The sequence below is a fragment of the Aliiroseovarius salicola genome (assembly GCF_027891095.1).
GTDB classification, from domain to species: Bacteria; Pseudomonadota; Alphaproteobacteria; order Rhodobacterales; family Rhodobacteraceae; genus Aliiroseovarius; species Aliiroseovarius salicola.
On record NZ_JAQIIO010000005.1, the window covers coordinates 1 to 56,598 of the forward strand.

Below are 56,598 nucleotides of genomic sequence, written 5' to 3' on the forward strand. Positions count from 1 at the left end.
CGGGTAACCGCTCAATCTGGCTATCTTGCCGAACCTGGATGACTGTGATCGTAGTTTTAAAATTGGTTAATAGGACGAGAAGGCCATGCCTCCATACTTTTTCATAACAGGGTTAGTATTGCGGGTAACCCGACACACTATGATTACCCCAAGCAGACCTTCGTACCATTGCAGCATTGGTCAAAATGGGCTCCAACCGGACCTCAAATGCATTGCGGCACCCTGTGATATTTTATGATTGTCAACGCCGGATTGTCGCTTGGGAAGGGCATGGCGGATCGGAGGATCAGTCATGGAAACACCAAACTTACCTGCCATTCGAACTCTGCGCCCTGCCTGGAACAAGGGTCGCATCGTGGGCCAGAAACGCCCCCTGAAACCTAAGCATGTTTGGGCAATTCGCGTTCGTCTCGAACTTGCTGAGAACCACCGTGACCCTGCACTTTTCAATATGGCAATAGACAGCAAGCTGCGCGGGTGCGATCTGGTGAAAATGAAGGTTGTCGATGTTATGGCGTCTGGTCAGATCAAAGAGCGGGCATCTGTCTTGCAAAGCAAAACACAGAAGCCTGTGCGGTTTGAAATATCCGAAGGAACTCGAGCTTCGGTCGAGAAGTGGATGGATGACCCATTAATGGTTGGATCGGAATATCTCTGGCCAGGGCGGTTCTATGAGCGGTTGCACATCTCGACGCGTCAATACGCTCGGATCGTGCGTGACTGGGTAAAATCCATCGGGTTGGACGACAACGCCTACGGCACCCATTCGATGCGGCGCACCATGGTCACGCAGATTTACAAAAAGACAGGCAACTTGCGCGCTGTCCCGCTCCTGCTAGGCCACACGAAGATGGACAGCACAGTCCGATATCTCGGCGTTGAGCTCGAGAATGCCTGGCAATCGCCGAAGCTATCGAAATCAAAACAGCCGGGCCGTCTTCAAGGACGGCCCAAACCGGACCTTGGGCGAGGATCATGATGCCGTGCTGCGGATCGTCAATTCGGACGTTCGCTGCGAGTGCACAGTATAGACTCCCTTGGACGACCGGTGCGCGGATGGAGTGGATGGCGTCTGCACCTACCGTCGCGCATTGCGGCATAGTGTAGATGTTTTCATCAGCTAGGAATGGAGCTCCACCATGGAAGTTACGACAATAGGATTGGATCTTGGTAAGGACCCTCTCCAAGTTCGCAGTATCGCCGCTGACGGCACAGTTGTCTTCAATCGATCGATCCGGCGTAGACAGTTGCTCAAGTTCTTCGAAACGCTGCCGAATTGTTTGGCCGGCATTGAGGCTTGCGGCTCAGCCCATCATTGGGCGCGGGAATTAACTACGATCGGTCATGATGTGCGGCTAATGCCAGCGGTCTACGTCAAGCCGTACGTGAAGCGCGGAAAGACAGACGCTGTCGATGCGGAGGCAATGTGCGAGGCCGTCACACGACCGACCATGCGGTTTGTTGCTGTGAAGTCGAAAGAACAATAGGCCCTGCTAACCATCCACCGGGTGCGCCAGCTTATCGTCCGCCAGAAAACCCAGATGCTGAACGTGATCCGCGGTCTTCTTCGTGAGTTTGGTCATGTGATCGGGAACGGACCGGTTGCCGCGATGCGCTTCATTAAGACGTTCCAGACGGATGACTGCCTGGACATGCCTGACGTGGTGAAGAGCATGCTCAAAACGCTCTGCGATCAGGTTGTTGCTCTCGATGACCGGGTGACCTTTTATGACAAACTGGTCGAATATCATTCCCGGATCGATGAGCGCGCCAAGCGCATAAGAACAATCCCCGGCGTTGAACCCATCACTGCCTCGGCCATTGTAGCTACTATCGGCGACGTCAAGCAGTTCAAGAACGGACGCGAGTTTGCCGCCTGGCTAGGGCTGACACCGCTGAACAGATCGAGCGGTGGCAAAGAGCGTTTGGGGCGGATCAGCAAGAAAGGCGATCGCTATCTCCGACGATTGCTTGTGATTGGCATGACCTCTCAAGTTCAGCGTGCCCGTGGATATCCAGAGCACGTACACCCCTGGATCATGCAGCTTCTGGAACGAAAACCCGTTCGTCACGCAACCATTGCTATGGCGAACAAGGCAGCGAGGATCATCTGCGCGATCCTCACCAAAGAAACGTACTACCACCAAGCGGCAGCATAAAAGGAGCAAGACAAAACCGAATTGCAAGACGAATGTCATGATGGCACGTGCGGTCATCCGAAAACCTGAAATCCCGTGCTTTGTCCTGAACTCACAGGTTCGCGTCGCCGATTGGGAGCAGGTTTACGGAACCCATCAAGGCCAGCGGCACACACCGACGCCGCGATCAAAGGCCGGACACAGGACTGTACTGACCTGCGCCGCAATTAGAGCATTTTTTCCTTGCAAAGCAGACGCCATCCACAAAGGACAAAGCGGCCTTGAGCAACTGCGGCTATTGCTTGCGCAGAAAGCCTTCGCGCTTGTAGTGCATGTTTTTCTGACTTGTGAGCCTTGCTGCGCCCACAAGCTGCTGTCTTGCGCATTGTTTGCTTAGTCCATGCGCGCGCCTTCGCGATTGAAATGGTAAACTCTTTGTGGATTGAAGCCGAGTCGCAATTTCTGACCCGGCTCCACCGCTTGCTGTCCAAACAGTCGCGCGGTGATCTGAAAATCGCTTACCTTGGCAATTACGTTGGTATCGCCACCGAGTTTTTCGACATGATTGACCCGCGCTGCAATCACTCCGTCGTCGTCCAGAAACAGGTCTTCAGGACGCACGCCCATCGTGCGGTCGTCGCCTTCATTCAGCAAACTTGCCGGCAGGAAATTCATCGCGGGTGAGCCAAGGAACCCGGCGACAAACTGGTTGGCAGGGTTGTTGTACAGTTCCATCGGGCTGCCGATCTGTTCCACTCGCCCGTCGCGCAACACCACTATCTTGTCCGCCAGCGTCATTGCTTCGGTCTGGTCATGGGTCACGTAGATTATCGAGGCACCAAGCTGTTCGTGAAGATGGGCAATCTCAAGCCGCGTGTTCATGCGAAGGGCTGCGTCGAGGTTTGAGAGTGGTTCATCAAACAGGAAGAGTTTCGGTTGGCGCACAATGGCGCGGCCAATGGCAACCCGCTGGCGCTGACCGCCGGACAACTCCGAGGGGAACCGGTCAAGATATGGGGCTAGATCCAACATCCGACTGGCCTCTTCCACCCGCTCGTCAATCACCTCTTTCGGCTGCTTTTCCTGTTTCAGCGCCAAGGTCATATTACCGCGCACATTCAGGTGTGGATAAAGCGCATAGCTTTGGAACACCATTGCAATGCCGCGCTTTGAGGGCGGGGTCAGATTGACAAGATCATCACCGATGTGGATCTCACCAGAGCTGGCATCTTCCAGCCCGGCAATCACCCGCAAGAGGGTGGATTTACCGCAACCCGAGGGGCCGACAAACACAACAAATTCACCTTCTTCAACTTCGATATCAATGTCTTTCAACACATGCACCGAACCGAAAGATTTGTTCACTTTTTTCAGGGAAAGAGCGGTCATGATGTTTCCTCTTCAAGGCTGACGGGTTGGCCGGTACGCACGCTTTCGTCCGCAGCAAGGCAAATGGCAAGGGACCGCACCGCATCCTGCATGTGACGGGTCAGGTCGAGATTTTCTTGAATGGCCTCAAGCATGTAGGCTTGTTCGGCATCACATAGCGCCTGATGGCCGGGTTCGTCCGGCAGGGCGATCATCTGATCACCTTCGGGACGGTGGACAAGCAATCCTCCCACCGCAGTGTGGCTGTCCACATTGGAACTGTCGGATTTGTCGGTCTCGGTGATCGACACAGATCCCGCAGGGGAAATCACGTCTTTCACAAAAAACGCGGTTTCCGACATCATCGGACCCCAGCCTGCTTCGTACCAGCCGACCGACCCGTCCTCGAACGTAACCTGAAACTGGCCGTAATTATACATGTCAGGTGCAATTTCATCCGACAGGCGCAGTCCCATACCATTCACTTGCACGGGGGCGGCATCGGTGATCTGGCACCAGACATCCACGTAATGCACGCCGCAATCAACAATTGGCGCGGTGGTCTGCATCAGGGCTTTGTGGGTCTCCCACTCTGCGCCTTTGGATTGCTGATTAAGGTTCATACGGAACACATAAGGCCCGCCTAGTGCGCGCGCTTCTTCGATGAGCCGCACCCAGCTTGGATGGTGGCGCAGGATATAGCCCACCACCAGTTTGCGGTTCAGGCGCGTAGCCGTGTCGACCACGCGTTTGGCATCCGCAATCGTGGTCGCCAGTGGTTTTTCCACAAACACATGCGCGCCTGCTTCCATCGCCGCCACGGCGAAATCGGCGTGGCTGTCGGAATAGGTGGCAATCACCACCAGATCCGGCCTGGTGTCCGCAAGCGCTGCGTGGAAATCGGTAAAGACAGGATAGCCGGCCAGATCCGGCAGATCGACACGGCCCGAGCGGTTTACAAGGGCGACGATCTCAGCACCGTCGTGGTTATGGTGTGCAAGCGCATGGCTTGCCCCCATATTACCCAGACCTGCAATCAGAACCCGGATCATTTTACCGCTCCTGAGGTGATGCCGCGAATGAGTTGACGTGAGAAGATCACATAGAGGATCAAGACCGGCAGGATCGCCATCGACAGGGCGGACAAGACCGCGTTCCAGTCGGTCACGAACTGGCCGATAAAGACCTGGCTGCCCAAAGTGAGCGTTTTGGTTTCTTCGGCGGGCGCAAGGATCAGCGGGAACCAGAGGTCATTCCAGATCGGGATCATGTTAAAAACCGCAACCGTCGCCATTGAGGGGCGCACCAGCGGCAGCACCAGCTTGAAGAAGATCGTGTATTCCGACAGCCCGTCAATCCGTCCGGCATCTTTCAGGTCATCACTGACCTGCTTCATAAATTCGGACAGGATAAACACAGCCAGCGGAAGGCCCTGCGCCGTATAGACAAGAATGAGCGCCCAAAGCGTGTTGACCAGACCGGTCGACACCATCAGTTCAAGGATCGCCACCGTGCCGATGCGGATCGGGATCATGATCCCGAGCGCCAGGTAAAGCCCCATGATCATATTGCCCTTGAAGCGATATTCACTGAGCGCATATGCCGCCATCGCCCCAAAGAGCAGGACAAAAAACAGCGTGGCCACGGTCACGATCATCGAGTTCTGGAAGTATAGAAAGAAATCCCCCTGCTTCATCACCGTCTCGTACCCGACCATCGAGAAGCTTTCGCTATCCGGCATGGCCAGAGGTTCGCGAAAGATCTTCTTACGGGTCTTGAAACTGTTGATCAGGATCACAAAGACCGGAAACAGCGCAATCAGCGTATAGAGGATCAGCGCACCATGCATTGCAGCGGCATTGAGCGGATTTTGACGTGCCTTGTTCATGATCGCCTCCTTACAGCTGATACCGGCGCATCCGGGTCTGGATGCCGAAGAGATAGAGACAGACACCGATCAGGATGATCCCGAACATCGCGCCAGCAATGGCCGAGCCCATATGCGGATCGCCAAGCTGCAGTTGGAAGCCGAAGAAGGTGCGGTACATGAAGGTGCCCAGAATATCGGTCGAGAAGTCCGGCCCCGCCAGCGCGCCTTGCGCAGCGTAGATCAGGTCGAACGCGTTGAAGTTGCCGACAAATGTCAGGATCGAGATGATCCCGATCGAGGGCAGGATCAGCGGCAGTTTGATTTTCCAGAAGGCCGCAGAACCGGTGATCCCATCAATCTCGCCCGCTTCCAGAATTTCTTCCGGAATGGTCAGAAGCGCGGCATAGATCAGCATCATCGGGATGCCCACGAATTGCCACACGGAAATCAGCGCCAGCGTGGTCAGCGCGTATTCTTCTTTGCCCAACCACGGCGCAAACAGTGATTTCAACCCAACAGCATCCAGCATCCCCGGCGCAATGCCCCAGATTGGCGACAGGATCAGTTTCCAGGCAAAACCGACAATCACAAAGCTGAGGATCGTGGGAATGAATATGGCCGAGCGGTAAAGCGCGGCAAAGCGCAGCCGCGGGTGGCTCAGGATCGCGGCCAGCGCAACGCCGATCGGATTTTGCACCAGCATATGCACAATGAAGAACCAGAAGTTGTTGCCCAGTGCGTTCCAGAACTGCTTGGACCAGATCGGGTCAAAAAACAGGGTGCGGAAATTCTCCAGCCCGACGAAAATTCGCGTCTGCTCCACCTCACTGTAAAGCGCAAGGCGCAGTGTATTAAAGAGCGGAAAGATCATGATGGCGGTGTAGACCAGCACGGCAGGTGCAAGGAATACAAGGATGTGCCAGCGGATCGGGCTGCGGTTGGTTGAGGTGCTCTGATCAGACATGGCTGAAATCTCCGGGATCACACTCCGCCCCCGTCCTAAGGGGCAGAGTGCCATCTTCGGTCACGGCCATCGGCATCCCTGCCTGTACCGCAGGTCCGAATGTGGCGGATATTGGTTGATAAAAGGTGAACACTGGCGCTCTCCCGATCTTCTCTGCGGATATTGTGCCTCCGGCGGGGATATTTCCGGACCAAAGTTGGCAGGTCGGTTATTCTATCCGTAGGCGCGGTGGCGGTGATTGGGGACAGCAGCGCGCCCCTATCTTTGGTCATTAAATATCCCCGCCGGAGGCATCAGACCTTAATACGAGGGCGACGGCCAGATGAAGGCACCCGGCCGCCTCGTTCAGCTGTTACATCTGCGGCTCATACCAAGAGGCGAGGCCTTCCTGCAGTTTCGCACCCAGTTCTTCCGGGGAAGACGTGCCTTTGATCGCGGCCACCGATGCGCCCCAGGTATCGTTTTCAAGGTTCGGAGTGCCACGCGACAGGATCTGATAGGTGGACCGGATGGTGCTTTCGCACTCGCCACGCCAGCCAACGATCTCCTTCGCGAGCGGATCGGTGAGCTCAACCGGAGTGTTTGACAGCGGGAAGAAGCCCGGCAAGGCGTTGCCGAAGATCTCGGCAAATTCGGGTGAAGCCACCCATGCCAGGAAAATCTTAGCCGCTTCAGGGTTATCGGTTTTGGCGTTCATACCGATGCCAATGTCGGTGTGATCCGAGATATAACAGGTGTCGCCAGCGTTCTGGACTGGCGGCTTGAAAGCGCCCATTTCAAAATCAGCCTGCGCATTGAACCCGGTGATTTCCCAGCTGCCGGCCGGATAGATTGCGGCGCGCCCCAGCGTGAACAGGTTCTGGCTGTCAGGATAGGTTTGGGCTTCGTAACCGTCTCCCAGATAGGCACCCCATTTGGCCAGCGTGGCATAGGGGGCAACCCATTGCGCGTCGGTCAGTTTCTGCTCGCCGGCGATCAGCGCCAGACGGCCCTCTTCACCTTTCCAGTAGTTCGGACCGATGTTGTTGTACCCCATCGTGGCCGCTTCCCATTGGTCGTTGGTGCCCATCGACATCGGGATATAGTTGCCATCTGCCTTGAAGGCTTCGAGTGCCGCAAAGAATTCAGCTTCGGTGGTCGGCACTTCAACGCCAACTTCCTCGAAGGCTTCTTTATTATAAATGAATCCGTGGATCACCGAGGCCATTGGCACACAGAAGCTTGCCGACCCATCATCGGTCTGCCAGGCAGATTTCGCCACGTCCGAGAAGTTGCTCATGGCTTCCAGATCGTCGAGGGCGGTCAGGTGACCGGCGTCATACAGCGCCAGAGAGGCGTCAAACGGGCGACAGGTGATCAGGTCGCCAGCGGAACCGGCATCCAGCTTCGAGTTCAAAACCGCATTATATTCCGCAGGGGCTGAGGGGGTGAATTTCACCTTGATACCGGAGTGCTTGGCTTCAAAGGCGGGAATGATCTTGTCCTGCCACAGGACCAGGTCATCATTGCGCCAGCTTTCGATCGTGATGGTCACGTCTTGCGCCATTGCACTTGTGGCCACCATGGCGGAGCTCGCCAGTGCCAGGGTCATTAACTTGCTTTTCATTGTTTCCTCCCAATTTTATCGCAGTGTTCTCGTTGTGATTTTCGATGTGTTACGGCCACAGGGCCGACATGGCCGGGCGGAGATGCCCGCCCGTCTCCTTGAGTATGTCCTCCGCCTGCTTCGGACTGGCGCCAAGCGCCACCAAAACAGCCAATTTCGTGTGTCCGTCGGTCTGGCTCAGCGCCTCATGGGCCGCCGCCTCGTCAACCTGGGCAATGCGTGCCACAATCCCGGCGGCGCGGCTGCGCAGTTTGGCGTTGTCAGCCCGCAGGTTGACCATCATTCCGTCATACACATGGCCCAGATCCACCGCCATCAGTGTCGACAGCATGTTCAGGGCAATCTTCTGCGCTGTGCCTGCGCCCATACGGGTCGAACCAGAGAGCACTTCCGCCGGAGTAGGCAGACAAATGGCGTAATCGCTCTGAAGCAGAAGCGGAGCGCCTTTATTGTTGGCGATGCCGATCAGGGTGGCGCCTCTGGCCTTGGCGATTTGCGCCGCCGCCAGTGTATAAGGTGTGGTGCCGCTGGCCGATACTGTGATCACGGTGTCCCGTCCGGTCAGTCCCGACAGGGTATGATCCAGCGCATCACTGTCATCTTCCGTGTCACCGGGCATCTCCGGCGTGGTGGGAATGCCACCAGCCATCAGGATACGGATCTGCGAGGCCGGGATAGAAAACGTGCCACCTAGCTCCATCGCATCGGCGGCCGCCATCAACCCGGACGACCCGGCGGCGACATAATAGAGTGCCCCTCCGGTCCGGATCGTATCCGCCATGGCGTGGGATGCTTCTGCAATCGGTGTGATGCTCTGCTGCACGGCGAGGGCAGCTTGGTGCTGGCCCTCCGCAAGAACGGCTGCAACCATCTCGGCCGGCAGACGATCAAGACCACTGGCCTTGTCGTGCAGCTCTTCTGTGGTTTTTACCGGTTCAACAGCCATCTTGTTCATCAACGCACTTAACGCGCGGTCCCCCAAATGTGTTTCCGATCCCGCCAGATGAGCGATTTAAATTCGGAACACCTCAAATCATACCTATTAGATACCATTTGTCTACCATTTATTTTTATTGGCAATATTTGGTTTAATTTTGGGTGTTTAGCCATAGCTTTTCGCCCTGATAATCTAATTTGGTCTTTTATTTTCAGAATAGGTATTATATAGGTATTATCATGACGCTTCACACCCCCCTCCCCTTTCTAGCCGTAGATGGCGGCGGAACACGTTGCCGACTGGCGCTCTGCGACAACGTCGGGCAGATCCACATCCTTGAAACCGGATCCGCCAATGTGACGTCCAACTTCTCTGCCGCCACGCGGGAAATACTTCGTGGAATTGAGGAGTTGTCGCGAATCTCCGGATTGGAGCAGGAAGAGATTTCTGCCCTACCCGCCTATTTTGGACTTGCTGGCATCACCGGCCTGGAAAGCGCCGCCCAACTGGCCGACGCCCTACCCTTCAGACACATCCGAATCGAAGATGACCGCCCGGCTGCGCTATGCGGCGTCCTCGGCGAAAATGATGGAATGGTGGCCCATTGCGGCACCGGGTCATTTATCGCCGCTCAGGATCAGGGACAAATGCGCTTTATCGGTGGTTGGGGGCCGGTGCTGGGCGATATGGCTTCGGCACAATGGGTCGGGCGCAAGGCCCTCGCACGCAGCCTTGATGTTGTGGATGAGCTGGCGCGACCTTCTCCCTTGTCCAATCACATCCTGAACGAACTGAAGGGGTCCGCTGGCATCGTGCGTTTTGCCGGCACCGCGTCGCCCGCCGATTTCGGGCGCTACGCCCCATTGGTGACGCGCCATTCCGCAGAAGGATGCGCGCTGTCGACCGGGATCTTGCAAGACGCGGCTGACCAGATCGCCGCTACCCTGACCAAAATTGGCTGGACCGAAGGGACAAGGTTGTGCCTGACAGGTGGCATCGGCCCCTGTTATGCGCCTTATCTGCCAGCCCCGATGCAGGCGACCCTGCACGATCCCGAGGGCACACCGCTTGACGGGGCCATCCTGCTGGCCAGGTGCTTTGCCACCGAACTGGCAGAGGAAAACACAAGGGGAGACAAACATGTCCGTTGCTGAATTTCTGCACCCCGATGGCTGGCTGGGCCAAAGCTCTGGCCCGCGTTATGTGCAACTGCGTCGCCGCCTCGAAGAGGGGATCGGGTCTGGCCTGTTGCCACCGGGTAGCTCCCTGCCGCCGGAACGCGAGATTGCCGAAATCACCGACCTGTCCCGCGTCACCGTGCGCAAGGCCATTCAGGAACTAGTCAAGAGCGGATCGGTAGAACAACGCCAAGGCTCCGGATCTTTTGTACGGGAACAGGTCGAACGGGTGGAGCAATCCCTGTCTCACCTCACCTCTTTCACCGAAGACATGCAGCGGCGCGGGCTTCAGACCACGTCAAAATGGCTGGAACGCGGCATTTTCCTGCCCTCTCCTGAAGAGGTGCTGACGCTGGGGCTGGCCGCTGGTGACAGCGTGGCCCGGATCCACCGTCTGCGCGAGGCAGACGGGCACCCTATGGCGCTGGAACGTGCCGCCCTTCCGCTGGACATCCTGCCCAATCCACTGGAGGTGACCACCTCGCTTTACGAAATCCTTGAAAAAAGCGGGCACCGTCCGGTACGTGCAGTTCAGAAAATCTCGGCCATCAACCTCGACCCGCCAGAAGCCGAGCTTCTGGGCGTTGCGGAAGGCACCGCCGGGCTGAAGATCCAACGGGTGTCCTATCTCGCCAGCGGGCGTGTCGCGGAACTCACCCGATCGATCTATCGCGGCGACGCCTATGACTTCGTGGCGGAGCTTCGCCTCTCGAACTAAGCCGATCGTTTCCTGATCACCCACCAGAACGCACTGAAAAGGCTGCCAGAATGACCCAGACAGAAACGCGGATGCGTGCCGAAATCAACGAAATCCCTCAAGCGGTTGACCGCCTGCTGACACAGGGCGCCAGCGCTATTACCTCGACAAAAGAAGCGTTGAAGGATCGCAACCTGCCCTTCCTTCTGTCGGTTGCGCGTGGATCGTCGGATCATGCTGCAACTTACCTGAAATATGCCTCCGAACTACTTTTGGGGCTGCCAATGGCCTCTGTTGGCCCGTCGATCAGCTCGATCTACGGCGCGGATGTGCGCGCGGATGGTGCACTGTGCATCTCGGTGTCGCAATCGGGTCAGAGCCCGGACATCGTGCGGCTAACCGAAGCCTTTGCGGAATCGGGCGCCTTTACCGTGGCGATCACCAATGACGCGACTTCGCCGCTGGCGGACACCACCGCTGCCACATTGCCGATTCATGCGGGGCCGGAACTGAGCGTGGCGGCCACCAAGACCTTTGTCACTTCGCTGGTGGCAGGCGTGTGGCTGCTGGCCGAGCTCAAGGGTGATACGGAACTGCTGTCTGCGATCCACGCCCTACCCGACGCGCTGGATAAGGCCACCCGCTGCGACTGGTCCGAGGCCGCCGAAGCGATCACCGGCCAATCCCTGTTCACCCTTGGACGCGGACCATCCTGGGCGATCTCGAACGAGGCTGCATTGAAGTTTAAAGAAACCTGCCAGATCCACGCGGAAAGCTATTCCAGCGCCGAAGTGCTGCACGGGCCGGTGTCGATTGTAGAACAGGGCTTCCCGGTCATCGCCTTCACCGCAGGGGATGCCGCGGAAGACAGCGTGGCTGAAGTGGCGGATGCGATGGCGGCCAAAGGGGCGCATGTTTTTGCGACCACCACCAAAGTGCGCGAGGCCGACCCGCTGCCACATGTGCGCACCGATCACTGGATCACCGATCCGATTGCCGCAATTGTGTCTTTCTATGGCATGGTCGAAACCGTGGCCGCGGCGCGTGGGATCAACCCGGACGCGCCGCGCCACCTGAAAAAAGTGACAGAAACGGTATGACACGGCGCGCGCTTATATTCCGGAATGGCCGTATCTTCGATGGAACAACCCTGCGGGATGGTTTTGCAATGCGGTTCCAGGACGGCCACCTGACAGCGTTTGGACCTGATACGGAAGTACCCAGAGACGGAGAAGAGATCGATCTGGACGGAGATATCCTCAGCCCTGGCTTCGTTGATCTACAGGTCAATGGCGGCGACGGTGTCATGTTCAATGACGATCCGTCGATTGGAACTCTTCGCAGGATGTCATCTGCGCATCGACGCCTTGGTGTCCGGGCGTTCTTGCCGACACTGATCACTGATACAGCAGAAAAGACCCAGGCCGCTATCGCCGCCGTAACAGATGCCATCAGCGTCGGTGTGCCAGGGATCGCAGGTCTGCACCTTGAGGGGCCGCATCTGTCGACTGAACGCAAGGGAGCGCACGACCCTTCCCTCATTCGACCAATGGAGCCGGACGATCTTGATACTCTTTTGGCCGCAGCCGAGGATTTGCCCGTATTGAAGGTCACCATCGCACCGGAAAACGTTTCAGAAGAGCACGTCAGAGTGCTTTCAGCAGCCGGGGTACTTGTGTCTCTTGGTCACACAAATGCCGGGTACGACACTTGCCTTAATTATTTCGAAGCTGGCGCACGCTGCGTCACGCATCTCTTCAATGCAATGAGCCAGCTTGGGAACCGTGAGCCCGGGCTTGTTGGCGCTACGCTCGCCTATGGGAACGTTTCCTCAGGGCTGATCGCTGATGCGGTGCATGTTCATCCTGAAACGATGCGCGCAGCTTGGCAGGCAAAGACTGGTCCCGGGCAAATCTTTCTCGTGAGCGATGCTATGGCCGTCGCAGGAACGGATTGCACAGAGTTCACACTGGGGGGGCGATGTATCCGGCGTGGTGACGGCGTTTTAACTTTGCCGGATGGGACACTGGCAGGCGCCGACCTAGATCTAACGAAAGCGGTTCGAACGGTCGTCAAAAAGGTGGGGCTGCCGATCGAGACCGCGCTCCGGGCCGCAACCAACGTTCCTGCGGTTCTGGCCGGAATTCCTCCGCTAATACTCGAACCGGGGAGCGGAATGCAGTCAGGCATAATACGGCTGTCACGGGATTTGAGTACGGTCTCCATCCTCGCTTAACAAAACTGTGTGATCCTCCCCACTGAAGTGGTCCGCCCCTATAGTTAGGAAATGGAGGATCACACACAGGTTGCACAAACCACAACACGGACACCTTCACTGGCTTGAAAAACCACTTGTTTTCAACGCGCCAGCTATACATGGTAAAATTCACTCCGATCCCTACCGCCGGAGCCAAATCCCAGATAAGGGATTGGTCATAAACGACAAAGCGCTCCATCTCGGAGCGCTTTTGTCGTTCCGGGAAAATTCTCTATCACATTCGATGGAACACACCGTCTGCAGGAGGCTGTGCATTCCCTGTAGCTTGAGCCGTTTTAGTATCAGGAACTGTGGGTTCGACCTACTGTGGTCGATGGTCAATGGTATGACGCATCAGAACCCATGGAATAGCAGGGCGAGGGCATGTCGTTCGGCGATTTCTTCAATCATCTCACCGACAATATATTTGCGTTTTTCCGAGCAGGTGAGAGGCAGCACTTTTGCTGATCAGCCGAAGGTGCAGGTCTATCAGCGTCGAAACCGCTCAAGACGACGCGCCTTCAGTCGTTGTAATTCGGCTTCTGCCTCTCCAGCCCACAACACCCGTAGGTAGCTCGTTTTCCTGATATCACTCTGGCCCCAATTGTTGGGCCACACATTCAGGGTCGCTCAGTTTTACAATGGCGTTTTGGTGCCTTCCCCAAGCAGCCTCACAGCCACCTCGAGGAAGGCCAGATTGTCAGACGAGGGCGCGAACTTTTTCCAAAAGCGCGGCGTTCACCGCCACACCCTGCGTGGCGGCGCGGCTACGGGCGGCAGCACGGCCATCGCCGGGAAGACGGGCGCCATCCTGATCACGGAAAGACGAAATGAGATCAGCCAGCTTTTCCTGGAACAGGCCACCCGATGTGGCTTCGGGGTCGATCGCAATAAAGAATTGGCCGGTTTTTGGGGGACCACCAGCAGTGCCCGAGAAGGGGCTCGCGACAGAACCAAGTGTGGCACCAGCCATGGCCGCTGCCATCAGTTCAACCGTCAGGGCAATACCCACGCCTTTATAGCCGCCTGACGGCACCATTGACCCCTTCAGGCCAGCCTCGGGGTCTGTCGTCGACTGACCATCCGCATCAAGAACCCAACCTTCCGGTACAGGTTTGCCTTCACGGGCATGTTTCATCACTTCACTTTTGGCGATTGTGCTGGCGGATTGGTCGATCAAAAGCGCCGCATTGCCCTCAGCATCCGGAGCTGAGATAGAGAACGGGTTGGTCCCAACAACCGGCTTCGCCCCACCTGACGGTGCAATCGAAGCAGGCGCGTTGGTAAAGCCGATGCCCATCAGCCCAGCCTGAGCCAATCGTTGAGTATGCACACCCAGAACGCCACAATTATACGAATTGTTCACGGCCAGAACCGCCACGCCCATCTCTTTTGCCAGCGGGATCAGCTTTTCAAAGCCAAGGTCAATGGCACTATGCGCAAAACCGGTTGCGGCATCCACGGTCACAACCGACGGGCGCGGTTGCGCCACAACAGGAGAAGCCTGACCATCCACTTTTCCACATTCCACATGTTGAGCGTAGATCGGGATATAGGCCAACCCATGCGAGGCCACCCCGTCCGCTTCGGTCATCGCAGTTGCGACGGCCAATGGTCGGGCGTTCACCTCTGAGGTGCCGGCCTTAACCAGGGCCTTGAAGGCCAGATCTTCGATTTCAGCAAGAGAAAGGGTTTCTGTGGCGGTCATGTCATTCTTTCTTGTTCTTTATTTTGGATAGCTCTGATGGGACAGAAAGGCACCCTGCCCCACCATGTCGTTTTTTAATCGTTGTCGCTTAGTCCGGCCCCCGCGCCGCGCAGACGACTTTCTTCGGTGGCTGGAGCAAACGTGCGGTGGGAAAATCCACCCAGCTGTTCCCAGCTGTCAGCGGAAACATCCGCACGCATCACCGGCTCGCGACGACCGGTCATCTCGGCCGGGGCAAAAAACACCAGACGATCCGCATGTTTGGCTTCCAGCGCTTCAGGATCACCCTGCACACAAAGCTGTTTGCCGTCGGTGGCGACACGCGCCCCGTCCCATTCAGCAGCCACCGCCACACCAAGGCGCAGCGCAGCGCCACCCATGAAGGGCACCGCCAGAAGTGGGAGGCTCACATTCTCCATGGTGATCGACCCTCGCTCCAGTAGACGCACCGCGCAATCGCTCAGTGAGGCCCCCGCTATCAGCGGACTCATCCGTCGGGCAGGTGCATGCCAGACCTCAGCACGCAACGACACAGGCGATACATCAATCGACGGGATCCGGTCATTTAGCATCAGGAGTTCGGCCAACATTTCGGTGCCGGGAAAACCGAAGGATGACAGCCAACGCGTCCCTTTGGCCGCTTCTTCTGCCAATCCCCAAGACAGGCCTGCCCCACGGCCAGCACGTTTGCTCATGGCTTCTATTTCGTTCAATGAATGGCTCATGCCACCCCCTCCTCAAGCACAGTCTCAGCATCCGGGAACACCCAGAAGTCAGCATTTTCCGTAGTCAATTCCTTGGGGAGCGGTGCGTTGCCATACATGCAGATCCGAACCCAACGATCTGATCGGGGGTCAAACTGCGTGGCTCCGAAAAAGGCCAATTTGCAGCGCAACATGTCAATCGGCAGCACCTGATCTGAAATTGTGTTGTCTCGGATCTCGGCATAGGGTGCGCGACCAACGATCTGCGCCCGGCGCAACACATGGCGATGTTCCGGATGGCGCAGCAAGAACTCGGCGACCTGGGCCTCATCCGGCCAATGGGCCAGCGCGTTGTAAAGCTGCGCAGCATCCCGCCCCGGGGCCAGAGGTTGCTCATATTCTTCAATCGGCTCTTCGAACCGCTCACCCAGACGGGGTTCGAGCTTTTCTTCCGACACATACCATGCACGCGCGCGGTTTTCCGATGCCTGCCAATCGATACCAATTGCCCAAGCATAGATATCATTCAGCAACCCACGCAAATCGCCAACACTCATTGCACCTGCAATGCGGAAAGTGGCGGTGTTGTCGGCAGCCATCTCCTCGGCGAACTGATCCACCAGCGCTCCGTAAGGCTCAAGGATCAGCGAGGCGATCCACTCCTGCCCTTCCAACGTCAAAGCCTCTTCGGCCCACTGATAAAGCCTGTCCCAAGGGGCAGCACCCTTCAGGTCATTTTGCGCGAGATAAGTATCAAGTTTGGTCACGTCCGCTCGCAGACCCGCCAGTTTCTCGATTTGGATCGGATGTTCTGATCGCCACGCGGCAATCGACAGTTTGCTGCGCTCCACCAAGGTGCGGAACAGGACAATATCCTCAGCGCTGGCCGCATCCAGGCTGCGCACCGCCTGAATGGCATTTTCACGCGCGGCGACCCAGTTATTAAAGAGCACCGGGTGATTCAGCAGGAACGGCGCCATCCCGAGACCGGTAGAGTTGCCGATGCCCATCGAACGGGCAAGATCCGGCGACAGGGTGGCGGCCTCGGCACCATTGGCAGCAGCACGGCGATTGGCCATATGCTGCACCAGATCCAAAACAAACCAGCGAGTCAGATAGACCGAGAGCATCTCTACCTGGAAAGGCGCGGTGAATTCGGGGCGGTCCGCGATCATTTCGCGATCCGCCGCCCCCAGTTTGCCCGAACCATACACGGCAGTGGTGCGCATCAAATAACCAACGGCGTCGATCTGTTCGACATCCGGCTGGCGGCCTTCAGCAAGGTTTGACACCACATGCTCCCAAAGCCGCACCGAACGGTTGGCACGCGACACAGACAATTCGGTCCCGGACACCCGGCCCGCTTCCTGCACCGGAATATTGTGTGACAGGCGTTCGATATCATCTGCAGTCGGGACGCCATCAAACAGGGTAAAGGTTGCATCCCACGCATCTGCAATCACCCGGTCCGAGCGTTTCTCGGGCGGCAGGTCATGGGCATAAGCGATCAGCGAATAGGCGCGTTCTGGGCCATAAGCAGTATAGACCGCATGGCCCTCGCCCGCATCATTCACGGCGAACGCGGTCTGTTCAAAACGCCAGCCTTCGCGGGCCAGACGGCGGGTCAGGACGCGCATGAACGACAGGCGCGATTGGTGGATGGACCCCAGACGCGCGAGGCGCATCACCAAGTTAGGGTCGCGGCGTGGAATATCAGTCATACTCTTGGCCTTTGCAGTCAGGACGGTAGCGCATTTCGGGCAGCAAGGCGAGTTGCAGCGAACAGAGCCCGAAGACGCGAGGGGATGGTTGGGCGCCTGATGACGCCCAACACCAATTAGCTTTCGCGGCCTTTGGCCAGGGTGATGCGCAGGGCATCCCACAGCGAGGGCAGCAAGATCAGCGACACTGGAACTGCGGTCACCACGATAAAGCTTTGCAGCTTGGATACACCGCCAGACCCCACCGAGATTAGGATCACGGCCATGATCCCCATGGCCACGCCCCAGAACACACGCACGGCGGCAGGAGGGTGATCACCATCACTCATGGTGGCCGAGATCACATAGCTCATCGAGTCACCGGTCGTTGCCACGAAGATCGTGGTCAGGATCAGGAACATCAGCGAGATCAAAAAGCCCATCGGCAGGTTGTTGGTGATCGCCAGCAAAGCCGCGGGCAGATTGAACCCTTCAAAGGCAGTTGAGATCGCGCCCTGTTCGGCCAGTTCCATCGAGATGCCAGTGCCGCCGATGATGGTGAACCAGAAGTTGGTCACGATCGGCGCCACAATCGACAGCATGATAATGATCGAGCGGATCGAACGGCCACGCGATACGCGCGCAATGAACATCGCCATCAACGGACCATAGCCCATGAACCAGCCCCAGAAGAACACGGTCCACCAACCAAGCCAGCCCGGTTCGCCGAAGATACCAGCATCTCCGCGATACAGCGCCATTTGGAAGAAGTTGCCAACATAGGTGCCGAAGCCCGAGAAGAACGAGCCAAAGATGAACCCGGTCGGACCGGCCAGCAACACAAACACCAGAAGGGCTGCGGCAAGGATCACGTTCACTTTCGACAGAAGCTGAATGCCGCGCGACAGACCGGTCATGGCCGAGATGGTGTAGATCGCCACCAGACCACCAATCACCACAAATTGCGTGGCAAAAACATCCGGGATGCCGAAGAGATCAGACAGACCATAGCTCACTTGCAGACCAAGGAAACCAATCGGTCCCACGGTGCCTGCCACAACGGCAATGATTGAGGACGCGTCCGCAATCAGGCCAATCGGACCATGGATCGCCTTGTCGCCAAACACCGGGTACAGGAGCGTACGCGGGGCCAGCGGCAGACCTTTTTCATAGTGGTAGTGCATCAACATCACCGTGGTCAGCGAGCCAAGAATGGCCCATGCCAGAAAACCCCAATGCATAAAGCTTTGCGCAATGGCCGGGTCCACAGCAGCGGCCGTCCCCCCCTCGGCACCATAAAGCGGCGGCGAGTAAAGGAAGTGGGCAATCGGCTCACCGGCCGCCCAGAACACACCACCACCCGCGAGCAGGGTACACATGATCATCGAGCCCCACTGGAACACGGTGAACTCTGGCGCAGCAAGATTGCCCATGATCGCTTTGCCGCCCGGCAGGACGCAAAGCAGAAGGCCGATCAGGAAGGTCGCAAGAAGCAGCACCTGCCAGTAAAGTCCAAAATAGGTGGCCGAGACGTTAAAGCCCCAGTCCACGGCAGCCGACAGCGCGTCAAGATTGACGAGTGCGGCGATACAGAAGGCTGCAATGAAGCCTCCCGAAATCAGGAAAAGCGGCTTGTTGACCCGGCTTTCCTTGATGTTTGATTGCATAGATGCTTCCGACATCTATCCCTCCCTAGATATGGCCCGTCCTGTTCGCTCCGGACCAAAAGTTTCACTCTCCCCGGATCCGTCAGCGTCCTGCTTGCGGACCAAAGTTCTCTGCAAAAAAGCGGTACCAGTTACCGCCCATAATCCCGGCGACCTCATCAGCGCTCAAGCCAATGTCGCGCAGGCCCATTTCGATGTTTCCGAAGTGGCGATTGTCCTCGAACCAGCTGGGCATCGGCGGGAAACCGGGCGCGGATTTCGATCCTTCGCCATAGTCGATTTCCTTGGTCCAGCGCCCCACACGCATCCATTCGACGATGCTGTCGGGCTGGTCCTGGCAAAGATCGGTGCCAATCCCCAGATGCTCCACCCCGTATTTATCTGCGGTGCGCGCAATCATCTCGCAGAAGCTTTCCAACGTGCAGTCGGATTTGTCCTTGAGGTGGTGCGGATAGACCGAGAACCCGAGCATGCCACCATTTTCGGTAACGGCCCGGATCACATTGTCTTTTTTGTTGCGCAGGGCCGGCGACCATTCATGCGGATTGGCGTGAGTGATGGCAATCGGACGCTCGGAGAGCTCCGCCGCTTCAATGGTCGACCGGTCTGCGGAGTGGCTCATGTCCACCACCAGACCCACACGGTTCATCTCTTTGATGACCTGTTTGCCCATGCGGGTGATGCCCATATCCTCTGCCTCGTAACAGCCCGTCGCGAGAAGCGACTGATTGTTATAGGTAAGCTGCATAAAGCGCGCACCGAGGGTGTGCACGATTTCGACCAACCCGATGTCATCCTCAATCGGAGACGGGTTCTGAAAACCGAAAAACACCGCTGTTCGCCCGGTTTCACGGGCCACATCAATGTCACTGGCCCATTGGCCTTTCATGATCAGATCGGGATATTGCTCGAACCAGCGGTTCCACTTTTCAAAGTTCAGAACCGTTTCACGGAAGTTCTCGTGATACGAGATGGTGACGTGGATTGCATCCACGCCCCCCTCGCGAAGCTGGCGAAAGATCTTCTCCGACCAATTGGCATATTGAAGACCGTCGATCCGCATCAGACAGGACCAGCGCTGATATAGGCGGTTTTGACCGTGGTGTAGAACTCGGCTGCTGCCTTGCCCTGCTCACGCGGTCCGTAGGAGCTATCGCCACGGCCACCAAACGGCACGTGATAATCGGTGCCTGCGGTCGGCAAGTTGATGGTGACAACACCGGTCTGCGCATTGCGACGGAAATGGGTGGCGCGGGCCAGCGATTTGGTCACGATGCCCGAGGTCAGGCCGAAGTTGGTGTCATTCACCGTGGCCAGCGCTTCGTCATAGCTGCCCACTTTGATCACGGCTGTCAGCGGGGCAAACATTTCCTCGCGGTTGATGCGCATATCATTGGTGCTGTTCAGGAACACGCCCGGCGACATGTAGAAGCCGTCATGCGGCATCTCAAGCCGCGCACCACCACAGGCCAGCTCCGCACCTTCAGATTTGCCCAGATCCACATAAGCGAGGTTTTCGCGCAGCTGTTGTTCGCTGACCACCGGCCCCATCTGGGTGCCCTCTTCCAGCGCGTGGCCCACTTTCATCGCCTGCGTACCAGCCACCAGTTTCTCGACAAAAGCGTCATGGATGGCTTCGTGCACAACCAGACGCGAGCTTGCGGTACATTTCTGACCGGTGCCACCGAAGGCACCACCCAAGGCCAGGGTCACGGCCAGGTCCAGATCAGCGTCGTTCATCACGGCGAGCGCATTCTTCGAGCCCATTTCCATCTGCACTTTGGTCAGGTTCTGGATCGCAGCCGACGCAATGCCCTTGCCCACCGGCACCGAACCGGTGAAGGAGATCGCGTTTACTTTCGGGCTTTCCACCAGACGCTGACCGACCGAGCGACCCGCGCCCATGACCAGCGAGAACAGACCCTTCGGGATGTCCTGACGGTTGATGATTTCGGCCAATGCAACTGCCGAGGCGGGCGTTACATTGGCTGGCTTCCATACCACGGCATTGCCATAGCACAGTGCCGGAGCAATTTTCCAAGACGCGGTGGCCGTCGGAAAGTTCCAGGGCGAGATGATCGCCACGGTGCCAACGGCTTCGCGGCGCACGTCAATCTCGATGTCCGGGCGCACCGAGTCTGCGTTCTCACCGATCTGACGCAGGCATTCAGCGGCGTAATAAGTGAAGAACTGACCGGCGCGATAGACCTCGCCTTTACCTTCCGCAAAAGGTTTCCCCTCTTCGCGGGCCAGCAGGGTGCCAAGCTCTTCGCAGCGCGCAATCAGCTCGTTACCAATCGCCATCAGAACCGCCTGCTTACGCTCCATGCCATAGGCAGCCCATTCTTTTTGGGCGATACGCGCCTGATCAAGGGTCGCTTCCAACTGGTCGCCGCTGGCTTGAGCAAAGACACCGACCAGATCGGACAGATCCGATGGGTTGCGGTTTTCGATTTCACCTTCACCGGTCAGCCATTCGCCAGCAATCAGGTTTTTTTGGATATCAGTCATGGATGTGTCGCCTCACACAGAATTCAGTTTCCTTAGGTATGGACTTTCCAGCACGCTTCAATCAAACTCAAATTACTGAAGGTTATTTCAATAATATTGAATCCCAGTTTTGTGAGAAGATGATGGCGCTGAAAATCGAAATGCTGCGAGGATTTGCGACCGTAGCCCGAAGCGGCAATCTGAGTGACGCAGCAGACACACTCGGACGCACCCCCTCTGCGGTTTCAATGATGCTGAAACAGTTGGAAAGCCATCTGGGCGAACCGCTGTTTGAAACCGACCGCAAAAACAAGCTTACTGCGCTAGGCGCCTTTGTGCTGGAGCAAGCCGAACGCGAATTGCAACAGTTCGACAACACCGTGAAAGCAATTGAAGGTTTCGCCAAAGCGACACATGGACACGTCCGCATTGCGACGGTCCCCTCCGTAGCGGGCACAATCATTCCCCAGGTATTTTCCCGTTATATCAATGATTTCAGCAATGTTGATATTGAGATCCGTGATATGGATTCAAGTTCAATCCTTCATGAATTGTCCCGTGATCGGATCGATATCGGAATCGCTACAATCGGAGAGAACAGTGTTGGTCTGCACAGCAGGCATTTGCTGTCTGATGCATTTGGCGTGATCTGTGCGCCGGACCATCCATTGGCCTCCAGCGCCGCCCCGATCGAATGGGCCGAGCTTCAGGGCGAGCGCCTGATTGCCAATAGCCTGTCAGCTGGGATCACTGCGCCTGAATCTCGGGAATTGCATGCAAAGGCGCTTCTGTCGGCCCATAACCTGACCTCGATTATGGGGATGGTGCGGGCAAATATTGGCATTACCATCCTACCAGAAATGGCGGTCAGGGCTGCCAATTCTGATAACCTGATATTCAAGCCTCTGGCCGACCAGCAAGCCAAGCGCCAAATCCACTTGTTGCGTCGCGCTGATTCGGCGATTTCACCCGCTGCCCGGTTGCTGGAAGAGCATATTCTTGAATGTGCCGCAGAAATGGCGCCGGGTGCCAGAGCACGGGATTTGTCATGACTGATACCCGTCCTCCTTACACACTCGGCATACTGATTTTTCCGGGCTTCCCAATGGCCTGCCTGACGTCCTGCATCGAACCGCTGCGCGCCGCAAATGAGATCTCGGGGACAGAGGCGTTTCGCTGGGCGGTCATCGCTGAAAACGAAGGTCCGGTGGAATCATCAGCCGGCGTGACATTTTCTCCTGACAGCCAATTGTCCGACGCAATAGGGCTCGATTTGCTTCTGTTTACCGCCGGTCCTAACGCGCGGTTCGCGCAACTTCCCCGTGCCAATGCAGCACTTCACCGCATTCAGCGCAGCAAGACTCGCCTTGGATCAATCAGTGGCGGGGTGTTTGCGCTCGCCCGAACCGGGTTAACGGGTGATAATCCTCTGTCGGTGCACTGGTGCTACGAAGCCGCATTTCAGGCTGAATTTTCCGACATCCCGATCCAGAGCACGGTGATCTGCGAAGACGGGGCCTTTACCACCATTTCTGGCGCATCTGCGGCCTTTGATCATATGCTCACACTGATCGAGGAACGGTTGGGTGGTGATATCATGGCAGAGGTCGCCTGCTGGTTCCAGCACCCTTACGTTCGAAGCGCCGCCGCTGCGCAGACAACGCCGGCCTATGCGACCGCCAAAAGCCAGGACCTATTGCCCAAACCCGTCGCCAAAGCGATCGCGCAATTTGCAGAACATATCGAAAGCCCGATCCAGATCAGCGAGGTTGCGGATGCGATTGGCGTTTCCACCCGTTCACTGGAACGCAGTTTCAAAGAGGCCACGGGGCAAAGCCCATTGAAATATTACCGCAAAATGCGAATGGATCAGGCGCGACAACTGGTGCTCTACACCAATACTCCTGTGACAGAAGTGGCTTTCATGGTGGGATATGCAACGCCGGGGGCTTTCCTGCGACATTACCGCGAAACTTTTGGTCTCACGCCGATCAGCGACCGGCGTGCCAAAAACTCGATGCGGGTGAAATCGAGCGACGCGCTTCCGTCATGATCAACTGATGGACGTCGCCGCCGCCTTCAATGCATGATGCAAAGATGCCGCCGATGAGCGCGGGGCAATAACCGCCATCCGAGCATCCTCCAGCCGCCACAAAAATGCGCCCAGATGTTCCACCGTGCCACGGATCACATCACCGGTGTTCATCCGGCGCACGGGAACGTTGGACAACCGTTCGAAGAGGTCACCAAGCCTCTCGCCCGACACGTCGAACCGGCACCATCCATCGGTCTGCTCCACCACCGAAGCGCTGGTTCCGACCATTTGTTTCAACTCGGTCGCCAGCAATTCATGTTGGTCGTGATCTGCGACAATCATCCATTGATCCGGGCCGGTCCAAAGCGCGGTGAACTCTGATGTCTCAGTAGATTTTCCGACGTCCGGAAGGGTCAGCGATACGGCTTCAAGCAGCGCGGCATGCAGAGCTTTTTCCTGACCCAGACGTGCCGCAACCGAGGCCAGCGCCATGTTCACCACCTCCGTGATGGTTATCGTACCGATCTGATCTTCGCGCGAGGCATCTGCGCCCAAAGGCGTGATGGGTTTCAACTTATGCACGGAGCTTCTCCCCTTCCGGATCGACAAAATGCGGACTTACAATTTCCACCATAACCTCTTGACCTTCCAATGGATTTACCAACTTTAGCTGCTCTCCCACCCGATCAAATCCACCTTTTACAAAAGCCAACCCGATGGAGCTTTCCAAGATCGGTGAATAGGCAGCCGAGGTGACATAACCCTGATCATGCGCCGCATCCACCGGGCCTGTGGCATTCATCAGATGCCCTCCTGCAGGCACGGTTTTCGCCGCATTCACCGGACGCAATCCCACAAGGTTCAACGCATCTTCAGAGGTCATCCCGTCACGACGGCTCAGCACATTTCCGATGCAGTCTTTCTTGGTCGAAACCATGCGGCCCAGACCAAGGTTCAACGCAGTGGTGGTGCCATTCAGCTCATTGCCCGCCGCATGACCCTTTTCAATCCGCATCACGCCAAGCGCCTCGGTGCCATAGGGCACCACGTCAAACTCTTCACCTGCCACCATCATCTCGCGCATCAGCGCATCACCGTAACGGGTCGGCACGGCGATTTCATAGGCCAGCTCCCCGGAAAACGAGATACGGAACAGCCGTGCACGGCACCCACCACAGACGGTGATTTCACCACAAGCCATAAAGGGGAACGCCTCGTTTGAAATATCAAACTCCGGGTCCACGATCTTTTGCAAAAGCTTACGTGCATTGGGACCAGCCACCGCATATTGCGCCCAGGCCTCGGTGGTGGAAATCAGCTGCACATCCAGATCAGGCCAGAGGCATTGGCGGGCAAATTCCATATTGCGATAGACCCCAACTGCATTGGCAGTCGTGGTGGTCACAACAAAATGATCCTCTGCTAAACGGGCGGCAGTGCCGTCGTCATAAGCCACACCATCTTCGCGCAGCATAAGCCCGTAACGCACCTTGCCCACCGGCAGCTTGGCAAATCCATTGGCGTAGATCTTGTTCAAAAACTCAGCTGCATCAGCACCTTGCACATCGATCTTACCAAGCGTGGTCACGTCGCAGATGCCCACCGATTTACGGGTTTGAAGAACTTCGCGGTCCACAGATTGGCGCCAATGGGTTTCACCCGCTTTCGGGAACCACTGCGTCCGAAGCCAGTTGCCCACTTCAACAAACTCTGCCCCCTGTTCCTCGGCCCATTTGTGGCTGGGTGTAAGGCGGGTCGGGTGAAAGTCTTTGCCCACAGCACGGCCTGCCAAAGCCCCCATTGCAACGGGCGTATAGGGAGGGCGGAAAATGGTGGTGCCGGTTTCGGGGATCGATTTGCCGGTGAGCTCCGCCATCACCGCAAGCGCGCCCATATTGGAGGTCTTGCCCTGATCTGTCGCCATGCCCAGTGTGGTATAGCGTTTCAGGTGCTCCACGGAAGTGAAGTTCTCCTGATGCGCAAGTTTCACGTCTTTCACGGTCACATCGTTCTGGAAATCGAGCCAAGCACGCTTTGCACCCTGCACATGCCAGAACGGGGTCATTGTAACGGGCGCGTCTTCGGCTTTGGGCAGATCAGCAGCTTTGGCATTGATGCCCAAATCAGCAAGTGCTTCCACGGCCTTGGCAGCCCCACCGGAGAGCGCGGCGTGTGTCGACATCTCTCCCATCGCTGCCCCGACCACAATTTGCCCAACCGGCAGCCCTTGCCCCGGCGCAAAAGCATGGATGTCCTCATTCCAGACAGGGCGACCGCGTTGATGGCATGTCAGGCCAAGGTTGGGATTCCACCCGCCGGACATGGCAAGTGCGCCGCATTTGATCTCGTGGGTTTGGCCATTGGCCAAGCGCACTGTTACAGATGTCAGACCCAGACGACCTTTTGTGTTGATGATCTGTGCGCCAGCGAGCACTTCCGTGCCTTCGATAGCGGGAGCATCCGGGCGGATATCCACCACGGCGGGCACGTCGACACCTTTCGCCATCAAGTCGCGCGCAGTTTGATGCGCATTGTCATTATTTCCAAAGACCACCACCGATTGCGCGGGCGTTGTGGCCCAGCGATTGGCATAGGCGCGGGTGGCACCCGCCAGCATCACGCCAGGGCGGTCGTTGTTTTCAAAGGCAATTGGGCGTTCAATCGCCCCGGTCGCCACCAAGGCCCGTTTTGAATAGATCCGCCAAAGCGTTTGGCGCGGCTTGCCAGCAGCGGGCGCGATCAGGTGGTCAGCATTGCGTTCTACCGCGCCGTAGACGCCATGATCATAAGCACCAAAGATGGTGGTGCGCGGCATCACACGGACATTGCCCATATTGGCCAGCTCTGCAGTGGCCTGCCCCACCCAATCAACTGCGGTCATGTCTAACAGCGGTTGGGTTTCCGCCAAAAGTCGCCCGCCCAATTGGAAATCCTCATCGGCGAGAATAACCTGCGCCCCTGCCCGACCTGCGGTGAGCGCCGCTGCAAGCCCCGCAGGCCCCGCGCCGATCACCAGCAGATCACAATGCAGAAAGCCCTTATCATAGGCATCCGGGTCCGCCTCTCCGGTCAGGCTGCCAAGGCCGGCCGCTCTGCGGATGATCGGCTCATAAAGCTTTTCCCAAAAGGCTTTCGGCCACATGAAGGTCTTGTAGTAAAACCCGGCACTGAGAAAGGTCGAGAAGCGATCATTGATGGCCATGAAATCGCGTTCCAGCGAGGGCCAGCGGTTTTGTGAATTGGCTTCAAGCCCGTCGTAAATCTCGGCCACCGTGGCGCGCGTATTCGGTTCCTGACGGCCACCGGAACGTAATTCGACCAGCGCGTTTGGCTCTTCCGACCCGGCGGTCAAAACACCGCGCGGGCGGTGATATTTGAACGACCGGCCCATCAGACGCACACCGTTGGCCAAAAGGGCCGAGGCCAGCGTGTCGCCTTCAAACCCCTGATAGTTCTTGCCATCAAAAGTGAATGTCACTGGGGCCGCGCGATTGATCTGCCCCCCTGTAAGACGGTTGATCTGACTCATTGCAGAACCTCCGGTTTGGGACGAGCTTTGGCCACGTCGCGGGCCAGTTCGACCTTGGTGATCTCATGTGTCACCGTGTTACGGGTGACAACCAGCCAAGAGCGATCCCCCTGCTCGTGGAACCACAACTCGCGGTGTTTCCCTGCCGGGTTGTCACGCAGATACAGATAGTCGTGAAACTCGCGCAGGGCGTTTTCCGACAGCCAATACGGACGGTTGATCAAGCTGGCGTCACCCAGATAGGTAAATTCCTGCGCGTCGCGCGGGCCGAGAAGCGGATGGTTGATGATCATCAGTCTGTCCTTAGTGCAGATTGGGTTGGGCGCCCTGGCCCTTTTCGTCAATCATGTGACCGGTCATGAACCGGTCCAGCCGATAGGCTGTGGCGATGTCATGCGGGCGGTCGGTTTTCAGAAGATGGGCGAAGCAATAGCCCGCCGCTGGCGTCGCCTTGAACCCGCCATAACACCAGCCGCCGTTGAAATAGAGCCCGTCGATATGGGTCTTGTCGATATAGGGCGAGCCGTCCATCGACATGTCCATGATGCCACCCCAGCTGCGCAGAAGGCGCGCGCGCCCAAGGGCCGGAATAAGCGACATGCCACTTTCGATCACGTCCTCAACCACCGGCAGGTTTCCCCGCTGAGCATAGGAATTATACATGTCGATATCGCCACCAAACACCAACCCACCCTTGTCAGACTGGCTGCAATAGAAATGCCCGGCCCCATAGGTGATGACACCGGGAATGAAAGGTTTTAGCCCTTCGGACACAAATGCCTGCAACACATGGCTTTCAATCGGCAGGCGCATCCCGGCCAACGCCATCACACGGCTTGAATTGCCCGCAACCGAGACGCCAACCTTCTTTGCGCCGATAAACCCACGTGAGGTTTCAACACCCAGACATTTACCACCTTCGATACGGAACCCGGTCACTTCGCAGTTCTGGATGATGTCCACACCGCGCATATCCGCGCCACGCGCATAGCCCCAGGCCACCGCGTCATGGCGCACGGTGCCGCCACGGCGATGCAGAAGGCCACCTTTGATCGGGAAACGCGCGTCGTCGAAATTCAGGAAAGGGTACATGGCACGCACGCCGTCGGTGTCCAAATGCTCGGCATCCGACCCGTTCAGGATCATCGCATTGCCGCGCCGGCGCGCTGCATCCCGCTGCGCGTCCGTATGCACGAGGTTCAGAATACCCCGCTGACTGACCATCGCATTATAGTTCAGATCCTGTTCGAGGTTTTCCCACATCTTGAGGGACATCTCGTAAAACGGTTCGTTGCCATCCAGCAGGTAATTCGAGCGGACGATCGTGGTGTTGCGCCCCACATTGCCGCCACCGATCCAACCCTTTTCCAGCACTGCAATGCGCGCACCGCCAAACTCTTTCGCCAGATAATAGGCCGTGGCCAACCCGTGCCCGCCACCACCAATAATCACATAGTCATAGGCCGATTGCGGAGCAGGATCGCGCCATTGCGGTCGCCATCCCTTGTGCCCGGTCAGGCTTTCCTTGATCAATCTCAAAGCAGAATATCGCATGAGGGCTCCTGTTCTTTCTTCCCCTATAAACAGGGATATTGAACAAGAGTGCATTTGCGGTTTCGGACAAGATTGACGTCAAAATCGACAGAAAGATCGGGGAGCGTGGGCGAAGAATCGCCCCATGACGCCACATCCAAGTGGTTTCAAAATGGTTTTGTAAAAAGAGAAAAGGCAGGCCGCGGCAGCGGCATGCCCTTTTAAGTCAGAACCAATTCACCAACTTAACGTGGTGCCATTCTTACGGCACCATCCAGGCGGATCACTTCACCGTTCAGCATCGAATTTTCAACAATATGGCGTGCCATGGCAGCAAATTCATTCGGATCTCCCAGACGCGACGGAAACGGAACTTGAGCTCCCAGGCTGTCCTGAATCTCTTGCGGGAGCCCAGCCACCATTGGTGTCTTGAAAATTCCCGGAGCGATGGTCATCACACGAATACCATCGCGCATCAGGTCGCGGGCCATCGGAAGGGTCATTCCCACAACGCCACCTTTTGATGCCGCATAGGCGAGCTGACCGATCTGGCCATCGAACGCCGCAATCGACGCGGTATTGATGATCACGCCGCGTTCGCCATCGTCGGTCACCGGATCAACCGTCGCCATCCCTGCGGCGGCTTGGCTCGCACAGTTGAACGTGCCAATCAGATTGACCCCGATGGTCTTGGCATAGAGGCCCGGGTCATGGGGTTCCCCTTTCGACTGGGTTTTTGACGCGGGTGCGATGCCTGCGCAGCTGACCATGATCCGTTCCTGACCGTGGGCGGCGCGCAATGTCTTGAACCCTTCCGCTACCGAAGCGGGGTCTGAAACATCCACCTTGGCAAAAGCCCCACCAATCTCGGCGGCCATCGCGGTGCCAGTTTCTTCATTCAGATCGAATATTCCAACCTTTGCACCTGCTGACGCAAGCGCTTTGGCAACAGCCCCGCCTAGTCCAGACGCCCCGCCAGAAACAACGACAACGGTGTTTTCGGTAATCTGCATTTGGGGCCCCTCTTAGATTTCTGATCATGTGACTTGGCCCCGCCTAACATTAATTGCACAACCGTTCAATTCACCCCAAAAAGTTACGCAGCGTCCCCCTGCCCTTTGCTTTCACGGCCATGACCAAGCTGATCCCGGTCTCATTCAGCAGATCGCCACCAAAGGGTTGGTGCCCTATGAACCAGAGGTGTACAGCCGCCCCCCTATCACAGGTCCGCACATGCCGGGCCATTGCGCCAAGGCGCTTGTCGGTCTTCAACAGCTGGTGTCCTTAATAAAAAGAAGAACGCATGTGTTAATGCGCAGCTGTTTTCGGGACGTAGAAATTTAGCTATGCGCCTGAGCCATGTTCCACAGAATTTCGCATCGCGTCCCGGACCGACAATAGGCGAAGACAGGACCCTCGCTATTTTCCACGACACGAGCGAATTCTGCGACCACGGACAGTGCATCCTCACGATTGCTCATGGGCAGAAAGCTTGTCGCCATCCCCTGTTCTTCAGCCGCTCCGCGGATTTCATCCCAGTTTGGCTGCCCAAGGTCTTCACCATCCGGTCGGTTGCAAACCAGCGTGGTATACCCAGCATCCTTAATTGCGACCACATCTGACACGGCGATCTGCGCTGCCACCGTAACTTTATCGCAGAGTTTCTTTGCCATCATTTGCCTGCCCCTTTTAAGCGCACTTCTGAACCAACGGTTTCAGAGCGTGTTCACCGGCACTTTAAGGAATGTTCGTCCATCCTCATCCGCCGGTGGCATTTCTCCCGCGCGCATATTTACCTGAAGAGAAGGGATGATCAACTTCGGCATATCAAGTTGCGCGTCCCTTTCGGTGCGAAAATTGACAAATTCTTCCTTCGTCTTGCCGCCACCGACATGGATATTGTGCGCTTTTTCATCAGCAACGGTGGTTTCCCACCGAATATCGCGCCCGTTCGGCCCGTAGTCGTGACACATGAACAGGCGTGTTTCATCGGGAAGTGTCAGCACCTTCTGGATCGAATCATATAGTTCTCCGGCATCTCCGCCGGGGAAATCTGCCCGCGCAGATCCACCGTCAGGCATAAAGAGCGTGTCACCCGCAAAAGCAACGTCTCCCATCACATGCACCATACAGGCAGGCGTATGGCCAGGCGTATGCATTGCGAACGCAGGCAGGTTACCAATCGTGTAAGTGTCGCCATCTTCAAACAGCCGATCAAACTGGCTGCCATCGCGCTGGAACTCCGTGCCCTCGTTGAAGATTTTACCAAACACATCCTGTACCACGATGATCTGAGACCCGATCCCGATCTTGCCACCCAGCTGGCCTTGGATATAGGGCGCGGCCGACAGGTGGTCCGCATGGACATGGGTTTCAATGAGCCATTCGAGCTTCAGATCATTTTCGCGAATGTAGTCGATGATCTGATCAGCATTGTCATAGGTAATGCGACCGGCGAAATAGTCGATATCCATCACACTGTCGATCACAGCGCAGGCCTCGGACGTCGGGTCCTTCACCACATAGGAAATGGTATTTGTTGCCGGATCAAAGAAAGCTTTGACCTCCGGTACACTTGCGGTGTTGATGGGATAGGCACTCATGCTGCGTCCTTTCCTGAGATTTATTGCCCTTGTGGTCCGGTTTCATGGCGTCTGGCCTGATGGGATATGGCCCAACGGGCGACGAGTAGCCCGGCCACCAGGGAAATCATGAATATCAGCACATCCTGATTGCCCGTTGACAAAACCGGCAAGGCCGCACCGGGACAGAACCCTGCCAGCCCCCATCCCAAGCCAAACGTTGCACTCCCAAGGACCAGTTTGCGGTCAATAAGCTGTGTTCCCGGCAGAGAAAACACCTCAGAGAACACAGGATGTGTGCGTTTAAATACAAGGCGGTAGCCCGGAATTGTGACCAGAAGCGCCCCGCCCATGACAAAGCCAAGGCTTGGGTCCCATATACCTGCAACATCGAAAAAATTCAAAACCTTGGCAGGGTTGGCCATTCCCGATATCGAAATCCCGAGACCGAAGATCAATCCTGTTGTGAAGATAACGATCAAATGCATGTCACCCTCCCACCACGTGGCGCACAAGGAACACCATCACCGCAGTCCCAGCCATAAAGCAGATTGTAGCGACAATGGAACGCGGCGAAAACCGCGCCAAACCGCAAACACCATGCCCCGATGTGCAGCCCGACCCGAATGTTACTCCGATCCCGACGACAAAACCCCCGATAATCATTGATGCGCGACTGACTGGCACCTCAATTGCAGGGAGACCCCCGGTGATGAAGTAATACACCAGAGGACCGCACATCATTCCGGCAAGAATGGTTGCACGCCAAGACCAGTCGCCTGAACTTTGCGGCGACAGAAACCCTGTCAGAATACCCGTTGCACCGAGCACATTTCCACGCGCCCACATCAAAAGTACAGATGCGGCCCCAATCAAAAGCCCCCCGAACGTGGACGCCAAAGGCGTGAATTCCGTTTCCATTGCGAACTTCTCCGTGGTTTCCTCTAACCTACATCAACATCCAGCAGGTTGGTACCTCCGGCTTTATTCCGACACGGCTTCCTGTACAATGCCATCAAGCAGGGCCTGAACCTCTTGCATCTCACCTTCTGGAAAGGTGCGGTAACCCACTTCAACAGCGCCCTCGTGATCAGACACGAAAATACCATATGGGCAATATGCCAAATTTGAGGGATCGACCTCCATCACTTTACGACTGAGCACTGCCGAGCAGAAGATAAAGATATTTGCATTGTCGTAGAGTTTAACGTCCGAGCCCACATCTTTGCCGGTGCGCTCCAGCATATCCCCCACATAACTGATATAATCAATCTTCAACCCCGCCCCGACAATAGCGCTTTCCACAGCGAATGTTGCATCATCAAAGTCACCGTCGAACTTATAGGTGATTGAGCCCCCGTGATCCATTTTACCATGGCTATCAGCAAAGACAGGAAGGGCCAGACAAAGCCCGGCGGCAGCTACGGTCAGAATTTTGCGCATAAGTAAATCTTTCTTAAACAGAGGTTGCAGTTATGCGCTGCCCAACAGCGAGCGCAGCGTATCATAAACATATTCATTAGTAAGCATATTTGCAATAAATTCCGCCGGATCAAATCCGATTCACCAAACATCAGGGGTCAGCCCCTGATCAGCCAACTCTTGAAACCTGTCCTGCAAATATCTCTGGAAAACCTGGGTTTCATAGGCATCCGAGCTGACAAATTCGAGTGACTTCAAAAAGTGGAAAGGTTTGAAATAACCCGGCATGCGAAAGACCTCGCTCGGGGTGCCATCTTCCAACGAAAACATCAGGACTGTTGGCGTGAAATTGACCCCCCAAGAAGCAGCCAATTCGCGCTCTTCCCATACAACACCCTCAAAATCCGTCACCTCGCGCGATCCCCAAAGATTGAGTTGCACCACCAGAAAGTTTTCGGTCAGATGGTTGATGATTTCTTCCCGTTCGAAATTCACAAGGTGCATTTCGCGGCAATAGGGGCAACCTTTCTGCTCAAAGATCACCATCAGATCCTTGCCAGCCTCCTGCGCCTCAGTCAGGTCATCGACAAGCTCGAAGAAACTTTCGGTGAAGAAGGGTTGCAGATACAGGCCGTCATCGCCCATCTCGGCAGCCTCCAGGGGGAGGAATGACAAGACGACGAGAGTGAGTGCGTAAATGATCCGATCCATATTGGCCCTCCCGTGCCGACTAATCATTGCAACCACTTTACCATGAACGGAGTGAATTCCCAAAACCGGGAAAGGAAAACACCGCAGATTAACAGCGGTATCTTCCCGTATTATCAGCCGCTTATTGGCTGTTTGCCTTAAGAAACTCCAGAATGGCTGCCATGTCTTTCTCTTTCTTCAAACCGGCAAAGCTCATTTTCGTGCCCTTGAGGTATTTACGCGGATTGGCAAGATACCCTGACAGCGTTTCTTCGTTCCACACGGCACCGGTTTCACCAAGCGCTTTCATCGGTTTGGAATATTTGAACCCGTCCACCGCAGCCGCCTGACGGCCCCAGATGCCATTCAGGATTGGACCGGCGCCATTTTTGGCCCCCTCGCCCACCTTGTGACACGCCTTGCATTTCTTGAACACCTTGGCCCCTTTTTCCGCGAGATCGGCGTCAAATGTCACAGCGGCTTCGATGGCTTCAGTAGGGGCTTCTTCCGAAGGTGCAACTTCTGTCGCAGCGGTTTCACTCGACACGGCACCAGCATTTGGATCCCCCGGAAAGACCACATTCTTGGTGATCTTTACGACCTCAGGCTTGCACCCTTCCATACAGCGATTGGTAAAGGCGCCATATTCGGTTTCTTCCCGCCCATCTACGATGAAGCCGTCGGAGTTGGGCATTTCGACCGACATGAACGTCTCTTTCGACAAGGTGAAATCTTCATCCACCAGATCGTTGGAGTAGAGTATATAGGCCACAATCGCGTAGACATCGTCGTTCGACATGGTCTGCGCCCCGCCAAACGGCATCGAGCGACGGACATAATCGAAGCTGGTCGAAAGATAGGGCCAGTAGCTGCCCACGGTTTTCAGCGGGTCTTCGTCGGCCAACGTATCGACCCCGCCTGCCAGTTTCGGCCAGTTCCCTGCCCCTTCGGCAAAATCGCCGTGGCAGGCGGCACAATGTTCAGCAAACACCTCTTCGCCGGTCAAAACATCACCCTGGCCATCTGGCAGGTTTGATCCGTCTGGGAACACATCCAGGTTCCAGGCCGCAATTTCGGCTTCTGTAGCCTGACGGCCCAGCCCAAGTTTTTCGGCCATCACCGGTGCGGCGGTCAGGCTGGCAACGGCGGTGGCGATCAGGAGTTTAGGAAACTTCGACATTGTTCGCCTCTCCGTTTGCATTCACATGCCAGGTTTGGATGCAGTTGTTATGATAGATTGAGTTAAGCCCTCGCACCTCTCGCAGCTGGGTCTTGGTGGGCTGTACATAGCCGGTGTCATCCATCGCGCGCGACTGAAGGAACATCTCTTCCCCCTGCCAGTTGATGTCGAGATAGAACCGGCTCATCGCCATTGGCTTTCCGGGTTCTGCCAATCGTGCCTCTTGCCAGGTCACACCGCCATCCAGCGACACATCCACCGCGGTGATTGCCCCACGTCCTGACCAGGCCAGACCGGTGATGACCAGTGGGCCCTTTCCATGTTTGATCGGCATTTGCGGACTGGGACTTGTGATCACGGATTTTGCATCCATCACCCAAGTCCATTTACGCGAGGTGCCATCCGCAAGCGTATCAGTGTATTTCGAGGTCTCTTCGCGGCTTTCCACCGGGCGATCCATGATCTCGATCCGGCGCAGCCATTTAACCCACATATTGCCTTCCCAGCCGGGAACAACCAGACGCACCGGGTAGCCATGCTCCATCCGCAGCGCTTCGCCATTGGCTTTGAAGGCGATCATGCAATCGTCCAGCGCCTTTTCCAGCGGAATGGACCGGCCATTTGAAGAGGCGTCCGCCCCCTCGACATAGACCCATTTGTCCTTGATGGCACCCATAGCGCCCAAACCTGCCTCTTCTAGAAGGGTGCGCAGCGTGACTCCTGTGTATTCCATATTATGGATCATTCCGTGAGTGTATTGAGAGCCATTTAGCTGCGCACCGGCCCATTCCATCCCCGTATTTGCGGCACATTCGAGAAAAAAGGTCTGCGTGACACGTGGAAAGCGTTCCAGATCTTCGTATGTAAAGACCAGCGGCGTATCGACCAATCCGTTGATCATCAGGCGATAGTCTTCTTTCTTCAACGTAATCGCGCCAGAATGATGACGTTCAAACGCACAGCCCTGCGGGGTGATTGTGCCATCCAGCGCATGGATCGGCGTGAAGTTGATCGAGCTGATCTGGTCTGCCGTCAGCCATTCCACGGTGCGGCGCACAACGTCGCCTTCATATTCGATCGGCATCCCATAGGGTGTCGCATCCACCCCATCTCCCAGACCGGACGTCCAGTCCTGCACCTCGGTGATCAGCGGGTCATCACTGGCCGCTTTAGCGGCTCCAACACTTCCAAGAGCCGCGCCGGTCGCAGCGGCCCCTTTCAGGAATGCGCGGCGTGAAGCCCCCTGTTTTGTCGAGCTGTCAACCATCTGGCATCTCTCCCATTACTAATCTAAACTCACCTATCCTCATGAACAGGCGGGAAAAATTGGCCCGGATACCGCAAGCATCCAGACCGGAATATTTTAGACGCCGACCACGTTCACCGAGTTGTTCGGATCCAGTTTGATCGTGCCTTGTTTCTTGATGTGGCTTTCCACCACATCCCAGATCTGCGGCCCTTCGGTGCCTTCATTCACGGAGGCCCAGCCGGCCACCACATAGTTTTTCGCCGGATCAATCGCTTCGCCGGTTTTCAAAAGGGTCATCTCGGTGATGCGCGAGCCTTGCGGTTTGGTCACGTCAATCCGGTAGCCCATGCCGCCGATCCGCACCATATCGCCCCCCTGCTGGTAATAGGGATCGGGGTTAAAGAGGTTGTCGGCCACGTCCTCGAGGATCGTGTGGATGAACTCGCCGGTCATCTCGGTGCGATAGGCTTGTCCATAAGACATCGACGTCACGTTCCAGATGTCTTCGCGGGTGATTTCCTGCCCCGGCAGAATGCTCGGCCCCCAACGCACGCCGGGCGACATGGCAATATCGGCCTCACGTTCATTGATCAGCGCGTCACAGATCAAGTCATCCCACGAGCCGTTAAAGTTGCCGCGACGATAGAGAAGCGTGTCGGTGGAGCCGATCACTTCGTTCAGCTCGCTCTCGAATGGCGCGCGCTGGTCGTCGATCAGCTTGGTTATTGTCGCATCCGGGGTGATCACGTCAGCGAAGATCGGAATGAGCTTATGGCGCAGGCCCATCATCTTTCCGTCCCGCACATCCAGATCGACGCGGCTGATGAATTTCGAGTTTGAGCCTGAGGCGATGATAAAAGTCTGCTCCACCTGAACCGGTTCGGGCAGTGCGTCATGGGTATGACCCGACAAGATCACATCTATCCCAGTCACTTTCCCGGCCATCTTCTTGTCGACGTCGAAACCATTATGTGACAGGACAACAACAAGTTCCGCCCCTTCGGCGCGCACCTCGTCCACCATCGCCTGCATGTTCTCATCGCGAATGCCGAACGAGTACTCGGGGAACATCCAGCGCGGGTTGGCGATTGGCATATAAGGGAAGGCCTGCCCGATCACGGCGATCTTCACCCCACCGCGTTCGAAGAACTTGTAGGGTTTAAAGAGTTCTGCCGGTTCATCCCATTCCGCGTCAAAGATGTTCTGACCGAGGGCCGCAAAAGGCAGATTCTCGACAATCTCGTTCACGCGCTCTGAACCCAGAGTAAATTCCCAGTGGAAGGTCATCGCATCGGGTTTCAGCGCGTTCATCACGTTGACCACATCCTGGCCTTGCGTGTGGTGGCAGGTATAGGAACCGTGCCAAGTATCACCGCCATCAAGCAGCAGTGCATCGGGGCGATCCGCGCGGATCGCGTTCACGACGGTGGCCACACGGTCCATGCCACCCACTTTGCCATAAGCCTGCGCTAGCGAAGAAAAATCATTGTAGGTCAAAGCATAAGCAGAGGCTGATCCATCTTCGATCCCATAGGCTTTGCGGAAATCCGCACCGGTGACATGCGGCATCTGGCCCTTGGCTGCCCCCACCCCCAAATTGACCTCGGGTTCGCGGAAATAGATCGGCTTTAACTGGGCATGAATGTCAGTGATATGGATAAGTGACACATTGCCGTAAGTGTCGAATTTCAGCAGGTCATCCTGGGTCAACGCCTGCTGGGCGGCCAGCCTGGCCCAATTGCCGAAACCGGATGTGCCATAAAGCGCAGAGGCGGCCATGGAGACCTGGAGAAAGTCGCGACGAGAGATCATGTGCGGTTTCCTAGATGTGGTTGAGGAGTTCGCATTATATGCAAAACTCCGAATGTATTCAGGTAAAGAAATCCCGCCCGAGCGAACACCCGGACGGGAAAATGGATCAGTTGCGAACCGACGGACCTTCGACCGACAGGCCGTTGCCGCGCGATGCGACATACATTTCCAGCGCAATGAATTCATCCGAACCAGGGCTGAAGGTTTCCGCGCGAGTATCGCGCACACAACCCTTGAAGCGCGAATGCACCCCATTGAGTTTGGCGTTCTTCAAACGATAGGTCGGAAAGCCATTGATTTGGCCCTGCGACAGATGGTCGGCACGGATCATATTGCCATAGTTTTCCTCATGGCAGCTGGCACAGCTGAGATCCAGTTGGCCGGTACGGCTGTAGTAGAGTTCCTTGCCCATTTCCCATGTCGATTGACCGGGACCGTCAATGGCCACATTGACCGGCATACCACGCGACACGGAAGACAAAAGCGCCTCCATGTCGATCGCCGGCCCCTTGTCATAGCCCCATGCTTCAGCGCCCATGCGATTTTCCCGGCAATCATTGACCTGCATTTGCAGGGTGACAACCTTTTCGGCACCTTCGTTCCACTTGGGGTATGTGGCTTTCACACCGGCCATTTCTTCGATGTCACCATGACAGTCGGCACAGGATTTATTTTCGGTTCCCTCTGCCGTCTCCCAGGTTTCCATCGCGCTTTCGACCCAGATCATACCCGGATTGTCGAAATCATCCTGTTGCATTTCTTGGGTCTGGTCCGAGCGAAACACCCAGCCAGAGATCACTTCATCCATGCTGTCCGACATATGTGCCGGGGCCGCAGTGCGGGTGACCATTTCGATCTCGCCATTGACGATCAGCTCTGCGCTTTCGTCTGCAGTGGCGACACTCGCTCCGAAGGCGGTCGAAACAGCCAGAAGTGCTGCGATGCCATTTTTCATTCTTATACCTCCCTAAGGCGAATTGCCCTGCCCTTCATCGGGGCCTCAACAAAACGCACTCTCACTTTATGTGGCGTTGCCTTCCGCCGCCTCTTCGCATCTCGAAGAACGGCGGAACACTTATCACTGCGCCTTAAGCGACCTTGATCGGTTTTGCGGTCTCATAAACCGAGCCGTCATCGTCGTACCATGTGAACTTGAACTCACCAGCGGCGTCGACTTTAGCTTCAAACTCGAAATATGGGTTGGTCGAGATCGCCGGTTCCATTGTCACATCAACCACCATTGCACCGTTAAATTCACAAGTGAATCGGTTGATGATCGAGCGTGGAATGGCGTTGCCATCTTTGTCCTTGCGCTGTCCCGACTCCATCTTGTGGCTGATCAGGGTTTTCAGCGTAACCACGTCGCCAGCAGAGGCGGACTTGGGGACTTTCACGCGGGGTTTTACACCTTTTGCCATGTCTTCATGCTCCTCTGGTTAGCCGCCGCAGCCGCCGATTGTGACCTTGACGATCGATTTGGCCTGAACAAAGCTGCCATCCGCCATTTTTGCGATGGCGACGACGTCTTGTGTGCCTGCCAGGCGAATACGTGTGGACGCAGCCTGCGAACCAGCAGCGGGACCGAAGTTGAACTGGGCGACGCCCGGGGTTGGGTTGCCGGTGGCCAGAATGATGATCGCGCTCGCGCCCGGTGCATCAACTGACACCGGAACGGTGTTCCCATTTTCAGCGATTTCCGGCGCAGTCAGGGTCAACCCGCCTTCGCCAATTTCCGCCCCACCGGTAAAAGCCGCAATGGCCTCATCGGCAGCCGCACTTGCCCGCATCGGCAACATGGCGACGGCGGTGGCGCCGAGACCAAGAGCCAGAGCTTCACGACGTGTGAATTTCATTTCTCTCTCCTGTGAGTATTTGCGCCGAGACATTTATTTCAGCGTCATCAGATAGGCGACGACATCTTCGATCTGCTGAGCATCCAACAGCGGCTGAACCTCGCCCTCGTGAGCTTTGCCGGTATAGGCCTTGCCCAATCGGTTGAACCCTTCAGTCTTATAGAAAGCAGGCATGACCGTACCTTCAAATAAAACCTTTGCGTTCACGAGAATCCCGCGCAGTTCTGCCTCAGACCAGCGGTCACCCGCCCCATCCAAAAGCGGACCGACTTCGCCGTGAAACGGCACATCTGCAAGATCCGTGATTTCATGACAGGCAACGCAATTGCCCATCGATTTGGTCGAGGCGACTTTTGCGCCCTCCGTGGCGTCGCCCGGCGCACCGGTCAGTGATTGCTCTACAGCACCGTCTTCGTTGAATACGACAGCGCTTGGCGCCACCGTTTCGGCCGCTGCAATCCCTGATGCCATTCCCGTGATTGCAGCACCTGCAAACAGAACGGCGAGCGTGATCTTTGTCCGCTTCATAATACCTCCCATGACCATTATGGGGATACGTTACGCATGTGAAGTAATTTTCGCAACATCAAATTCTATTATTTGAATTATTGCTTTTTACCAATTTTCTGGCACCCTTCGGCATTTCCAAAACGCGCCGTACCCCGTTGTATGCATGAGACTATTTTTACACGTGCCAAACATCCCTCACGTCTCACACCATCGGGAAATTCACCAACCACCAAATTATTTTTCCAAATTAGGTTCAAGGAAAATCTCAATGCATCACATCGCAAACCAGCAGGGTTTCAATATGATTCCCTCATGAAGACCCAACGATTTCACTGCGTGTTATCTGTCATCCCAATCGCGTCAGCGCAGGGAACCAGTCAATCATCCATTGCCCGATTATATTCACCGTGCCTGATGCGATAAGCACAGCAAACAGGATCAGCATCGCCCCCATCACCTTCTCGACATAAGGCAGGTATCTGCGATTGCGCCCCGCCCATCGAATAAAGCTTTGCGAAAAGAATGCGGCAAATACAAAGGGCGCGGTCATACCCAAACCATAGACGGCGAGAAGCGCCGCGCCTTTCGAAATATCCCCCATCCCCGAGGCGATCATCAAGATCGACGCGAGCACCGGCCCCACACAAGGGGTCCACCCGAAACCGAAGGCCAAGCCCATCAGATATGCTCCGACAACTGAGCTGGGGTTGACGCCGCTGCTCAATCGCGCCTCGCGGTACAGAAATCCAAGCCTGAATACCCCGAGGAAATGAAGGCCAAACAGCAAAAGAAGCGCCGCCCCTGCATATGCCAACACGTCCCTGTGGCGGGCAAATGACGTTCCCAAAGCAGTCGCGCCGAGCCCCAGCAATATGAAAATCGTGGTAACACCCAGTGCAAAGGCAACAGCGGCCAATATCAGTCGCCTTTGTGCTCCGGGCGCAATCCCATCTTCATCACGCAACTCCTGCATCGAGAGACCCGCGAGGTAGCTAAGATAAAAAGGGACCATCGGCAGAATGCAAGGGCTGGCAAAGGACAGAAGCCCCGCAAACGCAGCCCCTATGAAACTGATCTCGAACATTCCCGCTCCCCGTTATTTTCTCTCATCCAACCGCGCGCCCTTGCGCGCTCTGGGTCAACACTCTTGAATTCATAACATATTCAATTTATGTATTTTGTATACATCTGGTTAACCTCGGAAGACACATGCATCATTTATTTGCTCGGCTCTTACCCTTTCTCATCGCTGTAATAGCGATGCTGCCAACACCAATACGCGCCGCAGAATTAATCATGGTAGATGAACCAGGATGTGTCTGGTGTGCGCAATGGGAAAGCGATCTGGGTATGATATATCCCAAGACGCCAGAAGGAAATTTTGCCCCATTGAAGAAAATTGGCCTGCGCAAGATCCGAAGCGACCAGCTTGCTTTTAGCCTGAAACGTCCGGTCTCATTCACCCCTACATTCCTGCTGATCGAGGGTGGGCATGAAATGGCGCGGATCGAAGGGTATCCGGGAGAGGATTTCTTTTGGGGATTGCTGGAGCGCATGCTGACTGAACACACAACTTATGTTCGACCAGAGGGGTGAGTTTTTACACCGTGGGCATCTTGTCACGCCACGGTGAGCAAAGACGCGAACCGTTTGCAAATTCGCAATCGTATTCTATATACTGCCGTGACGCGGTTTGTGGACCAAGAAACGCGAAAAAAGCGGGCCAACGTGACCCGCAGAATTATTAAACAATGGACGAGCCGGCGGGTGGATTTTCGCCGGACGCTACAAAGGATCAGATGATGGCTCTACCTGTCATTCGCGAAGACATGACAAATGAGGAACTGGATCAGATGATGACCAGTGCCTGCGACGCCTCGAACCTTCTCAAAGCGATCAGCCACGAAGGTCGATTGATGATCCTGTGCCATCTGGTGACCGGTGAAAAATCGGTGACAGAACTGGAGAAACTCCTGTCTGCCCGCCAAGCAGCCGTGTCTCAACAACTGGCTCGCCTGCGTCTGGAAGGGCTGGTAACCCCCCGACGCGACGGCAAGACCATCTACTATTCCTTGACCGATGATCGCCCGCGTCGCATCCTCGAAGTGATTTACGAGATGTTCTGTTCAGTGGGCAAACCGGAAGATCGCAAGGCTGCGGAATAAAACGGCATTTCCGCCCAACTGCATCGGGATTGATCTGAACTGGCATTGCGAATGCGTGACTGGCCCAAACAGCTCGGGTCACGAATGCCAGCAATCCGAGGTCCGGTCAGGTCATCGGTAAGGGGGGTAAATGTTCGACTGGGTATCTGACACCAATTTGGCTGCTCTGATCGGCCTGATTGGCGGCGTGCTTTTGGGATTGTCGGCTCGTCTGGGTCGGTTCTGCACCCTCGGCGCCATCGAAGACGCCCTTTACGGAGCGTCCCGCGATAGGCTGGCGATGTGGGGCGTGGCAATCGGGGTCGCGATGATCGGATGCTTCTCACTGGTTGGCGCTGGTCTCTTGCCTGCCGAAGAAACTGTATATCTCAGTCTGAGTTGGAACCCGCTCGCGTCAATCATTGGGGGGCTTATCTTTGGATATGGCATGGCGCTTTCCGGCAATTGCGGATTCGGAGCACTGGCAAGGCTGGGTGGTGGGGATCTGCGCAGTTTTGTGATTGTGCTTGTCATGGGCTTGTCGGCCTATACGGCCATTTCCGGCCCTTTTGCCCGGCTGAGAGTGTGGGCATTTCCTGAAACGCCAATCGACGGGGATACTCTTCCCTCCATTGCTCATGGAGTTTCGGGCCTGTCCGGCCTGTCCCCTGCCCTGATCGGGATTGCGGTTGGAGTGTTCCTCTTGTCAGCATTGCTGATCTGGTCTGACATTCGCATAGCCCGTGCCAAACTGTTCTGGGGCGCCGTCGCCGGGTTGGCTGTTGTGATCGGATGGGGCGGCACCGCCTGGGTTGCCACCAATGGTTTTTCCGCCATTCCAGTGGAAAGCCACACCTATTCTGCCCCGATTGGCGACACGCTGATTTATCTCATGACGTCATCCGGAAATGAATTGAATTTCGGCGTGGGATCCGTTGCAGGCGTGTTGTTGGGCGCCCTTCTTGGAAGCGTGCGCCTTGGCCATTTCCGTTGGGAAGCCTGCGAAGATCCACGCGAGTTGAAACGGCAAATTCTGGGAGCCGTCATCATGGGATGGGGGGCCGTGATTGCCTTTGGCTGCTCGATTGGTCAGGGCCTTTCCGCCTTTGCCCTGCTGTATTACGGAGCACCCGTCACTTTTCTGGCGATCATCGCTGGGGCCGCTTTGGGTCTGCGTCACCTGATTTCCGGTTTTTCCGTCATCGAATAGCGGGTTTTTGGCTCAGACGCCCAATTCAGGCAATCCAATATCTGATCATACCGTTTTTAACCTTTTCACCCATGGCTTCGCCTTATAGGGTCGCGCCGCAAATGATCTGAGATGCGCGAGACAGACCAGAATGAAAAGCTTCAACCCCGGCCCCGAACATGCCGCTGAACTCAGGGCCGCTCTTGGCACTTTCACCACCGGCGTGACCATCGTGACCACCAGCATGAAGGTCACCAATGGCGCGCGCCCAATTGGCATGACGGTCAACAGCTTTACCTCGGTTTCGCTGGACCCGCCGCTGATCTTGTGGTGCCCGGCGCTGGTCTCTGCCCGCCACGACAGTTTCGTCGCGGCCGAGCATTTTGCCATCCATATTCTCTCTGACGCACAACGCGATCTGGCGCAGCACTTCGCCCGGAACGGAGACGACTTCACAGATATTGCCCATCACATCGACGACCATGGCGTCCCCCTGCTGGATGGCTGCGTCACCCGGCTTGATTGCCGTACAGAACGCGTCATGCAAGGTGGCGATCATTCGATCATCTTGGGGCGCGTATTGCGCGCCCATCAGGCTGATGCCAATGCTCTGGCCTTCTGCGCCGGGAAATTTGGCAGGTTTTCTGAGGGCACCTGACCCTTCCCGCTTCATTACCACATAATCGAGCCGTCAGTTTATCATTATGGCTGCACGCGCATATGTCGCCGAGGCCGTGACCCCGTCATCATAGGTGAGGGTCACCTGCACCTCGTCCACTGATTTCAGTTCGAAATTCAGAAATGGCAACAGATCGTTGGCCTTGATCGCGTTGGGTTGCGCTTCATCCATATAGCAGGGTTCGAGCTCAAACCTTTGCATCTCGCGTCCATTCACAGCGAACTCCACCTGTTCCAATCCGCAGCGCCACGCCAAGAGATGCGTAAAGTAAAGAATGTCTTTCCCGTCATATTCTCGTACGGCCACCCAGTTTGCCTGCGTGGCTTCGAGAATGGGGCGCACCTCGGCGGCCGTTGTGAATTGTTGCGCTTTGACCGGCAAGCCCGCCACTGAAAAAGCTCCGGACAAAACCAACACTCCAAACAAATACTTCATCAATATCTCCCACTAATCTGTAACATCCTGCACCAACCGACAATTGACACAATGCCTGCTTATGCAGCCCTTTCCGGGCACCACATTCCTGCCTATACTGCCCGAAAAGACAAGATGGGCAAAGAGCATGGCCAAATCGGCGAAAATTCAGGCTAGCCGCGCGGCGTCAAAGAAGACTGGTGCCAAGGCGCAAGCGGACAAAAGTTCAAAATCCGCAGGCAATGCAAAATCCAAGTCCGTTGCCCGCAATAAAACAGCCAAGACAACGCCGCCCAATTCCACACCTGTAGATTTCAATGTTGTTGTGGTTGGGCAGGCTGGGCGTATCTCTTACGAAGCATTGTTGTTTGTCGCCTCTCTGCGTGCCTCTGATCCAGATTTCAGCGGGCGTGTTTTCGTGGCGGAACCGCAACCCGGTGAAAAATGGCCGGATGACCCACGCATTCGAACTTCGGTGAGCGAAGCATTGCAGGCGCTGGGGGCCGAAATCCTCCCATTCCAGAGCCATCACTTCGGCGCAGATTACCCAAATGGCAACAAAATCGAAGCCCTTCTGGAATTGCCAGAAGGAGAACCCTTTGTCTTTTTCGACAGCGACACTGTGGTGACTGGAAAACTGTCTGAGGTGGCATTTGATTTCTCGCGCCCCTCTGCCTCGATGAAACGGGAAAACACCTGGCCAAATATCGAATTATATGGCCCTGGGTATGGGGAAATCTGGGGATCACTTTACCGAAAGTTTGCGCTGGATTTCGACGGGTCGCTCGATCTCAGTCAGCCTGACGAGTATTGGGAACGCTACATGTATTTCAATGCGGGGTGGTTCTATGGGCGCTGCCCGCGCGAATTTGGCGCTCGTTTCTTGGAATATGCGCTGGCCATTCGTGACAAAGCCCCAGAAGAACTGGTCTGTCAGGAGCTGTATCCCTGGCTGGATCAGATCACCCTGCCCCTGGTCATCTCATCATTTGAAGGTGGTCGCCCTAGGCCGGAGCTTGACGGGTTGGATGGAGACGTCACCTGTCACTGGCGTATCCTGCCACTGGCTTATGCCCGTGAACCCGATCAGGTGATCGAGATGATCGAAAGCGTGAGCGCCCCAAACAAGATCAAGAAAGTGCTGAAGGAATACCAACCCATGCTGCGCATGATCTATCAGGGGCGTGGTCAGAAAGTGCGCGCCCTGTTTGATCGAGACAACCTGCCGCGACGCGAGCAGATGATCCGTAACAAGATCAAACGCGAAGGGTTCTGGATGCGTTAGCGGGCGTCGGAAGCCAGGGGAAACATGCATCGTTCTTGAAGAAACTAGCCTTCAAACACGTTAGAAAGGCTTTTGAAGCCCTTGACTTCAATTGGATTTCCGGAAGGATCCATAAAAAACATCGTCCATTGCTCACCCGGCTCACCTTCGAACCGAACTGTGGGTGCAATGACCCAATCTGTTTCGGCATCCTCAAGCCGATCAGCAAGCGCACGCCAGTCATCATAGGGAAGAACAACGCCAAAGTGCGGCATGGCCACCATATGTTGCCCCACCTTTCCAGTATCGGCCGTGTCAAATGGCGTGCCAAGATGAAGGCTGAGCTGGTGGCCGAAAAAGCTGAAATCCACCCAGCTCTCGGTCGAACGTCCTTCTTTGCACCTGAGAACATCACCGTAAAAGCGCCGCGCGTCGTTAAGATCCGCAACATGAATGGCAAGGTGAAATGGCGTTAGCATGGTGGCTCCAATTGCTTTTGAAAACATAAAGCAGGGTTGTTTATGCACAACGGCTGCGATGCATCAGGGAAATAGCATTTACGCATGCCCTCTGTAGTTGTGATACACGATGCGTCGAGATCAAAGCACTGTCCACTTCATTTCATGTCGCAACATACTGAAGAGATGGATCAATTCCACCCCCAAAAGATTGGGCCAGCGAAACAAATGCCCCGCAGCGTGACACAGAGCGCACGACCCACCCAACAACGACACAAAAAATCCTCCCCCAAAATGCTGGTTTTGGAAAATTTATTCCTCCTACAAATTGTGATGGGAAATGCCCTCCTGCAATCCATATTGCCCCTTTCACTCTGTTGAAGCCCACGCCCCTTTCCCCTAGCCTGCATGCAACTTGAATTGGGAGATTAAGATGACAGAAGAACGCAAACTGGGATTTGATACACAACAGGTTCACGCGGGCACTGCACCCGACCCGGCGACCGGCGCCCGTCAGGTGCCGATCTACCAGACCACTGCCTATGTGTTTCAGGATGCAGATCACGCCGCGCGGCTCTTCAATCTCGAAGAGGTTGGCTATATCTATTCTCGCCTGACCAATCCCACTGTCGGCGCATTGCAAAACCGAATTGCCGAATTGGAAGGTGGCGCAGGGGCGGTTTGCTGTTCCTCAGGTCATGCGGCCCAGATCATGGCGCTTTTCCCGCTGATGGGACCGGGTCTGAACATCGTTGCCTCGAACAAACTGTATGGCGGGACCGTCACCCAGTTCACGCAGACCTTCAAGCGTTTCGGCTGGGAAGCCAAACTTGTCGATTTCGACGACCCGGCCGCTGTAGAAGCCGCCATCGACGACAATACGCGCGCGCTTTTCTGTGAAACCCTGGCCAATCCGGCAGGCGTTCCCACCGACATTCCGGCCATTGCCGCGGTCGGCAACAAAGCCGGCATCCCTCTGGTCGTGGACAACACGTCAGCCACCCCTTACCTGGTCAAACCGATCGAGCTGGGTGCCACCCTCGTTGTGCATTCAACCACCAAATACCTGACCGGCAACGGCACAGTAACCGGTGGTGCAATTGTGGACAGCGGCCAGTTCGACTGGATGCAAAACGACAAATTCCCGTCCCTCAGCCAGCCTGAACCTGCGTATCATGGTCTGTGTTTCGGTGCAGCGCTCGGCCCGATGGCCTTCACCTTCCACAGCATCGCAATTGGACTGCGTGATCTTGGTATGACAATGAACCCGCAGGCGGCGCATTACACCCTTCTGGGCATTGAGACCCTGTCTCTGCGGATGCAAAAGCACGTTGCGAATGCACAGAAAGTTGCGGAATGGCTGGAAGCCGACGACCGGATCGATGCGGTGAACTTTGCTGGCCTCGCCAGCTCGCCTTACAAGGCGCTTGCCGACAAAATCAGCCCGAAAGGCGCAGGAGCGCTGTTCACCGTGGCGGTGAAAGGCGGATATGAATCTTGTAAGAAGCTGGTCGATAATCTGAAACTGTTCAGCCATGTTGCAAATCTGGGCGACGCGCGGTCCCTGATCATCCATTCGGCCTCGACCACACACCGCCAGCTGAGCGAAGAGCAGCAGGTTGCGGCAGGTGCAGCGCCGAATGTGGTGCGCTTGTCGATCGGGATTGAAGATGTGGATGACATCATTGCTGATCTGGATCAGGCGCTGGCAGTGGCGACCTCCTAATCGCAAACCAATCGCAAAAGCGAGAACAAAAGAGGCCGCCAAACTAGGCGGCCTTTTTATTTCAAAAGCTTATAGCCAGTAATTAACTTTCCCCGCTAAGCTCAAATATCATTGTGACCTGAGCTGTGACGTCAAGTTCCCCCTGCGCCACTGGCATTTCGGCCTGCACCTCCATCGCCATACGCCCAAATACCGGGCCGGGTTGCGGAGCATCTGCGCCCTCCTGCAGCAAGATCACTTGACCAAGAGAAAGCCCGGCGGCTTCTGCCAGAAGCCCAGCTTTGCGCATCGCATCAGATACGGCCAGCGCGCGCGCCTCATCCCGCAGCGTCTCACGATTGGAAAGATCGAATTGCAACCCGTTGATATTATTGACACCAGAACGTATGACCTGATCCAGAACTCCACCCAGATCTTCCAGCTCTCGCAATGTAACACTCAGTGTCGAACTCGCCTCAAACCCAATCCGACGCGGATTGCTCGAACCCGAGTAATTATACTGCGGCGATAACGAAAGCTGGCTGGTTTGGATATCCTTACCCTCAATTCCAATCTCTTTCAGATCCCCCAACAGGCGCGTGATACCTTCTCCAACGGCGCGACTGGCAGAGACCGCATCTTTTGCCTCTTCGCGCACGCCAAGTCGGATCACTGCCATATCCGGCACCGCAGACACCAGACCGTGTCCAGTGACCTGCAACCGGGACGCTTCGGTCTGTGCGGTTCCTGCTACGGGCATAAACGTCAGCACAAAACTCAGGATGGCGGCGAAAATTGAATGAGGCTTCATCATCATAAACTCCGGTTTTCCACTACTCTGCGCCAATTGTTGCCACGTTCAACCTCGTCCTTGGAGCCCTCTTTTCATGGGCGAAAACCTGCTGTAGTTTCAAGGCAGTGGCGTATGAAGCCATCAAAGCGTGGGACAGTGCATGACCTGCGCCGTTTTGGGTGGAAAAAAGATAACTCTTGCCCCCGCTGAATTGAAGACCGAATGACGGACACAGGAGCCAACGCCAAGTATGAAGCCGAACTTTGCGCTTGATTTGACCCACGAGGGTATTGGCCTCATGTATCGCGGCAATGGCGGTTGGCTATTGGTGGGGGAAGCCCCACATGATGCGCCCAACCTTGCATCAAGCCTTGCGATGATGCGCCAACACGCTGTGGATCTTGAAAGCGATGGTTTCACCGTCAAACTGATCATCCCACCCTCACAGATTTTGTTCACAACCGTGACGGCTCCTGGCCCAGATGACGCAACGCGCGAGGCGCGAATTCGTGAGGGGTTGGAGGGGCTGACCCCCTATGCGGTTGATGAGCTGGTATTTGATTGGCACGCCGAAGACGAGATGGCCCACGTGGCCGTTGTTGCGCGTGACACGCTGGCAGAGGCCGAGGCTTTTGCCAATGAGAACCAACTGAACCCGATTTGTTTTGCAGCCCGCGCACGTGGAAGCTTTGAGCGGGAAGCGCAGTTCGGGCTGACCAGCTGTGCGGGTGAATATATCCCCAGTGGGGCGACGATCGAACCCGATCTGGAATCTCTCCCCGAGTTGATGGGATCCGGCAGCACTTCGGCAAGCGCAGACACCCCAACGCCAGAGCATGTTTCTCCCCAAGAAACCACCGCCCCGAAAGATGCAGCGCACGCGCCTGACAGCGATCCAAGTACAGCGGTCCAGTCTCCGTCCGGGAATGAGATTTCGGACCTCCCCCCTGAGCCCCCTGTACTGGCCCCTTTCCCTCCGGATTTCGAGCCAGACAGTCAGATCTCCGAGGTGGAGCGCGATGTCAGACCGGAAGAAAGAAAAGCATCAAACACAGCGTCCGCAAGCGATATCAGCGGGACGCACGCGTCAGAAACATCAGATCGTGCTGCTGCAAAACAACCGGTCAAGGTGAAAGAGAAAGCTAAACAAAAGCGCGGCACAGCGAAAAACTCTGCTGTCCCACAAGCATCTGAAACTCTGGCTTTTTCATCACAACGCAGTGAAACAGATGCCGACACCCCGTCGGTTGCCACCCCACCTCCAAACGAGGGGCTTCCCTCTCGTATCGCAATGGCCCTTCCAGAAAAGAATGCGCCCTCAGCTGCCGAACGAGAAGTACCTGTTGAAGTCCATGTGCCGGTCACTGCGCCAAATTTGGATACACCAGAGGACGAAACAGCGCCTGAACCGAAGCGTCAGGTCACCAGAAAGACGCTGCGCAAGGCGGCACAAAAAGGGCTGACCGGTGCATCAGCAGCTGCCAAAGCAACGAAAGCCCTGGCAAAATCGACCTCTGAAAAAGCCCAGAAGGCCCGCAAATCAGTACGCAAGAAACCCGCAAAAACCATAAAGCGGAATGAAGCTGAGATTATGGTTACTAAAGTTGCTCCTCCTCCATCGGGGAGCATCTCGGCCAAAGCGGGCACAGAGATGTCCCGGAAATCAGCAGCGCAGAAACGAGCCCTGAAAGAAGCAGAGGCGCTTACAATTTTCGGAGCGCGACGCAGCGATATCACCGGCGAGCAACCCCGATATCTCGGCTTGGCCCTCGTGCTTGGGTTGCTGTTGTTCATTGCCGTTCTTGCGGTCTGGTCGATGTTTTTCTTTTCAAAAGAGACGACAAATCTGTTTCCTGAAAGGGAAGATCAGTTTGATGGGGCGATTTCCACTGGTGTAGACACGCCTTCTGACCTTGAAGCAGATCCCACCATTGCTGCCGCACCCTACCCTCATCTGACGCGGGATGACATCATTGCATCCGATGAAGATCAGCAACTGGATTCTGCACTGGTTGAAGCGGACGAAGGCCGACACAACGAAACTCTTTCCCCTGAAGCTGCGGAAACCCGTTATGCTGCGACCGGAATTTGGGAAAGAGCTCCGGACCCATTGGAAGATCCGACCGGTGGTACGATTGATGGCCTCTACGTTGCATCAATTGATCCGGTCACCAGTGGGCATGACGCGGTCGCATTGCCCTCTCAGCGGATTGGAGAGTTGCGCCGTGATGCAATTGATGATTTCGCGCGCCGGCCTCCCCCTCCCTCTGGTACTCGGTTTGATCTGGATGAACGGGGACTGGTACGGGCCACACCGGAAGGGGCACTGACCCAAGACGGGTTTTACGTTTTCGCAGGTCAGCCCCCCCTCGTTCCGCCCGCGCGACCCGAGGGGGTGATCCCCGATGCTCCGGTTGTAACGGAGCTGGTAAATGCCGATCCGGACCTGCAAGATATCCGCCCACGCCAACGTCCCGATGGTCTGGTTGAACAATCTGAACGGCGAATTCTGGGGGGCAGATCCCTACAGGAACTTGCGGCAATCCGGCCCATGCCGCGGCCACAATCTCCGCAGGCGCTCGCGCAGGCAGAAGCGATTGCCAACGCTGTGGCCAATGCCTCAAACGACGAAGAAGCTGCGGCGGCCGCGGCGGCCGTCGTCGCTCCTACACAGCAGGCCGTGAACCGCTCGTTGCAGCCGAAATCACGCCCAACCGGTTTCGAGAAGATCATTGCCGACGCAAAGGCCGCAAGCGATGCATCTGACGGATCAGTTGTGGTGGCTGCTGCACCGCAAAACCAGACCGTCACCCCATCCATCCCAACCCGCGCCTCTGTGGCCAAACAAGCCACGATCAAGAACGCCATTTCTTTGCGCAAAGTGGCATTGATTGGCATCTACGGAAGTTCTGCAAAACGGAGCGCTTTGGTCCGGCTTTCGTCAGGCCGCTATGTGAAAGTAGGGATCGGAGATCGGTTGGACGGGGGGCGTGTGGTGTCGATTTCGGAAAGCCAACTGGTTTATAAAAAAGGGTCTCGCACAACAACTTTGAAAATCCTGCCCTTCAGTTGACATCGCGGCCCGGTCAAGCGGGGCGTTCCCGTCTCATATGCCTTTTAGGTACAATGCCCACAAGGCATCTCGTCCAGCAAAACAGCCGCATCCAGCAGACGCGGCTGTTTTGGGGAGTATGGACAAGCGATCAGGCGACGTCGCCCAATTCACCGTTTTCGATCTGCTCACGCTCGATGGATTCAAACAGGGCTTTGAAATTTCCCTCACCAAACCCATCATCGCCTTTGCGCTGAATGAACTCAAAGAAGATCGGGCCAATCACGGTTTTTGAGAAGATCTGCAGAAGACAGCGGGTTTCTCCGCCGCCTACTACCCCTTCGCCATCAATCAAGATGCCGTGCTTCATCATTACGTCTTTAGGCTCTTCATGGCCTTTCACCCGTTCATAGGACAGGTCGTAATAGGTCTCGTTTGGACCGGGCATGAATTTCAAGCCACGAACCGCAATCGCATCCACCGACGCATAGATGTCGTCAGTTCCGATCGCGATGTGCTGGATGCCCTCACCTTTGTATTTCTTGAGATAGGCCACAATCTGCCCTGTCTCACCACGATCTTCGTTGATCGGTATCCGGATCTTACCACAAGGCGACGTAAGAGCGCGGGAGAAAAGCCCGGTAAATTTCCCCTGAATGTCGAAGAAGCGGATCTCTTTGAAACCAAACAGATCACCGTAGAACTTGAACCACACATCCATGTTGCCCTTGAAGACATTGTGGGTGAGGTGATCAAGGTAATAGAAACCTACGCCCTGCGGGTAGGCATCGGCGATCCAGTCAAACTCGTCATTATAGGCGCTTTGTTCGTGATACTGGTCGATGAAGTAAATCAGGCTGTCACCAATCCCGTAGATTGCCGGCACGTCCAGAGACTTCCCGCCACCTTCATAAGGTTTCGCACCCATCTTCACCGCATGATCAAAGGCATGCTGTGCATCCACGACGCGCCACCCCATGGCCGAGGCGCAGGGTCCATGTTCAACGCTGAACTTCTCGGCCTGGCTGCCGGGTTCCATATTAATCAGATAGCTCACATCTCCCTGCTGCCACAGCTCCACATTCCGGGTCTTGTGATTGGCGGTGTGGCTGAACCCCATTTGTGTAAAGAGATCACGCAGTTCCTGCGGCTCGGGATGTGCAAATTCCACAAACTCAAAACCATCAGTGCCTGCGGGGTTTTCATCGGAAATTATTGCGCGGGGGGCATCATGCGGGAACGGACCCATCGGTGTCTCCTTCAGAAGGTTATTAACTTGTGAACATTGTAACCCTCCAACCGCACCTGAAATGCGCATATACCGTGGTATTTATCAAATTATTTGCGCGATCCCCGCACTAATAGTATTATATCCGCATATTTACCGCATGAGATATCTATGGACAAAATTGATTCCCGCCTCCTCGCCGCCTTGCAACAGGATGCACACCTGACCTCACATGAGTTGGGAGAACTTTTGAATCTCTCCGCCAGCCAGGCTGGAAGGCGCAGGCAAAGGCTCGAAGAGAAAGGCTTGGTCACCGGGTATTCCGCACGGCTGGACGCAAGGAAACTCGGTTTGACTGTGCAAAGCTTCATCCAAGTTGAGATGGCCAGCCATGATCCGAAAGCAGCCCGTGCCTTTGCCCAGATGGTAAACGCCCAGCCCGAAGTGATATCCGCTTGGACGCTGACGGGCGCGTCGGATTATCTGCTTCGGGTCTATTGCAACGACCTGGCCTCGTTGAATCATTTAATTCACGAAGTGCTACTGCCCCACCCGTCGGTGTCGCGCGTACAAAGCCAGATCGTAATGAATCAGCTCAAGGCTGACGCCCCTTTGCCGACCTGAACAAAGGTAAAAGCAGAGATCACCGTCGGTGACAGGAAACGAAACGCACTTACGGTGAGTTAAATATAGGGGACACTTGCTTGGGTCGCCCCCCATACCAGATTTTGCAAAGCGCCGATGGCTTCTTGATTTATCCGTCCGAAACGCCAGCTTCGGCAAAAGTTGCCATGCCCGAATGACAGGCGACGGCGCCTTTCAGGATGCCAATGGCCAATGCGGCACCAGAACCTTCTCCAAGGCGCATCCCCATCGACAAGAGCGGCTCTTTACCAAGCTCCTGAAGCACGCGCGCATGCGCTGCTTCTGCCGAAACATGACCCGCAACCGTATGATCCAGCGCGCCGGCCTGCGCCTGCGCCAGACAGGCGGCTGCGGCCGTGCAGATAAACCCATCCAGAATAACCGGGATCGATTCTACCCGCGCCCGGGCAATTGCGCCCGCCATTGCCGCAAGCTCGCGCCCGCCCAAACACCGCAGCGCCTCAATCCCATCACCTTTGGCACCGGGATTGGCCAAAAGCCCTTCCGTGACCACCTGGGTCTTAAGTGCGAGACCTGCATCGTCGACACCGGTGCCACGCCCTGCCCAGTCCGCCGCCTCACCACCAAACAGCGCATGTGCGATTGCAGCCGCCGAAGTTGTGTTGCCAATTCCCATTTCTCCGGTCACCAGAAGATCCGCAGACGGATCAACCGCATTCCAGCCGGTCAGGAGCGCCGCAACCACCTCATCTTCGCTCATTGCCGGGCCTTGTGTGAAGTCGGCAGTGGGGCGATCCAAGGAGAGTGCATGCACGTCCATCTTGGCACCAAAGGCCTTGGAGAGCTGGTTGATCGCCGCTCCGCCATGCTGAAAGTTCAGTACCATCTGCTCAGTGACTTCAGCGGGAAAGGCCGACACGCCGCGCGCAGTCACACCGTGGTTTCCGGCAAAGACAATCACTTGCGGGTTTTCCAGCGATGGGCGTCCGTTGCCCTGCCAGGAAGCAAACCAAATGGCCAGATCTTCCAACGTCCCTAGGGCCCCCGGGGGTTTGGTCAATTGCCCGTTGCGTTCCTCAGCGGCGGCTTTTGCCGCTGTGTCCGGCCCCGCTGCCTCTGCAAGCAGCGCCTGAAATTCTACAAGTGTCGAAAATGACTGTCCCGTCATGACCCGTTCCCCGATTGATTCCTCGTCCCCATCTCTTTACCGATGAGACAGACGTCCAGCCAGAGCACATGAGACTTAATATGGCAAAACCCGACATGCCCCTGCTTCACTTACAGGATTTGCCCGCCGCATTGGGATTGCTGAGCCGTTTGCCGGTGAAAGTAGACACCGATCTTGCAACGACTCGCGGCGCCATGTCGGCCTGGGCCTGGCCACTTGTCGGAATAGTGATCGGGCTGATCACCGGACTGGTTGCATTGCTGTCTCAATGGCTTGGATTACCCGTTCAGGCAGCCGCCATTCTCGTCCTGACCACACAAATCCTATTGACCGGAGCGTTGCACGAAGACGGATTGGCCGACTGCGCCGATGGATTTTGGGGCGGGTATGATCGGGAACGGCGGCTTGAAATCATGAAGGACAGCCGGATCGGTGCATATGGGGTGATTGCAATCGTCCTGTCGCTCTTGGCACGTGCCGGAGCCCTTATCGTGGTCTTGTCCCTGCCCTCACCCATCTTTGCCCTGATCGCCGTAGGCGTCATAAGCCGGGTGCCGATGGTGATCCTGATGGCTGGCCTGCCCAATGCCCGGGGAACCGGTCTGGCACAATCCGTAGGGCGACCGGGCTTTTCCACCGGTCTCCTTGCTACAGGTTTCGCGCTCATTCTTTCGGCCGTCCTGCTGGGGTGGATCTTTGTGCCACTCACAATCTGGGTCGCGATAACTGCAACCGTCATTGCTTTTGTTGCACATCGAAAAATCGGTGGGCAGACTGGCGATGTCCTTGGGGCAAGTCAGCAAATCGCCGAAATCTCAGCACTGTTTGTACTGACCAGCCTTGCAACTTAGCCAAAAAAACCGCCGCTCACCCAAGAAGGTGAGCGGCGGTATCGTGTTGCAGGCACGTAAGTTTAAAAAGTCACTCTTGAAATTTCACAGAATGGCTCAGGCTGCGCGCGACATCAGAACATCGCTGACTTTTTTCTGCGCTGCCAATTCGTCACCACCACCCACGGCGGCAACTTCGCGGGTCAGACGCTCCAGAGCCGCTTCATAAAGCTGACGCTCGGAGTAGCTCTGTTCGCGCTGATCATCGTTGCGGTGCAGGTCACGTACCACTTCCGCAATCGAGATCAAGTCACCCGAATTGATTTTCTGTTCGTATTCCTGGGCGCGACGCGACCACATTGCGCGTTTCACACGGGCTTTGCCCTTGAGCGTATCCATAGCTTTGGACACTTCAGCATCGCTGGCCAGACCGCGCATCCCCACTTCGGTGGCTTTGTTGGTCGGCACACGCAGGGTCATCTTGTCCTTTTCAAAGGAGATGACGAACAGCTCCAACTGAATACCAGCGACTTCCTGCTCTTCGATCGATACAATCTTTCCAACGCCATGGGCGGGATAGACGACATATTCGTTCGGGCGGAAATCAAGCTTTTTCTTGCTCATACATGTCTTCCTTCACAAGTCTCATTTGCCGCTCAGAACCTCTGCATCAAATTCGAGACGACAAAACGACAGGGGGGTGCGATTGCGCCCCTCGGCCTATTTGCATCTACGGAACAATCCAACGGGCCGGGCAACGCGGAAATTAATTCCTTTTCCAAAGGATCTTCCGGGTCCGGCCAAGGGTCCTAGCTTTCATTAATCAAAAGTATAACAGAAAAAAGCACCAAGCAAAAGCGCTGCGGTGCAATTAGGTTATTTTCTGATTTGGTTTCATGACCTTAGCGAATGCATTCTGGATCCTATCGGGCGCTGGAACAGCGTTTCTCCCGAATCAACATCCCTACAGGCCAATTCTCACTCGGCTGCAGCTTCCGAGAAATACTTCTCGAGCTTGCCATCTTCGCCATCACGCTCTTCCGCTTCCGGCAGCGGCTCTTTGCGCTCAACAATCACCGGCCACAATTCCGCGTATTTACGGTTGAACTCGACCCATGTCTCGGTTCCCGGCTCGGTATCGGCCCGGATCGCGTCCGCAGGGCATTCCGGTTCGCACACACCACAGTCGATGCATTCGTCGGGGTGGATCACCAGCATGTTTTCCCCTTCGTAGAAGCAGTCCACAGGGCAGACTTCTACGCAATCGGTGTATTTGCAGGCGATGCAGTTGTCTTGCACAACGTATGTCATGGCATGTCCTCAAACTTTGGCTGTGCCCCACTTATTTCACAGCGGCGGATCAATCAAGCGGGGGACGCAGGGTTTTCG

55 protein-coding genes and 2 pseudogenes (1 of these 57 only partly in view) are annotated in these 56,598 nt (G+C 56.1%); 17 read left to right on the forward strand and 40 right to left on the reverse strand.

Annotation, left to right across the window (positions count from 1 at the left end):
* Positions 1-292: 292 nt before the first annotated feature.
* Both O2N63_RS10460 and O2N63_RS10465 read left to right on the forward strand, forming a co-directional pair.
* Positions 293-921: pseudogene (locus O2N63_RS10460) on the forward strand (tyrosine-type recombinase/integrase); the annotation flags it as partial.
* A gap of 218 nt (positions 922-1,139) precedes the next feature.
* A pseudogene (locus O2N63_RS10465) lies at positions 1,140-2,159 on the forward strand (IS110 family RNA-guided transposase).
* A 372-nt stretch (positions 2,160-2,531) separates the two neighbouring features.
* Here O2N63_RS10465 and O2N63_RS10470 read toward each other — a convergent pair.
* From O2N63_RS10470 to O2N63_RS10500, 7 genes are all read right to left on the reverse strand, one after another.
* On the reverse strand, positions 2,532-3,527 hold the full coding sequence (locus O2N63_RS10470; RefSeq protein WP_271054218.1) for an ABC transporter ATP-binding protein: 996 nt from the start codon (positions 3,525-3,527) through the stop codon (positions 2,532-2,534).
* The gene (locus O2N63_RS10475; protein WP_271054219.1) at positions 3,524-4,558 is read right to left on the reverse strand and encodes a Gfo/Idh/MocA family protein; all 1,035 of its coding nucleotides are present in this window, start codon (positions 4,556-4,558) and stop codon (positions 3,524-3,526) included. Before O2N63_RS10475 ends, O2N63_RS10470 begins: the two co-directional genes overlap by 4 nt.
* On the reverse strand, positions 4,555-5,394 hold the full coding sequence (locus tag O2N63_RS10480) for a carbohydrate ABC transporter permease (protein ID WP_271054220.1): 840 nt from the start codon (positions 5,392-5,394) through the stop codon (positions 4,555-4,557). The genes O2N63_RS10475 and O2N63_RS10480 overlap by 4 nt, the downstream gene beginning before the upstream one ends.
* A gap of 10 nt (positions 5,395-5,404) precedes the next feature.
* A complete protein-coding gene (locus O2N63_RS10485) occupies positions 5,405-6,340 on the reverse strand; it encodes a carbohydrate ABC transporter permease (RefSeq protein WP_271054221.1) in 936 nt (311 codons plus the stop codon).
* On the reverse strand, positions 6,333-6,473 hold the full coding sequence (locus O2N63_RS10490; protein WP_271054222.1) for a hypothetical protein: 141 nt from the start codon (positions 6,471-6,473) through the stop codon (positions 6,333-6,335). Before O2N63_RS10490 ends, O2N63_RS10485 begins: the two co-directional genes overlap by 8 nt.
* Before the next feature lie 219 nt (positions 6,474-6,692).
* Positions 6,693-7,946, reverse strand: coding sequence for an ABC transporter substrate-binding protein (locus tag O2N63_RS10495; RefSeq protein ID WP_271054223.1), 1,254 nt, complete (start codon positions 7,944-7,946; stop codon positions 6,693-6,695).
* A 49-nt stretch (positions 7,947-7,995) separates the two neighbouring features.
* A complete protein-coding gene (locus tag O2N63_RS10500; RefSeq protein ID WP_271054224.1) occupies positions 7,996-8,901 on the reverse strand; it encodes an N-acetylmuramic acid 6-phosphate etherase in 906 nt (301 codons plus the stop codon).
* A 221-nt stretch (positions 8,902-9,122) separates the two neighbouring features.
* Here O2N63_RS10500 and O2N63_RS10505 point away from each other — a divergent pair, with 221 nt between their 5' ends.
* From O2N63_RS10505 to nagA, 4 genes are read left to right on the forward strand one after another with little or no spacing between them, the layout of a single operon-like run.
* Positions 9,123-10,037 (forward strand): BadF/BadG/BcrA/BcrD ATPase family protein, encoded by a 915-nt coding sequence (locus tag O2N63_RS10505; RefSeq protein WP_271054225.1) that lies wholly within the window; start codon positions 9,123-9,125, stop codon positions 10,035-10,037.
* On the forward strand, positions 10,024-10,779 hold the full coding sequence (locus tag O2N63_RS10510) for a GntR family transcriptional regulator (RefSeq protein WP_271054226.1): 756 nt from the start codon (positions 10,024-10,026) through the stop codon (positions 10,777-10,779). Before O2N63_RS10505 ends, O2N63_RS10510 begins: the two co-directional genes overlap by 14 nt.
* Positions 10,780-10,829: 50 nt before the next feature.
* Positions 10,830-11,858 carry an SIS domain-containing protein gene (locus tag O2N63_RS10515; RefSeq protein WP_271054227.1) on the forward strand — a complete coding sequence of 343 codons (1,029 nt, stop codon included), beginning with the start codon at positions 10,830-10,832 and terminating at the stop codon, positions 11,856-11,858.
* Positions 11,855-12,994, forward strand: coding sequence for an N-acetylglucosamine-6-phosphate deacetylase (nagA, locus tag O2N63_RS10520; protein WP_271054228.1), 1,140 nt, complete (start codon positions 11,855-11,857; stop codon positions 12,992-12,994). Before O2N63_RS10515 ends, nagA begins: the two co-directional genes overlap by 4 nt.
* A 721-nt stretch (positions 12,995-13,715) precedes the next feature.
* Here nagA and O2N63_RS10525 read toward each other — a convergent pair.
* From O2N63_RS10525 to O2N63_RS10550, 6 genes are all read right to left on the reverse strand, one after another.
* Entirely contained in the window at positions 13,716-14,723 is a 1,008-nt protein-coding gene (locus O2N63_RS10525) for an Ldh family oxidoreductase (protein ID WP_271054229.1), read from the reverse strand.
* A 74-nt stretch (positions 14,724-14,797) separates the two neighbouring features.
* The gene (locus O2N63_RS10530) at positions 14,798-15,448 is read right to left on the reverse strand and encodes a DUF3726 domain-containing protein (protein ID WP_271054230.1); all 651 of its coding nucleotides are present in this window, start codon (positions 15,446-15,448) and stop codon (positions 14,798-14,800) included.
* The gene (locus tag O2N63_RS10535) at positions 15,445-17,148 is read right to left on the reverse strand and encodes a hypothetical protein (RefSeq protein ID WP_271054231.1); all 1,704 of its coding nucleotides are present in this window, start codon (positions 17,146-17,148) and stop codon (positions 15,445-15,447) included. Before O2N63_RS10535 ends, O2N63_RS10530 begins: the two co-directional genes overlap by 4 nt.
* 116 nt (positions 17,149-17,264) lie before the next feature.
* The gene (locus O2N63_RS10540) at positions 17,265-18,809 is read right to left on the reverse strand and encodes a BCCT family transporter (protein WP_271054232.1); all 1,545 of its coding nucleotides are present in this window, start codon (positions 18,807-18,809) and stop codon (positions 17,265-17,267) included.
* Between the two features lie 67 nt (positions 18,810-18,876).
* Entirely contained in the window at positions 18,877-19,857 is a 981-nt protein-coding gene (locus tag O2N63_RS10545; RefSeq protein WP_271054233.1) for a membrane dipeptidase, read from the reverse strand.
* Positions 19,857-21,305 (reverse strand): aldehyde dehydrogenase family protein, encoded by a 1,449-nt coding sequence (locus tag O2N63_RS10550; RefSeq protein WP_271054234.1) that lies wholly within the window; start codon positions 21,303-21,305, stop codon positions 19,857-19,859. The genes O2N63_RS10545 and O2N63_RS10550 overlap by 1 nt, the downstream gene beginning before the upstream one ends.
* A gap of 119 nt (positions 21,306-21,424) precedes the next feature.
* On the opposite strand from O2N63_RS10550, the gene O2N63_RS10555 reads away from it, so the two are divergent.
* Together O2N63_RS10555 and O2N63_RS10560 are read left to right on the forward strand one after the other, a co-directional pair.
* Positions 21,425-22,336, forward strand: coding sequence for a LysR family transcriptional regulator (locus O2N63_RS10555; protein ID WP_271054235.1), 912 nt, complete (start codon positions 21,425-21,427; stop codon positions 22,334-22,336).
* Positions 22,333-23,337, forward strand: coding sequence for a GlxA family transcriptional regulator (locus O2N63_RS10560; RefSeq protein WP_271054236.1), 1,005 nt, complete (start codon positions 22,333-22,335; stop codon positions 23,335-23,337). The genes O2N63_RS10555 and O2N63_RS10560 overlap by 4 nt, the downstream gene beginning before the upstream one ends.
* Here the strand turns inward: O2N63_RS10560 and O2N63_RS10565 are convergent, their stop codons facing one another.
* The 19 genes from O2N63_RS10565 to O2N63_RS10655 all read right to left on the reverse strand — a co-directional run bounded on the left by O2N63_RS10565 (position 23,338) and on the right by O2N63_RS10655 (position 40,763).
* Positions 23,338-23,901 (reverse strand): sarcosine oxidase subunit gamma, encoded by a 564-nt coding sequence (locus tag O2N63_RS10565; protein ID WP_271054237.1) that lies wholly within the window; start codon positions 23,899-23,901, stop codon positions 23,338-23,340.
* A complete protein-coding gene (locus tag O2N63_RS10570) occupies positions 23,894-26,848 on the reverse strand; it encodes a sarcosine oxidase subunit alpha family protein (protein ID WP_271054238.1) in 2,955 nt (984 codons plus the stop codon). The genes O2N63_RS10565 and O2N63_RS10570 overlap by 8 nt, the downstream gene beginning before the upstream one ends.
* Complete coding sequence (locus O2N63_RS10575) at positions 26,845-27,141, reverse strand: sarcosine oxidase subunit delta (RefSeq protein ID WP_271054239.1); 297 nt, start codon at positions 27,139-27,141, stop codon at positions 26,845-26,847. The genes O2N63_RS10570 and O2N63_RS10575 overlap by 4 nt, the downstream gene beginning before the upstream one ends.
* 10 nt (positions 27,142-27,151) lie before the next feature.
* Positions 27,152-28,402: a sarcosine oxidase subunit beta family protein gene (locus O2N63_RS10580; protein ID WP_271054240.1), complete on the reverse strand. Its 1,251-nt coding sequence runs from the start codon at positions 28,400-28,402 to the stop codon at positions 27,152-27,154.
* A 224-nt stretch (positions 28,403-28,626) separates the two neighbouring features.
* Positions 28,627-29,394, reverse strand: a complete 768-nt coding sequence (locus O2N63_RS10585; protein ID WP_271054241.1) for an SDR family NAD(P)-dependent oxidoreductase — start codon at positions 29,392-29,394, stop codon at positions 28,627-28,629.
* Between the two features lie 327 nt (positions 29,395-29,721).
* Positions 29,722-30,057 carry a TIGR01244 family sulfur transferase gene (locus O2N63_RS10590; protein ID WP_271054242.1) on the reverse strand — a complete coding sequence of 112 codons (336 nt, stop codon included), beginning with the start codon at positions 30,055-30,057 and terminating at the stop codon, positions 29,722-29,724.
* Between the two features lie 39 nt (positions 30,058-30,096).
* Positions 30,097-30,984, reverse strand: a complete 888-nt coding sequence (locus O2N63_RS10595) for an MBL fold metallo-hydrolase (RefSeq protein WP_271054243.1) — start codon at positions 30,982-30,984, stop codon at positions 30,097-30,099.
* 20 nt (positions 30,985-31,004) lie between these two features.
* Positions 31,005-31,451: a YeeE/YedE family protein gene (locus O2N63_RS10600; RefSeq protein ID WP_271054244.1), complete on the reverse strand. Its 447-nt coding sequence runs from the start codon at positions 31,449-31,451 to the stop codon at positions 31,005-31,007.
* A gap of 1 nt (position 31,452) precedes the next feature.
* Entirely contained in the window at positions 31,453-31,884 is a 432-nt protein-coding gene (locus tag O2N63_RS10605) for a YeeE/YedE family protein (protein ID WP_271054245.1), read from the reverse strand.
* 63 nt (positions 31,885-31,947) lie between these two features.
* Positions 31,948-32,406: a DUF302 domain-containing protein gene (locus O2N63_RS10610; protein ID WP_271054246.1), complete on the reverse strand. Its 459-nt coding sequence runs from the start codon at positions 32,404-32,406 to the stop codon at positions 31,948-31,950.
* Between the two features lie 120 nt (positions 32,407-32,526).
* On the reverse strand, positions 32,527-33,096 hold the full coding sequence (locus tag O2N63_RS10615; protein ID WP_271054247.1) for a thioredoxin family protein: 570 nt from the start codon (positions 33,094-33,096) through the stop codon (positions 32,527-32,529).
* Positions 33,097-33,217: 121 nt separating this feature from the next.
* The gene (locus O2N63_RS10620) at positions 33,218-34,255 is read right to left on the reverse strand and encodes a c-type cytochrome (RefSeq protein ID WP_271054248.1); all 1,038 of its coding nucleotides are present in this window, start codon (positions 34,253-34,255) and stop codon (positions 33,218-33,220) included.
* Positions 34,239-35,522, reverse strand: a complete 1,284-nt coding sequence (gene soxC / locus O2N63_RS10625; RefSeq protein WP_271054249.1) for a sulfite dehydrogenase — start codon at positions 35,520-35,522, stop codon at positions 34,239-34,241. Before soxC ends, O2N63_RS10620 begins: the two co-directional genes overlap by 17 nt.
* 96 nt (positions 35,523-35,618) lie before the next feature.
* Positions 35,619-37,316: a thiosulfohydrolase SoxB gene (gene soxB, locus O2N63_RS10630; RefSeq protein WP_271054250.1), complete on the reverse strand. Its 1,698-nt coding sequence runs from the start codon at positions 37,314-37,316 to the stop codon at positions 35,619-35,621.
* Positions 37,317-37,422: 106 nt separating this feature from the next.
* Positions 37,423-38,271, reverse strand: coding sequence for a sulfur oxidation c-type cytochrome SoxA (soxA, locus tag O2N63_RS10635; protein ID WP_271054251.1), 849 nt, complete (start codon positions 38,269-38,271; stop codon positions 37,423-37,425).
* A 133-nt stretch (positions 38,272-38,404) separates the two neighbouring features.
* Complete coding sequence (gene soxZ, locus O2N63_RS10640; RefSeq protein ID WP_271054252.1) at positions 38,405-38,734, reverse strand: thiosulfate oxidation carrier complex protein SoxZ; 330 nt, start codon at positions 38,732-38,734, stop codon at positions 38,405-38,407.
* 18 nt (positions 38,735-38,752) lie between these two features.
* Positions 38,753-39,169, reverse strand: coding sequence for a thiosulfate oxidation carrier protein SoxY (gene soxY / locus O2N63_RS10645; RefSeq protein ID WP_271054253.1), 417 nt, complete (start codon positions 39,167-39,169; stop codon positions 38,753-38,755).
* Positions 39,170-39,202: 33 nt separating this feature from the next.
* Complete coding sequence (gene soxX, locus O2N63_RS10650) at positions 39,203-39,697, reverse strand: sulfur oxidation c-type cytochrome SoxX (protein ID WP_271054254.1); 495 nt, start codon at positions 39,695-39,697, stop codon at positions 39,203-39,205.
* Between the two features lie 328 nt (positions 39,698-40,025).
* Positions 40,026-40,763: a cytochrome c biogenesis CcdA family protein gene (locus O2N63_RS10655; RefSeq protein ID WP_271054255.1), complete on the reverse strand. Its 738-nt coding sequence runs from the start codon at positions 40,761-40,763 to the stop codon at positions 40,026-40,028.
* 212 nt (positions 40,764-40,975) lie between these two features.
* Here O2N63_RS10655 and O2N63_RS10660 point away from each other — a divergent pair, with 212 nt between their 5' ends.
* From O2N63_RS10660 to O2N63_RS10675, 4 genes are all read left to right on the forward strand, one after another.
* Complete coding sequence (locus O2N63_RS10660; protein WP_271054256.1) at positions 40,976-41,275, forward strand: thioredoxin domain-containing protein; 300 nt, start codon at positions 40,976-40,978, stop codon at positions 41,273-41,275.
* 206 nt (positions 41,276-41,481) lie between these two features.
* Positions 41,482-41,844 (forward strand): ArsR/SmtB family transcription factor, encoded by a 363-nt coding sequence (locus tag O2N63_RS10665; protein ID WP_271054454.1) that lies wholly within the window; start codon positions 41,482-41,484, stop codon positions 41,842-41,844.
* A 130-nt stretch (positions 41,845-41,974) separates the two neighbouring features.
* The gene (locus O2N63_RS10670; RefSeq protein ID WP_271054257.1) at positions 41,975-43,033 is read left to right on the forward strand and encodes a YeeE/YedE family protein; all 1,059 of its coding nucleotides are present in this window, start codon (positions 41,975-41,977) and stop codon (positions 43,031-43,033) included.
* Between the two features lie 130 nt (positions 43,034-43,163).
* Positions 43,164-43,670: a flavin reductase family protein gene (locus tag O2N63_RS10675; RefSeq protein WP_271054258.1), complete on the forward strand. Its 507-nt coding sequence runs from the start codon at positions 43,164-43,166 to the stop codon at positions 43,668-43,670.
* Positions 43,671-43,703: 33 nt separating this feature from the next.
* On the opposite strand, the gene O2N63_RS10680 is transcribed toward O2N63_RS10675, so the two are convergent.
* The gene (locus tag O2N63_RS10680) at positions 43,704-44,126 is read right to left on the reverse strand and encodes a hypothetical protein (RefSeq protein WP_271054259.1); all 423 of its coding nucleotides are present in this window, start codon (positions 44,124-44,126) and stop codon (positions 43,704-43,706) included.
* A 61-nt stretch (positions 44,127-44,187) separates the two neighbouring features.
* Between O2N63_RS10680 and O2N63_RS10685 the strand changes: the two genes are divergently transcribed.
* Positions 44,188-45,390 carry a hypothetical protein gene (locus tag O2N63_RS10685; RefSeq protein WP_271054260.1) on the forward strand — a complete coding sequence of 401 codons (1,203 nt, stop codon included), beginning with the start codon at positions 44,188-44,190 and terminating at the stop codon, positions 45,388-45,390.
* A 44-nt stretch (positions 45,391-45,434) separates the two neighbouring features.
* Here the strand turns inward: O2N63_RS10685 and O2N63_RS10690 are convergent, their stop codons facing one another.
* Positions 45,435-45,848, reverse strand: coding sequence for a VOC family protein (locus O2N63_RS10690; protein ID WP_271054261.1), 414 nt, complete (start codon positions 45,846-45,848; stop codon positions 45,435-45,437).
* A 412-nt stretch (positions 45,849-46,260) separates the two neighbouring features.
* Between O2N63_RS10690 and O2N63_RS10695 the strand changes: the two genes are divergently transcribed.
* Positions 46,261-47,553 carry an O-acetylhomoserine aminocarboxypropyltransferase/cysteine synthase family protein gene (locus O2N63_RS10695; protein WP_271054262.1) on the forward strand — a complete coding sequence of 431 codons (1,293 nt, stop codon included), beginning with the start codon at positions 46,261-46,263 and terminating at the stop codon, positions 47,551-47,553.
* Between the two features lie 82 nt (positions 47,554-47,635).
* Here O2N63_RS10695 and O2N63_RS10700 read toward each other — a convergent pair whose 3' ends face one another.
* The gene (locus O2N63_RS10700; RefSeq protein WP_271054263.1) at positions 47,636-48,346 is read right to left on the reverse strand and encodes an SIMPL domain-containing protein; all 711 of its coding nucleotides are present in this window, start codon (positions 48,344-48,346) and stop codon (positions 47,636-47,638) included.
* Positions 48,347-48,575: 229 nt separating this feature from the next.
* Between O2N63_RS10700 and O2N63_RS10705 the strand changes: the two genes are divergently transcribed.
* On the forward strand, positions 48,576-51,398 hold the full coding sequence (locus O2N63_RS10705) for a hypothetical protein (protein WP_271054264.1): 2,823 nt from the start codon (positions 48,576-48,578) through the stop codon (positions 51,396-51,398).
* Positions 51,399-51,528: 130 nt separating this feature from the next.
* Here O2N63_RS10705 and hppD read toward each other — a convergent pair whose 3' ends face one another.
* Complete coding sequence (gene hppD, locus O2N63_RS10710) at positions 51,529-52,626, reverse strand: 4-hydroxyphenylpyruvate dioxygenase (protein ID WP_271054265.1); 1,098 nt, start codon at positions 52,624-52,626, stop codon at positions 51,529-51,531.
* 150 nt (positions 52,627-52,776) lie between these two features.
* Here hppD and O2N63_RS10715 point away from each other — a divergent pair, with 150 nt between their 5' ends.
* Entirely contained in the window at positions 52,777-53,229 is a 453-nt protein-coding gene (locus tag O2N63_RS10715; protein ID WP_271054266.1) for an Lrp/AsnC family transcriptional regulator, read from the forward strand.
* A 130-nt stretch (positions 53,230-53,359) separates the two neighbouring features.
* On the opposite strand, the gene cobT is transcribed toward O2N63_RS10715, so the two are convergent.
* Complete coding sequence (cobT, locus tag O2N63_RS10720; RefSeq protein ID WP_271054267.1) at positions 53,360-54,379, reverse strand: nicotinate-nucleotide--dimethylbenzimidazole phosphoribosyltransferase; 1,020 nt, start codon at positions 54,377-54,379, stop codon at positions 53,360-53,362.
* 95 nt (positions 54,380-54,474) lie between these two features.
* Between cobT and cobS the strand changes: the two genes are divergently transcribed.
* Positions 54,475-55,230 (forward strand): adenosylcobinamide-GDP ribazoletransferase, encoded by a 756-nt coding sequence (gene cobS / locus O2N63_RS10725; RefSeq protein ID WP_271054268.1) that lies wholly within the window; start codon positions 54,475-54,477, stop codon positions 55,228-55,230.
* 96 nt (positions 55,231-55,326) lie between these two features.
* Here cobS and O2N63_RS10730 read toward each other — a convergent pair whose 3' ends face one another.
* The 3 genes from O2N63_RS10730 to O2N63_RS10740 all read right to left on the reverse strand — a co-directional run.
* Positions 55,327-55,833: a CarD family transcriptional regulator gene (locus tag O2N63_RS10730; protein WP_271054269.1), complete on the reverse strand. Its 507-nt coding sequence runs from the start codon at positions 55,831-55,833 to the stop codon at positions 55,327-55,329.
* 354 nt (positions 55,834-56,187) lie between these two features.
* Entirely contained in the window at positions 56,188-56,520 is a 333-nt protein-coding gene (fdxA, locus tag O2N63_RS10735; RefSeq protein WP_271054270.1) for a ferredoxin FdxA, read from the reverse strand.
* A 49-nt stretch (positions 56,521-56,569) separates the two neighbouring features.
* Positions 56,570-56,598, reverse strand: partial view of an RNA-binding S4 domain-containing protein gene (locus O2N63_RS10740; RefSeq protein ID WP_271054271.1) — the 3' portion only. It continues 343 nt past the right edge of the window; the window shows 29 of its 372 coding nt (coding positions 344-372); its start codon lies off the right edge, out of view — the gene reads right to left on this strand; the stop codon is at positions 56,570-56,572.

Excerpts from the sequence above, each read along its gene's own strand:
- O2N63_RS10515 (WP_271054227.1), top strand. The coding sequence starts at position 10,830 with ATGACCCAGACAGAAACGCGGATGCGTGCCGAAATCAACGAAATCCCT.
- O2N63_RS10680 (WP_271054259.1), bottom strand. The coding sequence starts at position 44,126 with ATGAAGTATTTGTTTGGAGTGTTGGTTTTGTCCGGAGCTTTTTCAGTG.
- O2N63_RS10560 (WP_271054236.1), top strand. The coding sequence starts at position 22,333 with ATGACTGATACCCGTCCTCCTTACACACTCGGCATACTGATTTTTCCG.
- fdxA (WP_271054270.1), bottom strand. The coding sequence starts at position 56,520 with ATGACATACGTTGTGCAAGACAACTGCATCGCCTGCAAATACACCGAT.
- O2N63_RS10610 (WP_271054246.1), bottom strand. The coding sequence starts at position 32,406 with ATGCGCAAAATTCTGACCGTAGCTGCCGCCGGGCTTTGTCTGGCCCTT.
- O2N63_RS10655 (WP_271054255.1), bottom strand. The coding sequence starts at position 40,763 with ATGTTCGAGATCAGTTTCATAGGGGCTGCGTTTGCGGGGCTTCTGTCC.
- O2N63_RS10555 (WP_271054235.1), top strand. The coding sequence starts at position 21,425 with ATGATGGCGCTGAAAATCGAAATGCTGCGAGGATTTGCGACCGTAGCC.
- O2N63_RS10525 (WP_271054229.1), bottom strand. The coding sequence starts at position 14,723 with ATGACCGCCACAGAAACCCTTTCTCTTGCTGAAATCGAAGATCTGGCC.
- O2N63_RS10475 (WP_271054219.1), bottom strand. The coding sequence starts at position 4,558 with ATGATCCGGGTTCTGATTGCAGGTCTGGGTAATATGGGGGCAAGCCAT.
- soxB (WP_271054250.1), bottom strand. The coding sequence starts at position 37,316 with ATGATCTCTCGTCGCGACTTTCTCCAGGTCTCCATGGCCGCCTCTGCG.
- O2N63_RS10550 (WP_271054234.1), bottom strand. The coding sequence starts at position 21,305 with ATGACTGATATCCAAAAAAACCTGATTGCTGGCGAATGGCTGACCGGT.
- soxA (WP_271054251.1), bottom strand. The coding sequence starts at position 38,271 with ATGAAAAATGGCATCGCAGCACTTCTGGCTGTTTCGACCGCCTTCGGA.
- O2N63_RS10695 (WP_271054262.1), top strand. The coding sequence starts at position 46,261 with ATGACAGAAGAACGCAAACTGGGATTTGATACACAACAGGTTCACGCG.
- O2N63_RS10505 (WP_271054225.1), top strand. The coding sequence starts at position 9,123 with ATGACGCTTCACACCCCCCTCCCCTTTCTAGCCGTAGATGGCGGCGGA.
- O2N63_RS10545 (WP_271054233.1), bottom strand. The coding sequence starts at position 19,857 with ATGCGGATCGACGGTCTTCAATATGCCAATTGGTCGGAGAAGATCTTT.
- O2N63_RS10595 (WP_271054243.1), bottom strand. The coding sequence starts at position 30,984 with ATGAGTGCCTATCCCATCAACACCGCAAGTGTACCGGAGGTCAAAGCT.
- cobT (WP_271054267.1), bottom strand. The coding sequence starts at position 54,379 with ATGACGGGACAGTCATTTTCGACACTTGTAGAATTTCAGGCGCTGCTT.
- O2N63_RS10690 (WP_271054261.1), bottom strand. The coding sequence starts at position 45,848 with ATGCTAACGCCATTTCACCTTGCCATTCATGTTGCGGATCTTAACGAC.
- O2N63_RS10530 (WP_271054230.1), bottom strand. The coding sequence starts at position 15,448 with ATGAGCCATTCATTGAACGAAATAGAAGCCATGAGCAAACGTGCTGGC.
- nagA (WP_271054228.1), top strand. The coding sequence starts at position 11,855 with ATGACACGGCGCGCGCTTATATTCCGGAATGGCCGTATCTTCGATGGA.
- O2N63_RS10535 (WP_271054231.1), bottom strand. The coding sequence starts at position 17,148 with ATGACTGATATTCCACGCCGCGACCCTAACTTGGTGATGCGCCTCGCG.
- O2N63_RS10580 (WP_271054240.1), bottom strand. The coding sequence starts at position 28,402 with ATGCGATATTCTGCTTTGAGATTGATCAAGGAAAGCCTGACCGGGCAC.
- O2N63_RS10605 (WP_271054245.1), bottom strand. The coding sequence starts at position 31,884 with ATGGAAACGGAATTCACGCCTTTGGCGTCCACGTTCGGGGGGCTTTTG.
- O2N63_RS10715 (WP_271054266.1), top strand. The coding sequence starts at position 52,777 with ATGGACAAAATTGATTCCCGCCTCCTCGCCGCCTTGCAACAGGATGCA.
- O2N63_RS10470 (WP_271054218.1), bottom strand. The coding sequence starts at position 3,527 with ATGACCGCTCTTTCCCTGAAAAAAGTGAACAAATCTTTCGGTTCGGTG.
- O2N63_RS10705 (WP_271054264.1), top strand. The coding sequence starts at position 48,576 with ATGAAGCCGAACTTTGCGCTTGATTTGACCCACGAGGGTATTGGCCTC.
- hppD (WP_271054265.1), bottom strand. The coding sequence starts at position 52,626 with ATGGGTCCGTTCCCGCATGATGCCCCCCGCGCAATAATTTCCGATGAA.
- O2N63_RS10485 (WP_271054221.1), bottom strand. The coding sequence starts at position 6,340 with ATGTCTGATCAGAGCACCTCAACCAACCGCAGCCCGATCCGCTGGCAC.
- O2N63_RS10615 (WP_271054247.1), bottom strand. The coding sequence starts at position 33,096 with ATGGATCGGATCATTTACGCACTCACTCTCGTCGTCTTGTCATTCCTC.
- O2N63_RS10540 (WP_271054232.1), bottom strand. The coding sequence starts at position 18,809 with ATGTCGGAAGCATCTATGCAATCAAACATCAAGGAAAGCCGGGTCAAC.
- O2N63_RS10600 (WP_271054244.1), bottom strand. The coding sequence starts at position 31,451 with ATGCATTTGATCGTTATCTTCACAACAGGATTGATCTTCGGTCTCGGG.
- O2N63_RS10685 (WP_271054260.1), top strand. The coding sequence starts at position 44,188 with ATGCAGCCCTTTCCGGGCACCACATTCCTGCCTATACTGCCCGAAAAG.
- O2N63_RS10700 (WP_271054263.1), bottom strand. The coding sequence starts at position 48,346 with ATGATGAAGCCTCATTCAATTTTCGCCGCCATCCTGAGTTTTGTGCTG.
- O2N63_RS10575 (WP_271054239.1), bottom strand. The coding sequence starts at position 27,141 with ATGATCATCAACCATCCGCTTCTCGGCCCGCGCGACGCGCAGGAATTT.
- O2N63_RS10665 (WP_271054454.1), top strand. The coding sequence starts at position 41,482 with ATGGCTCTACCTGTCATTCGCGAAGACATGACAAATGAGGAACTGGAT.
- O2N63_RS10495 (WP_271054223.1), bottom strand. The coding sequence starts at position 7,946 with ATGAAAAGCAAGTTAATGACCCTGGCACTGGCGAGCTCCGCCATGGTG.
- cobS (WP_271054268.1), top strand. The coding sequence starts at position 54,475 with ATGCCCCTGCTTCACTTACAGGATTTGCCCGCCGCATTGGGATTGCTG.
- O2N63_RS10730 (WP_271054269.1), bottom strand. The coding sequence starts at position 55,833 with ATGAGCAAGAAAAAGCTTGATTTCCGCCCGAACGAATATGTCGTCTAT.
- O2N63_RS10590 (WP_271054242.1), bottom strand. The coding sequence starts at position 30,057 with ATGATGGCAAAGAAACTCTGCGATAAAGTTACGGTGGCAGCGCAGATC.
- O2N63_RS10670 (WP_271054257.1), top strand. The coding sequence starts at position 41,975 with ATGTTCGACTGGGTATCTGACACCAATTTGGCTGCTCTGATCGGCCTG.
- O2N63_RS10675 (WP_271054258.1), top strand. The coding sequence starts at position 43,164 with ATGAAAAGCTTCAACCCCGGCCCCGAACATGCCGCTGAACTCAGGGCC.
- soxZ (WP_271054252.1), bottom strand. The coding sequence starts at position 38,734 with ATGGCAAAAGGTGTAAAACCCCGCGTGAAAGTCCCCAAGTCCGCCTCT.
- soxY (WP_271054253.1), bottom strand. The coding sequence starts at position 39,169 with ATGAAATTCACACGTCGTGAAGCTCTGGCTCTTGGTCTCGGCGCCACC.
- O2N63_RS10585 (WP_271054241.1), bottom strand. The coding sequence starts at position 29,394 with ATGCAGATTACCGAAAACACCGTTGTCGTTGTTTCTGGCGGGGCGTCT.
- O2N63_RS10660 (WP_271054256.1), top strand. The coding sequence starts at position 40,976 with ATGGTAGATGAACCAGGATGTGTCTGGTGTGCGCAATGGGAAAGCGAT.
- O2N63_RS10570 (WP_271054238.1), bottom strand. The coding sequence starts at position 26,848 with ATGAGTCAGATCAACCGTCTTACAGGGGGGCAGATCAATCGCGCGGCC.
- soxX (WP_271054254.1), bottom strand. The coding sequence starts at position 39,697 with ATGAAGCGGACAAAGATCACGCTCGCCGTTCTGTTTGCAGGTGCTGCA.
- soxC (WP_271054249.1), bottom strand. The coding sequence starts at position 35,522 with ATGGTTGACAGCTCGACAAAACAGGGGGCTTCACGCCGCGCATTCCTG.
- O2N63_RS10510 (WP_271054226.1), top strand. The coding sequence starts at position 10,024 with ATGTCCGTTGCTGAATTTCTGCACCCCGATGGCTGGCTGGGCCAAAGC.
- O2N63_RS10500 (WP_271054224.1), bottom strand. The coding sequence starts at position 8,901 with ATGAACAAGATGGCTGTTGAACCGGTAAAAACCACAGAAGAGCTGCAC.
- O2N63_RS10620 (WP_271054248.1), bottom strand. The coding sequence starts at position 34,255 with ATGTCGAAGTTTCCTAAACTCCTGATCGCCACCGCCGTTGCCAGCCTG.
- O2N63_RS10480 (WP_271054220.1), bottom strand. The coding sequence starts at position 5,394 with ATGAACAAGGCACGTCAAAATCCGCTCAATGCCGCTGCAATGCATGGT.